Source organism: Flavobacterium branchiarum, from assembly GCF_030409845.1.
Taxonomy (GTDB): Bacteria; Bacteroidota; Bacteroidia; order Flavobacteriales; family Flavobacteriaceae; genus Flavobacterium; species Flavobacterium branchiarum.
The window spans coordinates 1,384,114-1,441,784 of sequence record NZ_JAUFQQ010000005.1 but is presented as its reverse complement, the minus strand read 5'-3'; the positions used below and the strand labels follow the sequence as shown (position 1 = coordinate 1,441,784).

43 protein-coding genes, 4 tRNA genes and 3 rRNA genes (2 of these 50 only partly in view) are annotated in these 57,671 nt (G+C 34.1%); 40 read left to right on the top strand and 10 right to left on the bottom strand.

The genetic code is table 11. The features are described from left to right. From QWY99_RS18165 to QWY99_RS18070, 20 genes are all read left to right on the top strand, one after another. On the top strand, window positions 1-587 hold the 3' portion of the coding sequence (locus QWY99_RS18165; protein ID WP_290267129.1) for a ribonucleotide-diphosphate reductase subunit beta. 403 nt of this gene lie to the left of the window's left edge; only the last 587 of its 990 coding nucleotides appear in the window; its start codon lies off the left edge, out of view; it ends in the stop codon at window positions 585-587. Between the two features lie 275 nt (window positions 588-862). After that, complete coding sequence (locus QWY99_RS18160) at window positions 863-3,289, top strand: ribonucleoside-diphosphate reductase subunit alpha (RefSeq protein WP_290267128.1); 2,427 nt, start codon at window positions 863-865, stop codon at window positions 3,287-3,289. Between the two features lie 220 nt (window positions 3,290-3,509). Next, the gene (locus QWY99_RS18155; protein WP_290267127.1) at window positions 3,510-3,755 is read left to right on the top strand and encodes a KilA-N domain-containing protein; all 246 of its coding nucleotides are present in this window, start codon (window positions 3,510-3,512) and stop codon (window positions 3,753-3,755) included. 32 nt (window positions 3,756-3,787) lie between these two features. Then, window positions 3,788-4,480, top strand: coding sequence for a KilA-N domain-containing protein (locus QWY99_RS18150; RefSeq protein ID WP_290267126.1), 693 nt, complete (start codon window positions 3,788-3,790; stop codon window positions 4,478-4,480). Window positions 4,481-4,628: 148 nt separating this feature from the next. Next, window positions 4,629-5,075 carry a Panacea domain-containing protein gene (locus QWY99_RS18145; RefSeq protein ID WP_290267125.1) on the top strand — a complete coding sequence of 149 codons (447 nt, stop codon included), beginning with the start codon at window positions 4,629-4,631 and terminating at the stop codon, window positions 5,073-5,075. Next, on the top strand, window positions 5,076-5,474 hold the full coding sequence (locus QWY99_RS18140; RefSeq protein WP_290267124.1) for a hypothetical protein: 399 nt from the start codon (window positions 5,076-5,078) through the stop codon (window positions 5,472-5,474). Window positions 5,475-5,790: 316 nt separating this feature from the next. Further along, window positions 5,791-6,618 (top strand): prephenate dehydratase, encoded by an 828-nt coding sequence (locus QWY99_RS18135; protein WP_290267123.1) that lies wholly within the window; start codon window positions 5,791-5,793, stop codon window positions 6,616-6,618. Window positions 6,619-6,693: 75 nt separating this feature from the next. Then, the gene (locus tag QWY99_RS18130; RefSeq protein WP_290267122.1) at window positions 6,694-7,839 is read left to right on the top strand and encodes a pyridoxal phosphate-dependent aminotransferase; all 1,146 of its coding nucleotides are present in this window, start codon (window positions 6,694-6,696) and stop codon (window positions 7,837-7,839) included. Window positions 7,840-7,967: 128 nt separating this feature from the next. Further along, window positions 7,968-8,825 (top strand): prephenate dehydrogenase, encoded by an 858-nt coding sequence (locus QWY99_RS18125; RefSeq protein WP_290267121.1) that lies wholly within the window; start codon window positions 7,968-7,970, stop codon window positions 8,823-8,825. Window positions 8,826-8,837: 12 nt separating this feature from the next. Continuing rightward, complete coding sequence (locus QWY99_RS18120; RefSeq protein ID WP_290267120.1) at window positions 8,838-9,920, top strand: bifunctional 3-deoxy-7-phosphoheptulonate synthase/chorismate mutase type II; 1,083 nt, start codon at window positions 8,838-8,840, stop codon at window positions 9,918-9,920. A gap of 208 nt (window positions 9,921-10,128) precedes the next feature. After that, window positions 10,129-11,106: a ribosome small subunit-dependent GTPase A gene (gene rsgA, locus QWY99_RS18115; protein WP_290267119.1), complete on the top strand. Its 978-nt coding sequence runs from the start codon at window positions 10,129-10,131 to the stop codon at window positions 11,104-11,106. Between the two features lie 108 nt (window positions 11,107-11,214). Then, window positions 11,215-11,667 carry a D-aminoacyl-tRNA deacylase gene (gene dtd, locus QWY99_RS18110; RefSeq protein ID WP_290267118.1) on the top strand — a complete coding sequence of 151 codons (453 nt, stop codon included), beginning with the start codon at window positions 11,215-11,217 and terminating at the stop codon, window positions 11,665-11,667. 63 nt (window positions 11,668-11,730) lie between these two features. Then, window positions 11,731-13,638, top strand: coding sequence for a DUF3858 domain-containing protein (locus QWY99_RS18105; protein WP_290267117.1), 1,908 nt, complete (start codon window positions 11,731-11,733; stop codon window positions 13,636-13,638). Window positions 13,639-13,640: 2 nt separating this feature from the next. Then, a complete protein-coding gene (locus QWY99_RS18100; protein ID WP_290267116.1) occupies window positions 13,641-15,668 on the top strand; it encodes a DUF3858 domain-containing protein in 2,028 nt (675 codons plus the stop codon). Window position 15,669: 1 nt separating this feature from the next. After that, window positions 15,670-17,697: a DUF3858 domain-containing protein gene (locus tag QWY99_RS18095; RefSeq protein WP_290267115.1), complete on the top strand. Its 2,028-nt coding sequence runs from the start codon at window positions 15,670-15,672 to the stop codon at window positions 17,695-17,697. A gap of 1 nt (window position 17,698) precedes the next feature. Next, window positions 17,699-18,025 (top strand): nucleotide pyrophosphohydrolase, encoded by a 327-nt coding sequence (locus tag QWY99_RS18090; protein WP_041518431.1) that lies wholly within the window; start codon window positions 17,699-17,701, stop codon window positions 18,023-18,025. Between the two features lie 82 nt (window positions 18,026-18,107). Further along, the gene (gene aroA / locus QWY99_RS18085) at window positions 18,108-19,337 is read left to right on the top strand and encodes a 3-phosphoshikimate 1-carboxyvinyltransferase (RefSeq protein ID WP_290267114.1); all 1,230 of its coding nucleotides are present in this window, start codon (window positions 18,108-18,110) and stop codon (window positions 19,335-19,337) included. A gap of 129 nt (window positions 19,338-19,466) precedes the next feature. Continuing rightward, window positions 19,467-20,516, top strand: a complete 1,050-nt coding sequence (queA, locus tag QWY99_RS18080) for a tRNA preQ1(34) S-adenosylmethionine ribosyltransferase-isomerase QueA (protein ID WP_290267113.1) — start codon at window positions 19,467-19,469, stop codon at window positions 20,514-20,516. A gap of 139 nt (window positions 20,517-20,655) precedes the next feature. Next, window positions 20,656-21,930 (top strand): kynureninase, encoded by a 1,275-nt coding sequence (gene kynU / locus QWY99_RS18075; RefSeq protein WP_290267112.1) that lies wholly within the window; start codon window positions 20,656-20,658, stop codon window positions 21,928-21,930. A gap of 161 nt (window positions 21,931-22,091) precedes the next feature. Then, window positions 22,092-22,526 (top strand): glycine zipper family protein, encoded by a 435-nt coding sequence (locus QWY99_RS18070; protein WP_290267111.1) that lies wholly within the window; start codon window positions 22,092-22,094, stop codon window positions 22,524-22,526. Window positions 22,527-22,618: 92 nt separating this feature from the next. Here QWY99_RS18070 and QWY99_RS18065 read toward each other — a convergent pair whose 3' ends face one another. Beyond that, window positions 22,619-24,418: a hypothetical protein gene (locus tag QWY99_RS18065; protein ID WP_290267110.1), complete on the bottom strand. Its 1,800-nt coding sequence runs from the start codon at window positions 24,416-24,418 to the stop codon at window positions 22,619-22,621. Between the two features lie 107 nt (window positions 24,419-24,525). Beyond that, complete coding sequence (locus QWY99_RS18060) at window positions 24,526-26,088, bottom strand: AsmA family protein (RefSeq protein ID WP_290267109.1); 1,563 nt, start codon at window positions 26,086-26,088, stop codon at window positions 24,526-24,528. Between the two features lie 122 nt (window positions 26,089-26,210). On the opposite strand from QWY99_RS18060, the gene QWY99_RS18055 reads away from it, so the two are divergent. Beyond that, window positions 26,211-28,598, top strand: a complete 2,388-nt coding sequence (locus tag QWY99_RS18055) for a penicillin acylase family protein (protein WP_290267108.1) — start codon at window positions 26,211-26,213, stop codon at window positions 28,596-28,598. 218 nt (window positions 28,599-28,816) lie between these two features. Beyond that, entirely contained in the window at window positions 28,817-30,157 is a 1,341-nt protein-coding gene (locus QWY99_RS18050; protein ID WP_290267107.1) for an FAD-dependent oxidoreductase, read from the top strand. 222 nt (window positions 30,158-30,379) lie between these two features. Here the strand turns inward: QWY99_RS18050 and QWY99_RS18045 are convergent, their stop codons facing one another. Further along, a complete protein-coding gene (locus QWY99_RS18045; protein ID WP_290267106.1) occupies window positions 30,380-31,894 on the bottom strand; it encodes a helicase HerA-like domain-containing protein in 1,515 nt (504 codons plus the stop codon). Between the two features lie 376 nt (window positions 31,895-32,270). Here QWY99_RS18045 and QWY99_RS18040 point away from each other — a divergent pair, with 376 nt between their 5' ends. The 8 genes from QWY99_RS18040 (at window position 32,271) to QWY99_RS18005 (ending at window position 38,731) form a co-directional block, all read left to right on the top strand. Next, complete coding sequence (locus QWY99_RS18040) at window positions 32,271-33,092, top strand: MotA/TolQ/ExbB proton channel family protein (protein WP_290267105.1); 822 nt, start codon at window positions 32,271-32,273, stop codon at window positions 33,090-33,092. Window positions 33,093-33,137: 45 nt separating this feature from the next. Then, a complete protein-coding gene (locus QWY99_RS18035; RefSeq protein WP_290267104.1) occupies window positions 33,138-33,749 on the top strand; it encodes an ExbD/TolR family protein in 612 nt (203 codons plus the stop codon). Between the two features lie 19 nt (window positions 33,750-33,768). Continuing rightward, the gene (locus tag QWY99_RS18030) at window positions 33,769-34,326 is read left to right on the top strand and encodes an ExbD/TolR family protein (RefSeq protein WP_290267103.1); all 558 of its coding nucleotides are present in this window, start codon (window positions 33,769-33,771) and stop codon (window positions 34,324-34,326) included. A 39-nt stretch (window positions 34,327-34,365) separates the two neighbouring features. After that, window positions 34,366-35,160 carry an energy transducer TonB gene (locus QWY99_RS18025; protein WP_290267102.1) on the top strand — a complete coding sequence of 265 codons (795 nt, stop codon included), beginning with the start codon at window positions 34,366-34,368 and terminating at the stop codon, window positions 35,158-35,160. Continuing rightward, window positions 35,160-35,390, top strand: a complete 231-nt coding sequence (locus QWY99_RS18020) for a hypothetical protein (RefSeq protein ID WP_129540726.1) — start codon at window positions 35,160-35,162, stop codon at window positions 35,388-35,390. Before QWY99_RS18025 ends, QWY99_RS18020 begins: the two co-directional genes overlap by 1 nt. 2 nt (window positions 35,391-35,392) lie before the next feature. Next, a complete protein-coding gene (locus QWY99_RS18015) occupies window positions 35,393-36,313 on the top strand; it encodes a PstS family phosphate ABC transporter substrate-binding protein (protein ID WP_290267101.1) in 921 nt (306 codons plus the stop codon). 16 nt (window positions 36,314-36,329) lie between these two features. Then, window positions 36,330-37,997 (top strand): tetratricopeptide repeat protein, encoded by a 1,668-nt coding sequence (locus QWY99_RS18010; protein WP_290267100.1) that lies wholly within the window; start codon window positions 36,330-36,332, stop codon window positions 37,995-37,997. 101 nt (window positions 37,998-38,098) lie between these two features. Then, window positions 38,099-38,731 (top strand): 7-carboxy-7-deazaguanine synthase QueE, encoded by a 633-nt coding sequence (locus QWY99_RS18005; protein WP_290267099.1) that lies wholly within the window; start codon window positions 38,099-38,101, stop codon window positions 38,729-38,731. Between the two features lie 151 nt (window positions 38,732-38,882). On the opposite strand, the gene QWY99_RS18000 is transcribed toward QWY99_RS18005, so the two are convergent. Both QWY99_RS18000 and QWY99_RS17995 read right to left on the bottom strand, forming a co-directional pair. Further along, entirely contained in the window at window positions 38,883-39,425 is a 543-nt protein-coding gene (locus tag QWY99_RS18000; protein ID WP_290267098.1) for a YfiT family bacillithiol transferase, read from the bottom strand. 16 nt (window positions 39,426-39,441) lie between these two features. Then, complete coding sequence (locus QWY99_RS17995) at window positions 39,442-40,149, bottom strand: class I SAM-dependent methyltransferase (protein WP_290267097.1); 708 nt, start codon at window positions 40,147-40,149, stop codon at window positions 39,442-39,444. Window positions 40,150-40,223: 74 nt separating this feature from the next. Between QWY99_RS17995 and QWY99_RS17990 the strand changes: the two genes are divergently transcribed. The 9 genes from QWY99_RS17990 to QWY99_RS17950 all read left to right on the top strand — a co-directional run bounded on the left by QWY99_RS17990 (window position 40,224) and on the right by QWY99_RS17950 (window position 48,264). Next, the gene (locus QWY99_RS17990; RefSeq protein WP_129540731.1) at window positions 40,224-40,718 is read left to right on the top strand and encodes a YkgJ family cysteine cluster protein; all 495 of its coding nucleotides are present in this window, start codon (window positions 40,224-40,226) and stop codon (window positions 40,716-40,718) included. A gap of 101 nt (window positions 40,719-40,819) precedes the next feature. After that, entirely contained in the window at window positions 40,820-42,055 is a 1,236-nt protein-coding gene (locus QWY99_RS17985) for an ABC transporter permease (protein WP_290267096.1), read from the top strand. 768 nt (window positions 42,056-42,823) lie between these two features. Next, a 16S ribosomal RNA gene (locus QWY99_RS17980) occupies window positions 42,824-44,337 on the top strand. 120 nt (window positions 44,338-44,457) lie between these two features. Next, window positions 44,458-44,531 (top strand) — tRNA-Ile (locus tag QWY99_RS17975). 88 nt (window positions 44,532-44,619) lie between these two features. After that, a tRNA-Ala gene (locus tag QWY99_RS17970) sits at window positions 44,620-44,693 on the top strand. Window positions 44,694-44,893: 200 nt separating this feature from the next. Beyond that, window positions 44,894-47,778, top strand: a 23S ribosomal RNA gene (locus QWY99_RS17965). A gap of 154 nt (window positions 47,779-47,932) precedes the next feature. Then, window positions 47,933-48,042: ribosomal RNA gene (gene rrf / locus QWY99_RS17960) — 5S ribosomal RNA — on the top strand. Together the 16S, 23S and 5S rRNA genes with 4 tRNA genes alongside form the textbook arrangement of a ribosomal RNA operon. Before the next feature lie 57 nt (window positions 48,043-48,099). Next, a tRNA-Phe gene (locus QWY99_RS17955) sits at window positions 48,100-48,172 on the top strand. A 6-nt stretch (window positions 48,173-48,178) separates the two neighbouring features. After that, a tRNA-Leu gene (locus QWY99_RS17950) sits at window positions 48,179-48,264 on the top strand. A gap of 255 nt (window positions 48,265-48,519) precedes the next feature. Here QWY99_RS17950 and QWY99_RS17945 read toward each other — a convergent pair. From QWY99_RS17945 to QWY99_RS17935, 3 genes are all read right to left on the bottom strand, one after another. Next, entirely contained in the window at window positions 48,520-49,134 is a 615-nt protein-coding gene (locus QWY99_RS17945) for an ISAon1 family transposase (RefSeq protein WP_290267095.1), read from the bottom strand. A 194-nt stretch (window positions 49,135-49,328) separates the two neighbouring features. Further along, window positions 49,329-52,103 carry an AsmA-like C-terminal region-containing protein gene (locus QWY99_RS17940; RefSeq protein ID WP_290267094.1) on the bottom strand — a complete coding sequence of 925 codons (2,775 nt, stop codon included), beginning with the start codon at window positions 52,101-52,103 and terminating at the stop codon, window positions 49,329-49,331. Between the two features lie 25 nt (window positions 52,104-52,128). Continuing rightward, on the bottom strand, window positions 52,129-52,710 hold the full coding sequence (locus QWY99_RS17935; RefSeq protein WP_229989805.1) for a MiaE family protein: 582 nt from the start codon (window positions 52,708-52,710) through the stop codon (window positions 52,129-52,131). Window positions 52,711-52,819: 109 nt separating this feature from the next. On the opposite strand from QWY99_RS17935, the gene QWY99_RS17930 reads away from it, so the two are divergent. Continuing rightward, window positions 52,820-54,064, top strand: a complete 1,245-nt coding sequence (locus QWY99_RS17930; RefSeq protein WP_290267093.1) for a glycosyltransferase — start codon at window positions 52,820-52,822, stop codon at window positions 54,062-54,064. 196 nt (window positions 54,065-54,260) lie between these two features. On the opposite strand, the gene QWY99_RS17925 is transcribed toward QWY99_RS17930, so the two are convergent. Both QWY99_RS17925 and QWY99_RS17920 read right to left on the bottom strand, forming a co-directional pair. After that, window positions 54,261-56,111 carry a hydrolase/aminopeptidase gene (locus QWY99_RS17925; RefSeq protein ID WP_290267092.1) on the bottom strand — a complete coding sequence of 617 codons (1,851 nt, stop codon included), beginning with the start codon at window positions 56,109-56,111 and terminating at the stop codon, window positions 54,261-54,263. A 111-nt stretch (window positions 56,112-56,222) separates the two neighbouring features. Beyond that, a protein-coding gene (locus tag QWY99_RS17920; protein WP_290267091.1) for a dihydrolipoamide acetyltransferase family protein crosses the window boundary here: on the bottom strand, window positions 56,223-57,671 show its 3' portion. Its footprint extends 192 nt past the window's final position; only the last 1,449 of its 1,641 coding nucleotides appear in the window; its start codon lies beyond the right edge, outside the window; its stop codon occupies window positions 56,223-56,225.

Genomic DNA, 57,671 nt, shown 5'->3' with positions numbered 1-57,671 from the left:
TTTTTCCTGCAATTGCAAAGAAAGCAAATTGGGCTCTAAAATGGATCGAGTCTGACTCGTTTGCAGAGCGTTTGATTGCTTTTGCTGCCGTAGAAGGAATATTTTTCTCAGGTGCTTTCTGTTCTATTTTTTGGTTGAAAAAACGTGGTTTAATGCCAGGTTTGACATTCTCAAACGAATTAATTTCTCGTGACGAGGGAGTTCATTGTGATTTTGCAGTGCATTTACACAATCACCATTTAATAAACAAAGTACCAAAAGATAGAATTAAAGAAATTATCGTTGATGCTTTAGATATCGAAAGAGAATTTGTAACAGAATCTCTTCCTGTTAGTTTAATTGGTATGAATGCTGTTTTAATGACGCAATATTTAGAATTTGTTGCCGATAGATTACTTGTTGAGTTAGGTTGTGACCGAGTTTATAACTCATCAAATCCTTTTGATTTCATGGATATGATTTCGCTTCAAGGAAAAACTAATTTCTTTGAAAAAAGAGTTTCAGAATATCAAAAAGCTGGTGTTATGAACAGTAGTTCAGCTGGAGATAGCGATTCGCAAAAAATAAGCTTCGATGCAGATTTTTAGACGACTGTAAATTTTAGTAATACCACGTACTAAAATAAAAAATTAAGAAGCGAAAGTTTCTATAACTAAAGAATTTAAAGGTTGAATCTCTTTTCCCAAATCGAAGATTCAATGGTATTATTGACTAATTTTTGATCTATATTAGATTAAGAACAGGCAAACTATTGGGATGCTACTAACTCCTAAATTATTTAATAAAACACACAATGTTTAAGCGCTAGAATTCGTTATTCTGGTGTCTTTCATTTTTTCAATAACAATAAAAAAGTAGGCTTATGTATGTAATAAAGAGAGATGGTCGTAAGGAGCCAGTAATGTTTGATAAGATTACGGATAGAATCAAAAAATTGTGTTACGGGTTAAATGAACTTGTAGATCCTGTTAAGGTAGCCATGCGTGTTATCGAGGGATTGTATGATGGAGTTTCGACTTCAGAACTAGATAACCTAGCTGCCGAAACTGCAGCATCTATGACAATAGCACATCCTGATTACGCACAACTTGCGGCTCGTATTGCTGTTTCTAATTTACATTCTAATACAACAAAGTCTTTCTCTGAGACGATGACAGATATGTATAATTATGTCAATCCAAGAACAGGAAAAGAAGCACCTTTGTTAGCTGATGATGTTTATGAGGTAATTAAGAAAAACTCACAGGTTTTAGATTCAACAATTATTTATAACCGTGATTTTAATTACGATTATTTTGGATTTAAAACTTTGGAACGTTCTTATTTACTAAAGATAAATGGTAAAATTGTAGAGAGACCACAACATATGTTGATGCGTGTTTCTATAGGAATCCATAAAGATGATATTGAGTCTGCGATTGAAACGTATGAATTAATGTCTAAAAAGTTCTTTACTCACGCTACCCCAACATTGTTTAATTCAGGAACACCAAAACCACAAATGTCATCTTGTTTCTTGTTAACAATGAAAGATGATAGTATTGATGGAATCTACGATACATTAAAACAAACAGCTAAGATTTCGCAATCTGCTGGAGGTATTGGTTTAGCAATACATAATGTTAGAGCAACTGGATCTTATATCAGTGGAACTAATGGAACTTCTAACGGAATTGTTCCAATGTTACGTGTGTATGATATGACAGCTCGTTATGTAGATCAAGGTGGTGGAAAACGTAAAGGAAGTTTTGCTATGTACATTGAGCCTTGGCATGCTGATATTTTTGATTTCCTAGATTTGAGAAAAAACCACGGTAAGGAAGAAATGAGAACACGTGATTTATTTCTTGGAATGTGGATTCCAGATTTATTCATGAAGAGAGTTCAAGAAGATACAACATGGACTTTAATGTGTCCTAATGAATGCCCAGGATTATCAGATGTACACAGCGAAGAATTCGACGCTTTGTATTTAGGATATGAAGCAGCTGGAAAAGGAAGAAAAACAATCAAAGCAAGAGAAATTTGGGAAAAAATCCTTGAATCTCAAGTAGAAACTGGACTTCCGTATATGTTGTATAAAGATGCAGCAAACCGTAAATCAAACCAAAAGAACTTAGGAACAATCCGTTCATCAAACTTATGTACTGAAATTATTGAGTACACATCTCCAGATGAAGTTGCAGTTTGTAACCTAGCTTCGATTTCATTACCAATGTTTGTTGAGAATGGAAAATTTGATCACCAAAAATTATATGATGTTACTAAACGTGTAACATTCAATTTAAATAAGGTAATTGACAGAAACTATTACCCAGTAAAAGAAGCAGAAAATTCAAACGTTCGCCATAGACCAATTGGCTTAGGAGTTCAAGGACTTGCTGATGCTTTTATTATGTTAAGAATGCCGTTTACAAGCGATGATGCAAAACAATTGAATCAAGAAATTTTTGAAACATTGTATTTCGCTGCAGTAACTGCATCTATGGAGTTAGCAAAAGTTGAAGGTCCATATTCTACATTTGAAGGGTCTCCGATGTCAAAAGGAGAATTCCAATACAATATGTGGGGAATGAAAGATGAAGAATTATCAGGACGTTGGGACTGGGCTTCATTGCGTAAAGAAGTTGTTGCAAACGGAGTTCGTAACTCATTATTAGTTGCGCCAATGCCAACAGCATCTACTTCTCAGATTTTAGGAAACAACGAAGCTTTCGAGCCATATACATCAAATATCTATACAAGAAGAACTCTTTCTGGAGAATTCATCGTAGTAAACAAACATTTACTTCATGATTTAGTAGAAAGAGGATTGTGGAACGAAACGTTGAAGCAAGAAATTATGCGTCATAACGGATCAGTTCAAAACATTGATGGAATTCCAGCAGATCTAAAAGAATTGTATAAAACAGTTTGGGAAATGTCTATGAAAGACATTTTAGATATGTCTCGTCAAAGAGGTTATTTTATTGACCAGTCGCAATCGTTAAACTTGTTTATGCAAGATGCAAACTATTCTAAGCTTACATCAATGCACTTCTATGCATGGCAATCAGGTTTAAAAACAGGAATGTATTACTTGAGAACTAAATCGGCTGTAGATGCAATTAAATTTACATTAAACAACGATAAAAAAGAAGAAACTGTACCAGTAGCAGTAGCACCAGTAGTTGTTGCGGCAGCAGTCATAGCTCCAGAAGTAGAGCCAATCAATGTAGAGGATTATAAAGCAATGCTATTAAAAGCACAAGCTGCAGGTCCAGATGATTGCGAAATGTGTGGGTCTTAAATAAGAATAAAGAAAATAGAATAAAGAAGATAGAATAAAGAAGATAGAATAAAGAAGATAGAATAAAGAATAAAGAATATAGAGTAAGAGATTATTCTTAATGTTATAGAAAGCAGTTATCGTAAGGTGGCTGTTTTTTTTTAGCACAAAAAAAGATTTTGATGTATTTTTGGAATGAAAAATACTATAAATAAGATTAGAAATGAATAAAGTACAAAAAATGATTGTTGATAGCGTACCGGTTTCTGTATATACAAAGGATAGTGAAGATTACATATGTCTTACAGATATGGTAAGTGCGAAAGAAGGTGATGCAAGAGCAGCAGATGTAATAAAAAATTGGCTTAGAAGTATTTCTACTATAGAATATATGGGCACTTGGGAAACGCTTTATAATCCTAATTTTAAAGTGGTCGAATATGACCACTTTAGAAGAAGCGCAGGAGTTCCTTCTTTTACTTTATAAACGGTTGGGTAGGAAGTACTAATGCGATAGGTGTGTTTTCAAAAGCAGGTAAAAACGGAGGGACATATGCTCATAGAGATATTGCTATGGAGTTTGGTTCGGCAATAAGTCCAGTTTTTAAAATTTATCTTTATAAAGAATATCAAAGACTAAAAGAAGTTGAAAGTAATCAATATAATTTGGAATGGGATGTTAGGCGTCTTATGACAAAAGTGAATTACGCCCTTCATACTGATGCAGTTCAGAAACACATCATTCCAAATAGTATTTTGCCACAAGAAAAGCAAGGCGTAGAATATGCTAATGAAGCCGACGTGTTAAATTTAGCTTTATATGGTTATACAGCAAAACAATGGAAAGAAGCTAATCCAGTACACGCAAATGATGGGAAAAACATGAGAGACTTTTCAAGTATTAATGATTTGCTTGTTATGTCTAATTTAGAATCTCTTAGTTCTCAGTTGATAAAAATGGGGACTCCCAAAAAAGAAAGATTTGAATTTTTACGGAAGATGGCTCTAGATCAGAAGGAGCAGTTTTCGAAAGTGGATATGGTGAAGTCTATAAAAAAATCTAATCCAATGACTTATCTTAACGTAGAAAATTTTACTCCAGATGAGATTGAATTAGAATCTAAAAAAGATATTTTAGAAGCTAGTAAAAAAAATCTTTTGGAGTTCAATAAAAGAAAAAAATTTGGAAATAAAGGAGAAGGGAATAAATGAGAACAGTTTATCCGAAGTAGGAGGTAATTTAAAAGTTGAATAAGAATTAGGCTTTCTTTGAGGGAAGTTGTTTTATAAAGAGGATTTATGAAGTAATAATACTCCATGGATAGTTGAAAAGAATTGTTTAAATTTATAAAAAAAAGTGATGAGTTATCCAGTTTTAGCAATTGCACATAAAATTATTGCACATACAGACGCTAGTCAAGGAGAGATTATTTCCAATTTAAAACTCCAGAAAATACTTTATTATATGCAAGGCTTTTTTATTGCTGTATATGATAAGAAGTTATTCGAAGAAGAATTTGAAGCTTGGCAGTATGGACCTGTTGTAAGAGATATGTTTGACCATTTTAAAGATTTTGGATCAGGTGCCATTACGCTAAAAGAAGATGTACAAATTATTGAATTGACTGAGGAAGAAAATGATTTGTTTAAGGAAGTAATGACCGAATTTGGACAATTTTCTGCTATAAAGTTGATGGAAATGACACATGCAGAGTTACCATGGAAGAAAATTTTTCATGAAAATCCTCAAGGTGAAATCTCTTATGACTTGCTGAGAGAGTATTTTAAAACTCAAATCAACGAGTAGATGGGAAAAATTAAAAAAAGAGATATTAAGGAAAGTATAATAACAGTTCCTACTCAAAATAATACAGAATTGAACTATCCAATCTTTTGCTTCAAGTATTTGCAGACCGAGCCAAATAAAGATTTTAAGTTTTATGCTGATTTTATTGAGAGATTAAAAAAGCTGTCTAATCTAACTTGGAATCAGATAAATGTGGCTCAAAAACATGGCTTTGGAACCGAAAAAATACCTGTTAGACAAATAAAGCCTGATTTGCCTAAATTTATTTCACCAGATGTAACAGATTTAACGGTTTTTAGAGCAAATGGAGATAATAGACCTTTTTTAGGTTTAAGAAATCAGAATGTTTTTCACATAATATTCTTAGAAGAGAAGTTTGGAGACATCTATAATCACTAATTAGCAATTAGTTAAATCGCATTTTAAGGCCGATTTATTTAATTATCTTACAAAATCGAGCTTATTTGTTAAGAAATCCTTTTTTGTTTCATAAAAAGCATTATTTTTTTTGGTGCAGTAAAAATAATGTATACATTCGCAAAGAATTTATTGAAAAACACAAACAGAAATGTCACATAACCGTTTTTATTTTAGCAACACTTATTATTTCTTCTTTAGTAGAAGTAAGGATTGTGCTATGGTTATTTGAGAAAATTTAAAGACAAATAAAACTAATATACAATCCTGATATCTATCAGGATTTTTTTTTGAGTATATGACAACAAAAATTGCAATACAAGGTATTAAAGGCTCATTTCATCATCAGGTAGTGAATGAGTATTTCTCTGGAAACGTGGATATTGACGAGTGTTTATCGTTTGAGGAATTAATTGACAGCGTGCTTTCTGGGAAATCAGATCAGGCAGTAATGGCAATCGAGAATTCAATCGCAGGGCCAATTATTCCGAATTATGCCTTGATAGACAAGAATAATTTGCACATAATTGGAGAGCATTATTTAAGCATTCACCAAAATTTAATGGCTCTAAAAGGTCAGAAAATAGAGGATATTACAGAGGTTCATTCACATCCAATGGCATTATTACAATGTATGGATTTCTTGAAAAAATATCCAAATGTAAAATTGGTAGAGGATAAAGATACTGCCGAAACTGCAAGAAGAATTCAGGAAAAACAATTAACTGGAATTGCAGCAATTGGAAGTAAAACGGCTTCGGTTATGTATGATTTAGAAATTCTGGCGCCAGAAATTCAGACGATCAAAAACAATATGACCCGCTTTGTAATAATTAAGAAAGAGAATTCTTTTTTGCCTACAAAGGAGATTAACAGAGCATCGATAAAATTCGAATTAAATCATAAACGTGGCAGTTTAGCGGCGGTTTTAAATGTAATGAGCGATTGCAAACTGAATTTAACAAAAATTCAATCGTTGCCAAAAATAGAGACACCTTGGAAATATTCCTTTTTCGTAGATGTAACTTTTGAAGATTACGAAGATTATGCAAAGGCAAAATCACTAATAGAAATTATGGCGGAATATTTTAAAGTTTTAGGAGAGTATAAAAACACGAAACCTTAATTTGAGTCAGAAGTTAATAAGAAGAGCATAAAGTTTACAGCCTAAAGGCTAAAGCAAACAAATATATAAACCACCATGATTACAACAGCAAAAAGATTAGATGTCGTAGAGGAATACTACTTTTCTTCAAAACTTAGAGAAGTAAGACAACTACAATCAGAAGGCAAGCCAATTATCAATATGGGAATTGGAAGTCCTGATTTAAAACCTTCTAAAGCAGTTATCGAAGCAGTAGTTTCGGCAATGCAAGATGAAAATGCGCATCAGTATCAAAGTTATCAAGGATTGCCAGAGTTGAGAAAAGGAATGGCCGATTTTTACCAGAATAATTATGGTGTAACTCTAAATCCTACTAATGAAATTTTGCCATTGATGGGGTCAAAAGAGGGAATTATGCATATTTCATTGGCATTTTTGAATGAAGGTGATCATGTTTTAATTCCGAATCCAGGATATCCAACATATACTTCGGTAACCAATTTGGTTGGAGCAGTTCCGGTTTATTATGATTTGAAAGAGAATACGAATTGGGAGCCCGATTTTGAAGCTCTAGAGAAATTAGATCTTTCTAAAGTAAAAATTATGTGGTTGGGTTATCCTCACATGCCTACGGGAGCAAGAGGAAGCTTGGAGTTATTTGAAAAATTGATTGCTTTTGCTAAAAAACATACTATTTTATTGATTAATGATAATCCGTATAGTTTTGTTTTGAATGATAAACCAATGAGTTTGTTACAAATTGAAGGAGCAAAGGATGTAGCATTAGAGCTTAATTCATTGAGTAAGACCTTTAATATGGCTGGATGGAGAGTTGGAATGGTTTTAGGTAATCCTGTAACGATTGATGCTATTTTGAAAGTGAAAAGTAATATGGACAGCGGTATGTTCTACGGAATCCAGAAAGGAGCCATTGCTGCATTAAATTGCGAGAAATCATGGTTTGAAGAGCAGAATGTAATTTACAAACGCCGAAGAGAATTAACCGAAAAGCTTGCGGAAAAACTAGGATGCAAAGTATATAAAGAAGGAGTTGGGCTTTTTGTTTGGGCAAAGCTTCCGGAAGGAATAGAATCGGCAGAAAAGTTCATTGACGAAATTTTAATTGAGAAACATATTTTCATCACGCCGGGAACAATCTTCGGAAGTAACGGAGAAGGTTATATTAGGTTTTCGTTGTGTGTGAAAGAGGATAAAGTACAGGAAGCAATAGATCGATTTTAAATCTAAAGGTTGTTGAGAAACGAAATGATGGGAGCGACATTCTTTTTCTAGTTTCTTTAGCTAGAAAAAGATAAAGTCGGACAGCACGTCCCGATAATTATCGGGAAGCTTTAAAATAAAAATAAAAAATGAATATACACGTAATAGGAATAGGGTTAATAGGCGGTTCGATGGTTTTAGATATCAAAGAATTATATCCTGAAGCTACTATTTACGGAATTGATAATAACCAAACGCATTTAGAGGAAGCAATTGAGTTGGGGGTTATTGATAAGGCATCTACTTTTGATGATTTGGGAACTGCCGATTTTGTAATTGTTTCGGTTCCAGTAGATGTTGCATTAAGTGTTTTGCCTAAAGTTTTGGATGTAATTGGTGATAAAACAATCGTTTTTGAAGTGGGATCAACTAAAAAACCAATTTGTGAAGCAGTAGCGAATCATCCGAAAAGAAGAAATTTTATTGCGACACATCCAATAGCAGGAACAGAATTCTCTGGACCTTCGGCAGCGATAAAAGGACTCTTTAAAGGGAAAACAAATATTATTTGCGAGGTCGAAAAAACCACTTTTAAATTGCAAGAAAAGGCTCTGAAGCTTTTTGCAGCAATAGGGATGCGCATACGATATATGGATCCAAAATCGCATGATAAACATATTGCTTACGTGTCGCATCTGTCACATATAAGTTCGTTTATGCTTGGGAAAACGGTTATAAATAAGGAGAAAGACGAACAGGATATTTTTGATATGGCGGGAAGTGGATTTGAAAGTACCGTTCGTTTGGCGAAAAGTTCACCAGCAATGTGGACACCAATTTTTAAACAAAATAAAAAACAGGTAATTGAAACCTTAGAAGAATACATATCAAATCTAACTCAGTTTAAAGACTTGCTGGTTGCAGATGATTATAATGCCATTTATGAGGAAATGGAAAGTGTGAATAAAATAAAAGAAATATTAAACGGAATTACTACTAAAAAATAAACTAAAGAAAAGATGGAAAATAAGAAAGAAATGAGAAGTTGGTTAGAAGCATTCAAATTAGAACATCCGCTTGTAATAGCTGGACCTTGTAGTGCTGAAACTGAAGACCAAGTATTGAAAATTGCACATGAATTAAAAGATTCAGACGTAAGTATATTCAGAGCTGGAATTTGGAAACCAAGAACGCGTCCGGGAGGATTTGAAGGTGTAGGAGAAATTGGTTTGAAATGGTTGCAAAAAGCAAAAGCTGAAACTGGCTTATTAATGGGGACTGAAGTTGCAACTGCAGCACATTGTAAACTTGCTTTAGAGCATGATATCGATGTTTTATGGGTTGGTGCTCGTACTACAGCAAATCCGTTTGCTGTTCAAGAAATTGCAGATACTCTTAAAGGAACTGATAAAATAGTTTTGATTAAAAACCCTGTTAACCCAGATTTATCTTTGTGGTTAGGTGGTGTTGAACGTTTACATATGGCGGGAATCGAAAAACTAGGTGTAATACACAGAGGATTTTCGACTTACGAAAAAACGAAATACAGAAACATTCCAGAATGGCAGATTGCTATCGAATTGCAAAATAAATTCCCTGACTTACCTTTAATCATTGATCCATCTCATATTACTGGAGATCGTAAAATGATTCTTGAAGTAACTCAAGAGGCGTTAGATTTAAATTACGATGGTATGATTATCGAAACTCATATTGATCCAGATAACGCTTGGAGTGATGCTGCACAACAAGTAACTCCAGATGCTTTGAAACAAATTTTCAAAGATTTAAGAGTTAGAAAAACGGACGACAAAACGGATGAATATAGCCAAAAAATGTCAAAATTAAGAGCTAATATTGATGTTCTAGATGCTAATTTATTAGACTTGTTAGGAAAACGTATGAAAGTTGCTGACGAAATTGGTCAGGTGAAAAAAGACTCAAACGTTGCTATTCTTCAAAACAGCCGTTGGAATGAAATTCTTGGAAAAATGATTCTTGAAGGAGAGAAAAAAGGATTGTCTGAAGAGTTTGTACTTAAAATGTTTAAAGCAATTCACCAAGAAAGTATCAGTCACCAAGAGAGAATCCTTAACGCATAACTTATATAAACTTATAAGTAAGGCAAGGTTATAATAGAAAAATATGTGATTTTTTTCATGTTCTTGCATTGCTTTTATAGTTAATAATTCTCAATAATTGAATCCCCATAGCTTTTAATGGCTCATGGGGATTTTTTAATGTGGAGAAAGTCTAAAAAACTTTGAACTTTTAAACTTTAAAGCTGAAACAAAATTTTATCTTTGCACTATGACAGGAACCGTATACAAATCTACAGGAAGTTGGTACACCGTAAAAACCGAAACAGGTGATTTTATAGAGTGTAGAATGAAAGGAAAGTTTAGGATAAAAGGTATTAAGAGTACCAATCCTATAGCTGTAGGGGATGTTGTGGATTATGAACTTGAAGAAAGTTCGGATACTGTAACAGGAACAATCCATAATATTCATGAAAGAAAGAACTACATTGTTCGTAAATCAGTGAATTTATCTCATCAGATGCATATTATTGCGTCTAATATTGATTGCGTGTTTTTATTAGTAACAATCAATAATCCACCAACTACATTTAATTTTATCGACCGTTTTTTGGTTACTGCCGAAGCATATGGTATTGAAACAATATTGGTTTTTAATAAAATTGATACTTTTGATGAAGACACACTTGATGAACAATTGTATATGCAACACGTATACCAAGAGATTGGTTATAAATGTTTGCGTATATCATCAACAGAAGGAAAAGGTGTTGAGGAGTTAAAAGGATTGATGATTAATAAGGTAACGATGTTCTCAGGGCATTCTGGAGTTGGAAAGTCGACTCTTGTAAATGCAATGGAGCCCAGCTTACATCTTAAAACCAAAACCATTTCGACAGCAAGTAAGCAAGGACAACATACAACTACATTTGCAGAAATGTATGACTTATCTTTTGGTGCACGTATTATTGATACGCCAGGTATTAAAGGATTTGGTATTGTTGATATGGAAAAAGAAGAAGTTAGTGGTTACTTTCCAGAATTTTTTAAACTAAAAGATCAGTGTAAATTCAATAACTGTTTGCATAAAGATGAACCGCATTGTGCTATAAAAGCAGCTCTTGAAAGAGATGAAATTGCATGGTCACGTTATAATAGCTATCTTAAAATCTTAGAAGGTGAAGACGAGCATTATCGTACAGATATTCACAATGAAGATCGTGCTGCTAGCGATGAAACTAGGAAATAAGCATTAATTAGGACTGAAATTCAATAAAAACTAAGTCATTTTACTTCTTTAGTACTTGCTACTAAATAAAATGTGTTCATAATTTATAATCTTTAATTCGCAATTGTTTTGAGAGTTGTTCTTCAAAGAGTTTCTTCTGCTTCGGTAGTAGTTGATGATAATAAAGTAGCCGATATCAAAAAAGGATTGCTTGTTTTTGTTGGGATTGAAGATGCCGACAATCAAGAGGATATCGATTGGCTAGTTGGAAAAATAATTAAAATTAGAATTTTTAACGACGAAAATGATGTCATGAACTGTTCTGTTCAGGATATTAATGGCGAAATTATAGTCGTTAGCCAGTTTACACTTCATGCTGGTACAAAAAAAGGGAATCGTCCTTCGTATATAAAAGCATCAAAACCTGATGTAGCAATTCCCTTATATGAAAACTTTGTCGCTACTTTAGAGAAGGAATTCGGAAACAAAATCCAAACAGGAATTTTTGGGGCAGATATGAAAATCAGTCTGTTAAATGATGGTCCAGTAACAATAATTATGGATAGCAAAAATAGGGAGTAAAAAGAGTAAGTATTTGTTAAATGTTTCAGAAAATGATATATATTTGGCGAAATTACTTATTAAATGAAATCGATTCTCCGTTTTTTATTTCTTGTTTTATTTTCATTTTCTTCTGTTGCCCAAAAAGGGGAGTATAACACTGTTGGCATTTCTGATAGTCTTAAAGAAAATGCAAATGCTGTTATTCGTTTAAATCAAATAGACATCGTAATTGCTTCTCAAAGAAGTATGAAAACGATACAAAAAAGAGTTATAACAGTTTTTAACGCAAAAGGATTAAATGCTATTGATGCCATCGAGTATTATGGTAAATCTACAACCGTTAAAAATATTGAAGCTACTGTATACGATGCACAAGGCAAAGAACTAAAAAAGATAAAACGTAAGGATTTCAGAGATGAAAGCGTGATTAGTGGAGGAACAATTTTTTCTGATAGTCGTTATATTTATTTAGATTATACACCCATTCAATATCCTTTTACTTTAGTATACGAAAGTGAAGTCGAAACTTCGGCAACTGCTTTTCTCCCTAAATGGTATCCTATAGATAATTATAATGCAAGTGTAGAAAAAAGCATCTTGAATGTGACTTACCCGAATAATTTAGGATTCAAAAAGAAAGAATTTCAACTGTCAGGATTTGATATAAAAAAAACTACAGATACAAATACTCAGTTGTCTTATGTAGCTACTAATATACTAGCTCAAAAAAATGAGGATTATAGCCCCTCGTTTTATGAAATTTATCCTTATGTCATGATGGGGCTTGAAAGTTTTCATCTCGAAGGAGTAGATGGAAATGCAAGCACATGGCAAGCCTTTGGGAAGTGGTATGCGGATAAAATTTTATTAGGTACAACAATTTTGCTTGATGCAACCAAAACTAAAATAAAGGAATTGGTAGGTGATGAAAAAGATCCTGTAAAAAAAGCAAAAATCGTATATGACTATGTGCAAAAAAAATCAAGATATGTAAATATAGCTATTGGTATTGGTGGATGGAAACCAATGTTAGCTAATGATGTGGATCGTTTAGGTTATGGAGATTGCAAGGCATTAACAAACTATACAAAGGCACTTTTAGAGGTGGTTGATGTTCCTTCTTACAATACAATTTTATATGGAGATAGTTCTAAAACTAGTATAGATTCAGATTTTGTTTCTATGCAGGGAAACCATATGATCTTATCAATTCCTAATGGAGACAAGTATATTTGGCTTGAATGCACAAGTCAAGTTGATCCTTTTGGGTATCAAGGTACTTTTACAGATGATAGGAATGTTTTAATAATTAAGCCAGAAGGAGGAGAAATAGTTAGGACTACGATTTATGAAGATAAAGGTAATACTCAAATAGCTAAAGGAGCTTATACTATTGATGAGAAAGGGGATTTTTTAGGAGCTATATCTATTGCTTCAGAAGGGGCTAAATATAGTTCTAAAGCTAGAATTGAGTCTTTGCTACCCAATGAAAAAGAGGCGTATTATAAAGAATATTGGGGCAATATTGATAATCTAAAATTAGCAAAGATAAATTTAAGTAATGATAAAGAAAAGATTTGTTTTACTGAAGGTATTCAGGTGAGCGCAATAAACTATGGAAAGATTACTAGTGATAAAATGATATTTCCGATAAATGCTTTTAATCAATATAGAGGCAGTGTTAATCGTATCAGAAATAGGAAAACTCCATTTCAGTTAAAACGTGGTTATTCTTATACTGATGAAATTGAGGTTAATCTTCCTGCTGGTTTTGCTATTGATTTTTTGCCTTCAACTTTTGAATTAAAGGCGAAGTTCGGAGAATATAAATCAGAAATCATTAAAACGGACAATAATAAACTAATATACAAAAGGAAGTTGCTTCTTAATAACGGGAAATATTCTAATAAAGAATACGATGAATATCGCCTTTTTATAGAGCAGATTAACAAAAATGATAATGCCAAAATTATACTAACCAAGAAGTAATTATGAAAATTAACCAATTAACCATCGTCTTTTTCGTTGTATTTTCTTTATCGAAAATCACAGCACAAGAATTTAAATTAGGAAAAGTATCCGTCGCAGAATTAGAAGAAAAAACACATCCGAAAGACACTTCGGCTACTGCTGCAATCTTATATAGAAAAGGAGTTTCTCGTGTTGAATATATCACGAATGAGGGGTTTGTGATGATGACTAACGTTGAATGTCGTATTAAAATTTATAAAAAAGAAGGGTACAATTGGGCAAATCAAAATGTATCCTATTATGTAGGAGATAAAATCTCGAGAGAAAACGTTGCTTTTTCGGATGCCGTAACTTATAATTTGGTTGCGGGTAAAATTGAAAAAGTCAAATTAAAAAGTGACGGTGTATTTGATGAGAATGTGAATAAATATTATAATCAGAAAAAAATAACAATGCCTAATGTAAAGGAAGGATCTGTTATTGAATATAAATATACTATAAAATCTCCAAGTATAGGATCAATGAGAGATTGGTATTTTCAATCCTCTATACCTGTGAATTATTCAGAATTCACAACACGCATACCAGAATATTATGTTTTTAATGCAAAGCAAAAAGGGTATATTTTTCCAGTAGTTACAGTTGATAAAGAGATGGCCTCTATTGTGTTTGTAAATAAAGAAAGATCTGAGCCTGGAGGATTTGGATATGCAATGAAAACAACTTTTTCTAATGAAAAAGTAGATTATATGGAAACTAAAACTACTTATGTAGCCAAGAATTTGCCAGCGATGAAAGAAGAAGGTTATGTTAATAATATATATAACTATACTTCGGCTATAGAGCATGAATTGTCTGTAAAAAAATTCCCGAATGCACCTATCGAATTATTTTCGGCAGATTGGAATTCAGTTGTTAAAACAATATATAATTATGATAGTTTTGGACCGGAATTAAATAAAACAGGGTATTTTGAAGATGATTTAAAAGTGTTACTGACAGATGTAAATACGCAAGATGAAAAAATTAAGGCGATACTTAACTTTGTGAAATCGAGAGTTAACTGGAATGGATACTCTGATTACGGATGTGATAATGGGGTTAAAAAAGCATATAAGGAGAAAACAGGTAACATAGCAGATATAAATCTTATGTTAACTGCGATGTTGCGTTTTTCAGGATTAAAAGCAAATCCAGTTTTAGTGAGTACACGCTCTAACGGAATTGCAATATTCCCTAATCGAACGGCTTTTAATTATGTAATTGCAGCGGTAGAAACGGATAAAGGAGTAATTTTATTAGATGCATCTAGTAAATTTGCTACTCCTGGTATTTTGCCATTTAGAGCTTTAAATTGGCTGGGAAGGTTAATACGTAAAGACGGAACCTCGGAGGAAGTTGATTTAATGCCAAATAAACAATCATCTGATAATATCGCGATTACTTATAGTATCACTCCAGAAGGAGGTGTTGTAGGTAAGGCAAGAAGACAATACACGGATTATAATGCCATGATATTTAGAAATAATGTTGATAATGTTAAAGAGGATTCTTATTTAGAAAAGTTGGAAAATGAGAATGACAAAATTGAAATAAGTGAATATAAAAGATTAAATGAAAATGAACTTGAGTTGCCTACTGTTGAAACATTTTCATTTACAGGTTCTAATTTATGTGAAGTTATAGGAGGGAAAATTTATATAAGCCCAATGTTATTTTATACGCAAAAGGAAAACCCATTTAAGCAAGAACAGAGAGAATATCCTGTAGATTATGGATTCCCTTCCTCTGATAAATATAATATAACAATTCAAATTCCGGATGGTTACATGGTGGAGTCACTTCCAGAACCAATTGCAATGGCTATGGAGGACAACCTAGGGGCATTTAAATTTATGGCAGCTATCAGTCAAAATACTTTACAATTGGTTGTTACGCATCAGATAAATGTTGCGATTATACCAGCAGATTATTATTCGATGTTGCAAGGATATTACAAAGGAATGGTTGATAAAGTAAACGAAAAAATAGTTTTAAAAAGAATATAATATGAGGTTTTGGAGTTTAGTAATAGTTGTTTTTTTATTTCTTAAAATTTCAAAAATCAATGCGCAAAGTTATGATTTAGGAAAAGTATCTATTGCAGAATTGCAAGAAAAAGTGCATTCGAAAGACACTTCAGCTGTTGCAGCAGTCTTATATGAGAAAGGAGTTTCTCGTCTTGAATATGATATGAATGATGGATTTATAATGATGACTGATGTAGAATCTCGAATTAAAATTTATAAAAAAGAAGGGTACAATTGGGCAAATCTAAATGTAACGTATTATGTAGGAGATAGAGGTTCGAGAGAAAATGTTACTTTTTCGGATGCCGTAACTTATAATTTAGTTGCAGGTAAAATTGAGAAAGTAAAGCTTAAAAGTGATGGTATATTTGATGAAAATGTAAATAAATATCGTAATCAGAAAAAAATAACAATGCCTAATGTAAAGGAAGGATCTGTTATTGAATATAAATATACCATAAAATCTCCAAATATTGGATCAATGAGAGATTGGTATTTTCAGACCTCAATACCTGTAAACTATTCAGAATTTACGACTCGTATTCCAGAATATTATGTTTTTAATGTAAAGCAAAAAGGATATATTTTTCCAGTAGTTACAGTCGATAAAGAAACGGCATCTATTATTTTTATTAATAAAGAAAGGGTTGAACCAGGAGGATTTGGATATGCAATGAATACTATTTTTTCAAATAAAAGAGTAGATTATTTAGAAACAAAAACGACTTATATTATTAAGGATTTACCAGCGATGAAGGAAGAAGGTTATGTTAATAATGTGGATAACTATACTTCAGCTATAGAGCATGAATTGTCTGTGAGAAAATTTCCAAATAAACCGACTGAATTATTTTCGGCAGATTGGAATTCAGTAGTGAAAACAATATATAATTATGATAGTTTTGGACCGGAATTAAATAAAACCGGGTATTTTGAAGATGATTTAAAAGTATTGCTAACAGATGTAAATACGCAAGATGAAAAAATTAAGGCAATACTTAATTTTGTAAAATCGAGAGTCAGCTGGAATGGATACTCTGATTACGGATGCGATAATGGAGTTAAAAAAGCATATAAAGAGAAAACAGGTAACATAGCAGATATAAATCTTATGTTAACTGCGATGTTGCGTTTTTCAGGATTAAAAGCAAACCCTGTTTTAGTGAGTACACGCTCTAACGGAATTGCAATGTTCCCTAATCGAACTGCTTTTAATTATGTAATTGCAGCGGTAGAAACGGATAAAGGAGTAATTTTGTTAGATGGATCTAGTAAATTTGCTACTCCTGGAATTTTACCCTTTCGAGCTTTAAATTGGCTGGGAAGGTTAATACGTAAAGACGGAACTTCGGAGGAAGTTGATTTAATGCCTAATAAACAGTCATTTGGTAATATTGTAGTTAATTATAGTGTGACTCCAGAAGGAGGTGTTGTAGGTAAGACAAGGAGACAATACACGGATTATAATGCCATGATATTTAGAAATAATGTTGATAATGTTAAAGAGGATTCTTACTTAGAAAAGTTAGAAAATGAGAATGGCAAAATTGAAATAAGTGAATATAATAGATTAAACGAAAAAGAATTGGAGTTACCTACTGTTGAAACTTTTTCATTTACAGGTTCTAATTTATGTGAAGTTATAGGTGGGAAAATTTATATAAGTCCAATGTTGTTTTATACACAAAAGGAAAACCCATTTAAGCAAGAAAAGAGAGAATATCCTGTAGATTATGGTTTTCCCTTTTCTGATAAATATAATATAACAATTCAAATTCCTGATGGTTACATGGTGGAGTCGCTTCCTGAGCCAATTGCAATTGCAATGGAAGATAACCTAGGGGTATTTAAATTTATGGCAGCTGTCAGTCAAAATACTTTACAATTGGTTGTTACGCATCAGATAAATGCTGCGATTATACCAACAGATTATTATTCGATGTTGCAAGGATATTACAAAGGAATGGTTGATAAAGTAAACGAAAAAATAGTTTTAAAAAGAATATAAAATGGATTTAAAAAATGCTCAATTAGATGTTGATACTTGGATAAAAGAACATGGAGTCCGATATTTTAATGAATTAACCAACATGGCGCAACTTACAGAAGAAGTAGGTGAAGTAGCTAGGATTATTGCGCGTCGATATGGTGAGCAATCAGAAAAAGAAAGCGATAAGAACAAAGATCTTGGAGAAGAATTAGCCGATGTGGTTTTTGTAGTTTTATGTTTAGCAAATCAAACAGGAATTGATTTACAGGCTGCTTTTGATAAAAAAATGGATTTGAAGTCTATTCGAGATAAAGACCGTCATAAAAACAACGATAAATTAAAATAATGTGATAAGTTAGGGTAAAGCTTTGGAGTATCCTTTTTTTGAAATAAATTTGCCCAAACGCATAAAAAACAATTACCCTACAATGAATTTACTATTAAAAACATCTCAAGCTAATTTACAAGGACAAATTGCAGTAACTGGCTCAAAAAGCGAAACGAATCGATTGTTGTTGTTACAAGCTTTGTTTCCAAATATTAGTTTAGCCAATACATCAAATTCTGATGATAGCGAAGTAATGCAAAAAGCATTAGTAGGTAATGAGGAAATAGTAGATATTCATCACGCAGGAACAGCAATGCGTTTTTTAACAGCTTATTTTGCGGTTAACGAGGGTAGAGAAGTTGTAATGACGGGTTCAAGCAGAATGCAGGAACGTCCGATTAAAATTCTTGTTGAAGCTTTAGCTCAGTTAGGCGTAGAGATATCATATTTAAAAGATGAAGGATATCCTCCAATTCGCATTAAAGGAAAGAAAATAACAGCCTCAAAAGTTACACTAGCAGCCAATGTGAGTAGCCAGTATATATCGGCATTATTACTTGTAGCGCCTAAATTAGAAAATGGTTTAGAACTAACATTAGAAGGGGAAATTACTTCTATGCCTTACATCAAAATGACGTTGGCTTTGCTTAATGATTTAGAAATTCAGACTAGTTTTGAAGGGAACGTAATTAAAGTATATCCAAAATCAGAGGTGACTGCAAAAGAAATGGTTGTTGAGTCAGATTGGAGTTCGGCATCCTATTTTTTTAGTTTGGTAGCTCTTGCTGATACAGCATCGATTACACTAAGTAGTTACAAAGAAAATAGCTTGCAAGGAGATGCAGCATTGACATCGATTTACGAGAAAATGGGAGTTCAAACTACATTTCATGATAATAAAATGACTTTGGTAAAACAGGCAGATTTTAAATTTGAAACTGTAAATTTTGAACTAAACAATACCCCAGATATTGCACAAACAATTGTGGTTACCTGTTTAGGTTTAGGAATAGGCTGTCATTTAACGGGGCTACATACTTTAAAAATTAAAGAAACAGATAGACTTGAAGCGTTAAGAATAGAACTAACTAAATTGGGGGCTAATATTTCAGTTACCAATGATAGTTTAACACTTATTGCCACAAATGAGATTAATCCGAATATAAAAATTGCTACTTATAATGACCACCGTATGGCAATGGCATTTGCTCCATTGGCGTTAAAAGTGCCAATAATTATCGAAGAAGCAGGAGTTGTTTCTAAATCTTACCCGGATTTTTGGAAAGATTTGATAAATTTAGGTTTTGAGACAACAGAAATAGTTGCGTAATAATCAATGTTTACGGCTAAAAACAGGAATAAATTTTGAAGTTTGCAATTTTTAAACTAAATAAAAGCCAAAAGACTTGACAACGCCTATCTCACAATCGTATATTTGCACTCTAAATAAATAGACTACATGAAATTATCTCATTTTCAATTTAATTTACCAAAAGAACTTTTAGCTGAATTTCCAGCTGAAAACAGAGATGAGTCTCGTTTAATGGTAATTGATCGTAAAAAACAAACTATAGAGCACAAAATGTTCAAAGATGTAATCAATTACTTTGATGATGGTGATGTTCTTATTTTAAATAATACGAAAGTTTTCCCTGCTCGTTTGTACGGAAACAAAGAAAAAACTGGAGCAAGAATTGAAGTTTTCTTATTAAGAGAACTAAATTCAGAGCAACGCCTTTGGGATGTTTTGGTAGATCCAGCCCGTAAAATCCGTATTGGAAATAAATTATATTTTGGTGATGACGATTCGTTAGTTGCTGAGGTAATTGATAATACTACATCTCGTGGTAGAACATTACGTTTCCTTTATGATGGATCTTACGAAGAATTTAGAAATAAATTAACAGAACTTGGAGAAACTCCAATTCCTAAATATATCAGTAGAGATGTAACTCCAGAAGATGCTGAAAGATATCAAACGATATATGCTAAAGAAGAAGGGGCTGTTGCAGCACCAACTGCTGGACTGCATTTCTCAAAGCACCTTTTGAAAAAACTAGAAATTAAAGGAATAAAATTTGCAGAAGTAACACTTCACGTAGGTTTAGGAACTTTTAATCCAGTTGAGGTTGAAGATTTATCGAAACACAAAATGGATTCTGAAGAGTTAATTATTACTCCAGAAGCTTGTGAAATCGTTAATAATGCAAAAGCAAAGAAGAAACGTATTTGTGCAGTAGGAACAACTTCAATGCGTGCTATTGAAAGTTCTGTTTCATCTCAAAATACATTAAATCCTTTTGAAGGTTGGACAAATAAATTTATTTTCCCTCCTCATGATTTTAGTATTGCAAACTGTATGATTACAAATTTCCATACACCAAAATCAACATTATTAATGATGATTTCTGCTTTTTGTGGACATGATTTAATGAAAAGAGCATATGAAGAAGCTATAAAAGAAGGATACAAATTCTACTCTTATGGTGATGCAATGCTTATTATCTAAAGATATACAATAAGGTTAATTCAAAAATCTCGCTAGTAATAGCGAGATTTTTTTTTGAGCAATCTTTAACACAGGCTTTTGGTTTTCTTCTTTTGTGTTAGGTCTTTTTTCTCTACATTTACAAAACAAAATTCAAACAATGACTTTCGAAAACACCCGAGAATTTGCTCAAAATCTTGATTCACAAGATGTATTAAATAAATATCAGGATGAATTTATTTTTCCTGAAGTGAATAATAAAAAGGTTATTTATTTTACTGGAAATTCTTTAGGACTACAGCCTAAAAGAACAAAAGCTTACGTTGATGAAGTAATGACAGATTGGGCAAATCTAGCCGTTGAAGGTCATTTTTATGCCGAAAAACCATGGTGGGATTATCAAGAACGTTTCGCTAAACCGCTTAGTAAGATTGTGGGTGCTTTGTCAAGTGAAGTTACCGTGATGAATACATTAACAGTAAACCTTCATTTACTGATGGTTTCTTTCTATAGACCAACGGCAACCAGATATAAAATTATTTGTGAAGAGAAAGCATTCCCTTCAGATCAATACATGTTTCAGAGTCAAGTACATTTTCATGGTTATAAAACAGAAGATGCAATTGTCGAGATTAAGCGCCGTGAAGGAGAACATAATATTCGTTTAGAAGATGTTCTTGCAAAGATTGAAGAAGTTGGAGACGAGCTGGCTTTAGTGTTAATAGGCGGAGTAAATTATTATACAGGACAAGTCTTTGATATGAAAACCATTACTGCAGCAGGACATAAAGCAGGAGCCAAAGTAGGTTGGGATTTAGCTCATGCAGCAGGAAATATAAAATTAGAATTACACGATTGGAATGTTGATTTCGCAGCTTGGTGTAGTTATAAATACATGAACTCAGGGCCAGGAAATGCATCTGGTTGCTTTGTGCATGAAAAACATCATAATAATCCAGATTTGCCACGTTTTGCAGGTTGGTGGGGACACAATAAAGAACGTCGTTTTAAAATGGAACCTAATTTTGATCCAGCTCATGGAGCAGATGGTTGGCAGATAAGTAATTTACCAGTACTATCTTTAGCGCCTTATCTTGCATCAGTAGAAATGTTTGATGAAGTAGGAATGGATACCTTAATTGCAAAAAGAGATACCATAACAGCTTATTTAGAGTTTATTCTACATGAAATAGACAAAGAAGTAAAAGGAAATTTTGAAGTTATTACTCCAGCAGATCCTAAAGAAAGAGCTTCGCAATTATCTGTATTTTTACATGGAGAAGGACGTAGCTTATTTGACTATTTAATGAAAAATGGAGTTATCACCGATTGGCGAGAACCAAACGTTATTCGTTTAGCACCAGTTCCTTTGTATTGTTCTTTTGAAGACATGTATGATTTTGGGCAAATTCTGAAAAAAGGAATATTAGAGTAATCTAGATGTAAAATAGTTTAAAGTCGGCTAATTCAGATTGTTATGAATTAGCCGACTTTTTAGTATAGTTTAATTCTGTAACGATTTTTTAAAATTATGTAAGCAACAAGTAAGGGCTTAGGTTTTACTTTGTAATGTTATAAAAACTAAAATTTACGATCATGAAAACATTATATTTAATAGTATTCTCTTTTGCGATTTTTTCTTGTCAAAATCAAGGGAAAATGGATATTCAAAAAGCAAAGCAAGCAAGCATTGATTCAATGAAAGTTGAAATAGAAAAGCAAAAAGTAATTGATTCGATGAAAACTGAAATGGCAAAAATTCAGGAAGAAAAAGAAAAGATTCAAGCAGAAGCAGTGCCTCAAAAAGTAGTTGTTGTAAATCAGCAAGCACCAGCAGCACCAGCACCAAAGAAAAAAGGATGGAGCTCAACTGCAAAAGGAGCTGTAATTGGCGCTGGAGTAGGTGCAGTTACAGGAGCGGTTATTAGTAAGAAAAAAGGAGAAGGTGCAATAATAGGTGGATTGGCAGGTGCTGGTCTAGGCGCTGGAACTGGAGCAATAATAGACGGAAAGAAAAAGAAGAAAGAATAGAAAAAACTTTTTATTAAGTGGTTAGTTAGTTTAAAAAAGAAAACACCTCAAATTAATTTTTGAGGTGTTTTTGTATGTAATACTTTCATTTCTTATACAGGAATAGCAATAGCAATTAGCTTGGTTCTGTAGTCATTAAATTGATCTTGAATTTTTGCCTTCTCATTTTTGAAATAAGAAGAAGAGGAAAGTAGATCTTCATAATACGAAATACCGCTTAAGAGATTATCTTTAAAGGCTTGCAGTTTTTTAGTTTGTGCCGTAGTTATTTCAGTCGAAATATTTTCGATTTCTTTTTTGAAATAATCGAGATACATTTTTAATTCCTTTACAAATAGATTTGGACGATTATCGACGCGTATAACCGATTTGTTTCCATAAATATGCTGTACCATATCAGTTAAAGAGACTTCTTGGTCAAAATAGGCCATATTTGGACCAGGACAGATAACAACACCTTGAGCTTGCCCTTTGATCTTAATATCATTCTCTAAATAAGAGGCATTTGCTAAACCTACACATAAACATGATTTTTCGGTAATAGCAGTTTTATTCTTTTCAAAAGCTTCTGGCGAAAAAGAATCTTTTTTACTTTCTAATTCAGCTAGTTTTAAATCTTGGTATTTTTTTGATGCAGAACAAGTACCTTGAGGATCGTATTCTTTACTTAAAGCTAAGAATTTTTTAGGACAAGAACTCCCCGCTTTATTTTCATCAATGCGCTTTTGTTTAAGGATTTCGTTAGTAGTTCCTTTTAAAGTGTTAAATGGTACTCCTAAAGGCGAAATATGACTTAAATATAAATCTTCCTCTTGGGCTTTCATCAATAAATTTCGTGTAATTTGATCAACTGAAGTAGCTTCAGGAACTAATAAAAAAGGAGTTCCCCAACCAACAGAATCTACACTGTAATTGTCTAATAAAAATTCATGTTCTTCGGCAGTTCCTACCCCTCCTTGTACAGTGATTTTTAGAGGTAAAGGTTTTTCAGGAACTAGAAATTGTTTTTGTTGTAAAGCCTTCACCATTAAATCATGAGCAGATTGAATCAACTGATTTTTTTTAGTTTTAAACTCTTCCAATATAGGGCCCAGTAATAATCCTTCGGTAGCAAAAGCATGTCCACCACAATTTAACCCAGATTCAATGCGATATTCAGAAACCCATAGTCCTTTTTTTGCCAAAAAATTACCTTGAATCATTGCAGATCTAAAGTCGCTTACTTTCAATATTATTTTCTTTTTAAGCTCATTATTGCTATTTGGGAAAAAGTCAGGAAAGTTTTCGAAGTAGCTATATAATCTAGGATTCATACCCGCAGAAAGAACTAAAGAAGATTCTAGATTACTGTTGGCAAAACCACGAAGCGCCGCATGAGCATCATTAAACTCAATAGGCAATTGTTCGTCTTTGATAAAATTATCTTTATCTAGCTTTGTCATTATATTTACGTCGATAGCACCAGCAGAAAGGTGTGACTCAATATAATTTTGGATGTTCTCTTTAAATGAAATTCCATCTTCCATTAAGTTCAAAATCCCTTTTTTAATTTCAGAGCTATTAGGAAGCATTGCGATGTAGTTTTCTAATGCTAATTTGCTTTCAGACAATTCAGTTTTAAAATTTTCGAATTTTTCTTTTACAATTTTATCTACTAAATTTAAGTAGGTTGTAATGCGTTTGGCTCTATAATCATGAATTTTTTGGCTTATTTCCTGATAAGAAGAATTGAATTTTTCAGAATAAAAAGCAGTCATCTTCTCAATTAATTCATCATCAGCTATCGAAATCACAGAAGAGATACCATATTTGGCTACTCGAATCGGGCTGTCAATAGTATAAGCAAGACCCATTACAGGAATATGAAAAGAGTGTATAGGATTTTTAGTCATTTGCTATTATTATAAAATTTAATAAATGGCAAATTTTGTAAAATCATTTTATATAAAAACTGATATATATCATGTTTATAGATGATTAAGTTTGTTTTGTGTAGCAATTAAATTAAGATTTCCTTAAAAGATTCGGCTATACTTCTCCATAAAAAATTGTAAAAAGACTTTTCGGGAATTCGTTCCAATTCTATTTTTACTTTTTTGGCCTCATTATCAGAGTCTTTTTTCAGAATTAAATTGGCAACAGCGCTTTTTAGTTTTGCCTCTTTTTCAGGATGTTTCTTTTTGTATAACGTAACTTTTAAGTCTTTATATTTTAAACTGGCATTTCCTGAAGCCTTTTTATCATTTCCAGTAATGTCAAAATGATAATCATCAAAAGTACCTTTAAATGAAGTATTGGTGTAAGGTTTTGTAAAAGCATACATTGCCTGAAGATCAAATTTAGCGATACTTCCTTTTATACGGAAACCATCATTTTTGTCTAATACATTCAATGTCCAATGTACTTTTAATGGAGAGTTTTTCATAAAAAGACAGTTGACTTTGATGTCTAAATCAGGAGCTTTTTTTAAACCATAACCACTTTGAATGTTTGTTGCATTTAGATTAAATCTACTAAAAGTTAGTATTGCGGGGCCTTTTTGAAAATTGATCTCCTCTTCATAAACTAGTTTCGAGTTTCTAATGGATAACGTATCAATTTTTAAAGGGAATGGAATTTTCCGTAGCAAAGTATTATAGAGTACTTTTTTGCTTAAATCATCTGCTGGGATTTTGTTTCGATAGATATTTGCATCTAAATCATCAAGAATAATGGAGTTGGCATTAAAGAAAAACACATCGTTCTTAAATCCCCAATCCATAGAATTAATGCTCGTATCAGTTGCTTTTATAGTAAAAATGTCTTTTTCTTTGGTCATTTTTTGTACAAATTGCGGGCGAGTGTATAAAGGAATATAACTAAAGTTTTTTATTTTTAAAGAATGATTATTAGTCGCTATTTTCGAAGCATTGATTGCGTAAAAAGAATTGGGTTTGTAATAGGTACTGTCACAATTCACAGCGTATTTTTGATAAGAGAAAGGAATTTTTTGTTTAAGAGTTGTTTCGTCAATAACAATTCCTTCTAATATAAGCGCAATATTACGAGAGTATAAAATAGGCTTGTTCGTTCGGGTAGACATGATGTCTAGGCTTGCTTTATTGAGATAAATATTAGAAACAACAATAATTTTTTGAAATGGCTCAATAACCTGTGTACGAATGCTGTTACTGTCATCAATTGCTTTTTCATCCTTTTTATATAAAATTACACGGGCTTGGTCAATTGTAATAGTTTTGGCATGTAGGACATCGTTAAAAATTAGTTTCCAAATACTAAAGTCATTTATAGCAACAGTTCCGATTTTAGAATAAATTCCAATTTTGGTTGCACTATCTTTAGGAGCATTTTTTGGGTTGATAACAATATTAGAAGCGTAGATAGCTGCCGACCAAAGATCAATTTTAATATCCTCGTATGTAATTTGGTAAGGAGTTGTATTGTTGTCTTGAATAATCTTAGGAAGTTGTTTTTTTACCCAAAAATTTAATCCCGAGTTTATTAAAAACAAGAGGAGTAGAAAAGAAAGAATTCCTATGATTATTTTTTTATTTAAAGACATTTAGTGTGTATTTTATTTTAAATATATAAATTTATTGACTTAAAAGGAATAACTTTTAGATACAATTGTGATTTTGATAATAAAGAATTTCGTTAAAATAGTTACTTAATCAATTTATAAACATGAAAAAAATTAAAAAAATACTGCTTGTTTTGTTCCTACTAATTATTGTTTTAGGAATTGGTTTGTGCACTTATATCTTTCATTTAAAGCCTCAATATGAGGGAGAGGTAAAGCTGAAAAATATCCAAAAAGAAACAACGGTATATTTTGATGATTTTGGAGTACCACATATTTATGCCGATTCACAAAAAGAAGCCATGACTGTTTTAGGTTATGTGCATGCTCAAGATCGTTTGTGGCAAATGGAGCTAATGCGACGAATAGCATCTGGACGACTGTCAGAAATTTTCGGTTCTGTAATGCTGAAAAACGACAAGTTCTTTTCTGGTTTAGGAATTGAAGAAGCCTCGGAAAAGGCAATAGCTCAGTTGGATAAAAACAGTCAGAGTTATCAATTAGCAATGGCTTATTTAGATGGGATTAACCAATACATGGATGAAGGCGTAACGCCAATAGAATTTCAATTGGTTAAAGTGAAAAAAGAAAAATTCACGATAAAAGATGTCTATAATATTTTCGGATATATGTCATTTAGTTTTGCGATGGCTCAAAAGACAGATCCTTTATTGACTGATATTCGTAATAAATACGGAGATGAATATTTAAAAGATTTTGGATTAAATGGTGAATTGAATACAACTCAAATAAAAAGTGCAAAAGAGAAGCCAGAAGAATATGCAGCAATTTCAAAATCGATTGCTTCACTTCTTGACAAATCTCCAATTCCGCCTTTTATAGGAAGTAATAGTTGGGTAATTTCTTCTAAGAAGACAAAGAATGGTAAAGTTATTTTTGCCAATGATCCGCATATTGGGTTTTCACAGCCAGGAACTTGGTATGAAGCTCATATCGTAACTCCAGATTTTGAATTGTATGGTTGTTATTTGGCAGGAACTCCATATCCTTTGTTAGGACATAATAGAGAATACGCTTACGGATTGACCATGTTTGAAAATGATGATATCGATTTTTACCAAGAAGAAGACAAACAAGGAGATTCAAACGAATACAAGACACCAAATGGTTATGAAAAATATGAAACCAGAAAGAAAACTATAAAAGTAAAAGATTCATCGGATGTTGTGGTAAATGTAAAAATAAGTCGTCATGGGCCTGTTATGAATGGTTTGATAGAAGATTTAAAGAATAGTACAAAGCCTATTGCAATGTCTTGGGTTTATACACAACAACCTATAAAAATTCTAGATGCCGTTTATGGTATTTCGCACGCTAAAAACAAAAACGATTTCAAAAAAGCAGTTAGTCTTATTGCAGCACCTGGATTAAATGTAATGTATGGTGATGCAAAAGGTAATGTTGGTTGGTGGGCAACAGGAACCTTGTATAGACACAATAAAGGAGTAAATCCTAACTTTATTCTTGATGGTGCAAGTGGTAAAGATGATATTGCAGAATATTTAGATTTCTCCAAAAATCCTTCGGCTGTGAATCCAGAATGGGGTTATGTATATTCAGCAAATAATCAGCCAGAAGCTATCGATGGATTTTTATATCCAGGGTATTATTTACCTGAAGACCGTGCCAAAAGAATTACGCAATTGCTAGATGCAAAATCTGATTGGGATAAAGAAGCAGTTAGTAAAATGATTTTTGACAATACAACAATAGTTGCTCCAACGGTAGTTGCCAATTTAATATCGGACATACAAAAGGAATCGCTTACAGCAAATGAAAAACAAGCATTGGCTGTTCTTAAAGATTGGAAAGGAACAAATAATTTACAAGATGTTGCGCCTACAATTTACAATAAATGGGTGTATTCGTATTTAAAAAACACTTTTGAAGATGAATTAGGGAAGGATGGCTTTAAGGACTTTTTAGGAACTCATCTTGTAAAGCAAGTTATTGCAAAACTATTACAGAATGAAAATTCTGTTTGGTGGGATAATATATTGACTAAGGATGTAAAAGAAACTAAAAGTATGATTTTGATAAAATCATTCCATGAAGCGGTAACTGCATTAGAAAAACAATTGGGAGCTAATGTTCAAGATTGGAAATGGGAAAAAGTACACACGGTAGAATATCATCATCCACTTGGTCAGGTAGCTGCTTTACGCGGAATATTTAACGCTGGGCCTTTTGCAACTTCTGGCTCTTCGGAAGTGATTAATAATCAGTTTTTTGATTTTACAGATAAAGGCGTTTATGATGTAAAGGGTGGTCCGTCGACAAGAAGAGTTGTTGATTTTTCGGATGTAGAAAATAGTTGGAGTATTTTGCCTACTGGACAATCTGGAAATCCTTTCAGTAAACATTATACAGATCAAGCGGCGTTATACAATGCAGGAAAGTTCCGCAAAATGAAATTAAATAAAGAGGAAATTATAAAAACGTCTACTAAGCTACTCTTTAAGCCGGAATAGAAAAAGATAGGTTCTATATGTTGGTTTATTCTATTATGCAATTGATTGCGTGAAGGATTGAAGTGGAAATCCTTTTTTGAAGAACGAAAAAAAGATTGGAATGAAAAGCCTGACCTGAGCTTTTGGGAAGGGCACGCCCAAACATTTCTTTGATTTATAGCCTATTCTATAGATTATATACTTATTTTTACGATTCGTATAATTACATTTTTTTTTTAATGCAAACTCCACTTAAAATTGCTGTTGTAGGTTCTGGATTAGTTGGCTCATTGTTGGCGATCTACCTTAAAAAGGAAGGGCATGAAGTTCATGTCTATGATCGTAGTCCAGATATTCGTAAAATTAATTTTTCGGGACGATCGATAAATTTAGCTATGTCTAATCGAGGATGGAAAGCACTAGATGGTGTTGGTGTAGGAGATGCTGTTCGTGAAATTGCTATCCCGATGGATAAAAGAGCCATACATTTAGTGGATAAGCTTAATTTTCAGAATTACGGGCAAGAAGGCGAAAGTATTTATTCGATTTCTAGAGGAACGCTGAATAGGAAAATGATTGATTTGGCCGAGAATGCTGGAGCCGAGTTTTTCTTTGACCAAAAAATATGGGATGTTACATTAAGTGATGCGACATTACATATTGGTGAAACAGAAAGAGGAGAGTGGGAAGAAAAAAAATACGATATGGTTTTTGGGGCAGATGGTGCATTCTCAAGAATTCGTCATCGTATGCAACGCCAAAGCATGTTTAATTATTCACAAGAATTTTTGAACATGGGATATAAGGAATTGCATATTCCTGCAAATCCAGATGCAACACATAAATTAGATAAAAACTCTTTTCATATTTGGCCACGAGGTGAATATATGCTTATTGCATTGCCTAATTTAGATGGAAGTTTTACATGTACTTTATTTATGCCTTTTGAAGGAGCAAACTCTTTTGCTTCGTTAACAGATAGAAAACAGGTTGAAGACTTTTTTGAGAAGAACTTCCCAGATTCTATTGAGGTTATACCAAAATTAGCCGAAGATTTCTTTAATAATCCAACAAGTACATTGGTAACGATGAAATGCTTTCCTTGGACGCATAATGATAAAATTGCTTTGATTGGAGATGCTTGTCATGCTATTGTACCGTTTTATGGGCAAGGAATGAATGCAGGTTTTGAAGATATAACAGTTTTATATGAAATGATGCTTAAATACGGAGACGATTGGAAGACCATTTTCTCTGAGTATGAAATTTCACGTAAGCCAAATGCAGATGCTATCGCAGAACTTTCGTATCGAAATTTTATGGAAATGAGCACCAAAACTGCCGATGAAAAATTCCTATTGCAAAAGAAGATAGAAAAAGGTTTTTCAGATAAACATCCTGATAAGTGGATTCCGCTTTACAGTCGCGTTACTTTTAGTGAACGTCCTTATGCGGAAGCATTAGCAATTGGAGATTTTCAGAATACAATAATGGAAGAAGTTTTGAGAATGGATAATATAGAAGAAATTTGGGATAGTCTTACTGTCGAAAATAAAATCCTTGATTTGCTGGGGAAATAGTTTTCAGTTTTCAGTCGCGGTTTTCAGTCTCAGTCTTAACTTGGTAAATAGTCGCGGTCTTCAGTCTCAGTTTACAGACTAAGTCTTAACTTGAAACCTGAAACCTGAAACAAAATATAGTCTCAGTTTTCAGTCACGGTCTTAACCTGAAACCTGAAACAAAAAAATAAACTTTTAAAAAAATATCCCCTTTTGATACTATATCAAAAGGGGATATTTTTTTTACTTTTTGAACATTTTTGATAAAACGCCAAATACGCCTCTTATAAAGGTAGCACTTGTAACTACTTTTAGAACCGATTTACCAACAACACTTGCAGTGCTTGGCTCATTGCTTGCTTTCTTAGAAGGTTTTTCTTCTTCTTGTTGTGAAGCAGCTTCTTCAGCATCGCTGATTTTTTTTGTAAGCATTTCGTAAGCGCTTTCACGGTCGATTACTTCGCTATACTTTTTCACTAATTTAGACTTCTGATTGATTTCCTGAATTTCACTTTCTGTCAGTACGTCCATTCTGCTCATAGGAGCGCGCATCATAGTCGCTACTAAAGGTGTAGGAATCCCTTTTTCGTTTAATGCTGTTACCAATGCTTCTCCGATACCTAAACTAGTAAGGAGTTCATCTGTTTTGTAATATTTAGAAGTAGGGTAGTTATCGGCTGTCTTTTTGATAGCTTGTCTGTCGTTTGCAGTAAATGCTCTCAAAGCATGCTGGATCTTTAATCCTAATTGTGCCAAAACACCACTAGGAACATCCATTGGGTTTTGAGTTACAAAATAAACCCCAACTCCTTTTGAACGAATAAGCTTTACGATAGTCTCAATTTGTTCTAGTAATACTTTGCTAGCTTCATTGAAGATTAAATGAGCTTCATCTATAAAAATGACCAACTCAGGCTGATCAACATCTCCCTTTTCAGGCATTTGTTGGTATATCTCAGCAAGAAGGCTTAGCATAAAAGTCGAAAATAATTTAGGTTTATCCTGAATATCCGTTAAACGAATAATATTTACGTATCCTTTACCATTTTCGTCAATTCGCATAAGATCGTCAATCTCGAATGATAATTCGCCAAAGAAGATATTCGCTCCTTGTTGTTCAAGTTCGATTATTTTTCTCAGAATTGTACCAGTGGTAGCAGTAGATATTTTACCATAGCTGGCAGCAATTTCATCTTTTCCTTCCTCAGTAATATAATTAATGACCTTTTTAATGTCTTTCAAATCGAGTAAAGGCATTTTGTTGTCGTCGCAGTATTTGAAAATAACCGAAATAACACCAGATTGAGTGTCGTTTAGTCCTAGTATTCTAGAAAATAAAACAGGACCAAATTCAGAAACAGTAGCGCGTAATCTCACGCCACTTTGGTCCGAAAGAGTCATTAATTCTACAGGAAATTGAGACGTTTTATATGGGATATCAATTTTAGCATGACGCTCAGTAATAAAGGGCTTTTCTTCGCCTTCTTTCGCAATACCACTAAAATCCCCCTTAATATCCATCATTAAAACGGGGATTCCGGCAAGAGAAAGTTGCTCGGATAGTACCTGAATCGTCTTTGTTTTACCAGTTCCTGTCGCTCCAGCGATTAAACCGTGTCGATTTAATGTTTTTAAAGGTATTTTTACGTGTGCATTTAGAGGCTCTCCATTATAGATAGCTCCGCCAAGGATGATATTTTCGCCCTTGGTTTGATATCCTTCGTTTATACTTTGAATAAATTCGTCTTTTTGGCTCATATAAGTAACATTAATTCAGTTGCAAGATATTGTTTTTTTCTTAAATCGTTTAATTTAGAGATGTTAGCGTAAAAAAATTCTGTTTTTGTTAAAAATAAAAGTAAAAATTATTTTCTTAACATAGTATCAAGATTTTGGCAGATTGTGTTTCTTTTTACTAAAACGTTGTAAATTTTATCATAAATAATTATTTTTTAACTTCGATTTTATCTAAAATACAATTAAGGGGGTTAGATATTTTTTATGTTTAGGTTAAAATAATTGGAATAAAACTGAAAAAAGTTTTTTTATTTAAACTAAAAATATAAATTTGCTCCACTACAAGTTTATTATAACTAAAAAATAAAATTATTTAAAACTATTAAAATTAAAAAAAATGGCAAACGTTAAAGTTAAAAAAGAAAGTACTTCAAATGGCGGAGGAATGGTGTCAGGATTGATTATTGCAGCATGTATTTTTGTGGGTTGGTGTATTTGGAATTTCTTAATGGGATCTCCTTCGAATTTTGAAGGTGGTACTGTTGAAGGGCATCCATTAAATATATTAGGTATGGTTTACCATGGTGGTCTTATCGTACCAATTTTGTTAGGTATGTTATTAATGGTTCTTGTTTTCTCTATCGAAAGATATACAGTTATATCTAAAGCAGCTGGAAAAGTAAACTTGGATAAATTCATGAAAAACGTACAAGGAAGTATTAAAGAAGGAAACATTGATGCTGCTATCGCTGCATGTGACAAACAAGAAGGTTCAGTTGCAAATGCAATTAAATCAGCTTTAATTAAATACCAAGAAGTTAAAAAAGAAGGATTTAATAGTGAAGAAGCTTCTGAAACTATCCATAAAGAAATCGAAGAGGTAACTTCATTAGAAATGCCAATGTTAGAGAAAAACATGACAATTATCTCAGCTTTAGTATCTTTAGGTACATTAGGAGGATTGTTAGGAACAGTATCTGGTATGATTAAAGCATTTAGCGCGTTAGCTGCTACAGGTACTCCTGATCAAGCTGCACTTGCAAATGGTATTTCTGAGGCACTTGTAAATACTGCAACTGGTATTAGTACTTCTATCTTTGCTATTATTGCTTACAACTTCTTTACATCTAAAATTGACGACTTAACTTACTCTATTGATGAGGCTGGTACTACTATCGTTAATACTTACAGACATTTCAGAGGAAGTTTAAGACAATAATTAATTCTTTAGCATGATTATTGCTAAATTTAAAAATAAAAGATAATGGCAAAAATAAAAATGAAAAAAAAGTCAATGTCTACGGACATGACTGCAATGTGTGATGTTGCGTTTCTTTTGTTGACATTCTTTATCTTGACTGCTACTGCAAAAGTGCCTGAGGCACTTCCTGTAGACACACCTTCATCTACTGTACAAACTAAATTACCTGAAACGGATTTAGCTACTATTACAATAGGAAAAGGAAAAGTATTTTTTGATTTAAAAGGAAGAGAAGTTCGTAAAAGAACTTTGGAGCTTATGTCAGAGAAATATGGTGTTGCTTTTACTGATGATGATAAAGCTGAATTCTCTTTAATGGAAGGATTTGGAGTTCCGATTTCAAATCTGAAAGAAATCATTGAAATGAAAGCGGCTGATAGAAGTAAAGCTGGTCAACCTGGTATTCCTAAAGACTCTTTAGATAATCAGTTAAAAGAATGGATTTACAATGCGCGTATTGCAAACATTGAAGTTGCTGATAAAGAATTACAATTCGCTATAAAAGGTGATGCAAAGGAAGAATATCCTGCAATTCGTAAAGTAATGGACATTTTGCAAGAGCAAAAGATCAATACCTTTAACTTGGTTACTGGTTTGAGAGGAAAAGACTTTTAATTAAAAAACATACACTAAAATGGCTGAATTAAATACCGGCGACGGTGGAGGCGGAAAAGGTGGTAAAGTAAGAAGTAAAAAGCAAAACGCAAAAGTAGATTTAACTGCGATGGTGGATTTAGCTTTCTTATTAATCACATTCTTTATGCTTACCACTACGTTGTCAAAGCCTCAATCGATGAGCTTGGGGTTGCCAGATAAAGAGAAAGATCCTAATGAAAAGAATGATATAAAAGTTGATGAAAATCGTACTATGACATTAATGTTAGGTGCTGATAATAAGTTAACTTATTATATGGGATTGCTAGAAACTCCTATCGCTGGACCTAAAGAAATTGCTTACGGTAAAGATGGGATTCGTAAAGAATTGTTAAGCAGAAAAAAATCTGTTTTAGAATATTCTGCTGGAATTGGGAAACCAAAAAACGGTATTATTGTGATCATTAAACCGACAAAAAAATCTACCTATAAAAATTTGGTTGATATCTTGGATGAAATGGCTATTACTGGTGTAGAAACCTATGCAATTGTTAATGAGTTTTCACCAGAGGAAGCAAAATTGGTAGATAAAAAATAAGAGCAATCTTATCTTTTAACACCCTAATAATCAATAAAAATGAAATTAGATATTATAAAAAACCAGTGGCTTGATATCGTATTCGAAGGGCGTAACAAGATATATGGTGCATATGAGCTAAGAAAATCTAATCAGAAGACTACGGTAAGAGCACTTATCATAGGATCTATTATTTTTTCACTTCTTATTGCTGCTCCAGTTATCGCGAACCTTTTACCTGATTCTAAAACAGAAGAAGAAACTAAGGATATTAAGATTACCACTGTAAAATTACCTCCTAAGAAAGAGGAAATTAAGCCTAATCTTCCACCTCCACCACCGCCACCTCCAAAAGTGGATCAAGTGAAGTTTGTGAAGCCGGTTGTAGCAAAAGCTAATGAAGTAACTGAAGAGCCACCAAAATTAGTGGAGCTTAAAGAGAAAAAAATTGGTGCTGAAACTATTAAAGGTGATCCAGATGCAGTATTATCTGTTGAACCAGTAGGTACAGGAACAGCTGCAGTAGTTGAAGAAGATAACCAAGTGTATAGCACTGCTGGTATCGAAGTTAAACCAGAATTCCCTGGAGGAATCGAAAAATTCTACAAATTTGTAGCTAATAATTACAGATCTCCAGAAGAAGAAGGTTTAAAAGGTAAAGTTTTTGTAACTTTCGTAGTTGAAAAAGACGGTTCATTAACAGACATTAAAGTTTTAAGAGACATCGGTTACGGAACAGGAGCCGAAGCTATTAGAGTTTTAAAGAAGTGTCCAAAATGGAACCCTGGAGAACAAAATGGTAAAAAAGTTAGAGTACTATACTCTCTTCCTATTACTATTCAAACTGCAGAGTAATGTTGAAACAACTGCTTGATAATATTAAGAAGAAATCGCTAAAAGAGCGATTTCTTCTTGTTTTAGGAATGTTCTTCTTCCTAATGTATTTCGTAATAGGTTTAGCCATTATTTTTTGGAAAACTTTACCAATTGCAATGGAATATAAATACAGAGTTGCTTTTGGTGTATTATTAATTGTATATTCGTTTATTAGATTTGTTAGATTTTTTAATTCAAATACAGACTAGACATGCTTAAGAATAGTAAAATTTTGTTATTAGTAATGTTTGGTTTCTTATTCGTTACTTGTAATCAAAAAGAAAAAGGTAAAGATGAAAAAGAAACGATACTTAAAGGCAGTATGGATATTGCTGTAGATGAAACATTGGTTCCTATTGTTGAAGATCAGGTAGCTGTTTTTGAGGGAACTTATGATGCAAAAATTACTATCAAACCTAAATCTGAAGCTGAAGTTATTAATGATTTATTGAATCAAAAAGCTAGTGTTGCTTTTACAGCACGTGATTTAACCAAAGAAGAGAGAGACGTTTTTAATAAAAAGAAAATAGTACCCAAAGTGTCACCAGTTGCTATAGATGCAATTGCATTTATTTCTAACAAAGGCAATAATGATACTTTAATTGCGTTGAAAACTGTAATTAATTTTATGCAAGGTAAACCCGAATCTAATATTAAAGGCTTAGTCTTTGATAATCCAAACTCGAGTACGTTACGTTATTTAAAATCTTTAGCGGAAATTAAAGATATTCCTAAAGAAGGTGTTTTTTCATTTAAAACAAATGAAGAAGTAATTAAATTCGTTTCCGAAAATAATGGAATGATTGGGGTTGTAGGTGTAAATTGGTTATCACAACCATCTCCAGAATTAAATAAATATGTGGCTAAAGTAAATGTGTTGAGTGTAAAAGGTCTTAATAGTGATAAGTATATTGCTCCAACTCAAAACAACATAGCAGAAGAGACTTATCCTTTGGCACGTGATTTGTATATTATAAATTGTCAAGGTTACTCTGGTTTAGGTATAGGGTTTGCTTCTTTTGTAGGAGGGGATATTGGACAAAGAATAGTCTTAAAATCTGGATTATTGCCAATACGAGTTCCTGGAAGAAAGCTCATTATTAGAAATGAAATTATTAAAGAAAAAGAATAAATTAATTATAATAGAGATGAATAAATTTAAAATTTTTAGTGTTGCATTAATGGCGACAGCTGCTGGTGCCTATGCACAAGATATAAGCCAAGCGAAAAAAGCTATCGATGCAGAGCAATTTGAAAAAGCAAAAACAGTTCTACAATCAATTATTAAAGCAAAACCAACAGATGGTGAGGCTCCGTTTATATTGGGTAATGTTTACTTAAGTCAACAAGTTGCTGACTCAGCTAAGATATATTATCTTAATAGTGTGGCTGCTTCAAGTCGTGCTAATCTTGGTTATATTGGTTTAGGTCAATTAGATTTAGACAATAAAAACATAGCGGGTGCTCAAGCTAATTTTGCTTCTGCAACTAAGCCAATGAAAAGAAAAGATGTAGAAGAGTTTATCTACATTGGTAAAGCATATATAAATTCTGTTAATCCAGATTACAAAGCGGCTATTGCTACTTTAAACCGTGCATTAACTATAGATCCGCAAAATGCACAAGTACTTTTAGCACTTGGTGATGCATATTATGGAGATAATAATCAAAATGAAGCTTATAAAGCATACCGTAATGCATTTCAAGCAGATCCAACTTTGTTGAGAGCAAAAATGCAACTTGGAGTATTGTTAAAAGGGGCAAAATCTTATGATGAAGCTATTAAAGCATTCAACGAAGTTATCGCTTTAGATGCTAATTATGGTCCTGTTTACAGAGAGTTAGCTGAAACATATTACAAATGGGCAAGAAACAAGCCTTCTACAAGAGAAGCTAATTATAAAAAAGCAATTACTAACTACGAGAAATATTTAACGCTTACTGATTATTCTATTCATTCTAGAATGCGTCATGCAGATTTCTTAATTTTAGTTGAAGACTACAAAGCTTTAGAGAAAGAGGCTAATGAAATGATTAAGTTAGATAAAGTAAATCCTAGAATTTTTAGATATTTAGGATATGCTGCTTACGAAAATGGTAATGTTGATGTAGCTATTAAGTCGTTAGAAGATTATGTAAAGAATCCTTCAAACAAAATTATTGCTAAAGATTATTTGTATTTAGGTTTTGCGAAAATTAAAAAAGGAACAAGTGCTGATGGTGCTTCAATCGATCCAGCAGCATTCGAAGCAGGGTTAGTTGAAATTAGAAAAGCTGTAGCAATGGAGCCTTTAGCAGTTCAAGATTTAGGTGATCTTGGAAAAGCATTGTTTGGAAAAAAACTATACAAAGAAGCTGCTGCTCTTTTTGAATTTGGTACTAAAGTTCCAGAATCTTCAACTTACTTAGATGATAATGTTTATTATGGATTATCTATATTCTATGATAATAATAAAGCTAATGTTAAGCCAGATCCTATTGCTTTACAAAAAGCAGATGCTGCATTTGTAAACGTACTTACGGCTTCACCAACATATCAAGAAGCTTACTTATACAGAGCAAGAACAAATAGATTACTTGAGAATGATGAAGTAATGACTAAGAACTATGAAGAGTATGTTGCAAAAACTACTGAAAAGGGAGCTGAAGAGCTTGCGAAACCAGCAGTTAAAACTAAATTCATAGAAGCTTACAATAATATTGCTGCTAGTTATGCTAATACAGATAAAGCTAAAGCAATTGAATATTTTAATAAAACGTTAGCATTAGATCCTACTAACGCATACGCAACACAGTCTTTGAATACTTTGAAATAATTTAAAGTTTACAGATATTTTTAAACCGATAACTCTTTGAGTTATCGGTTTTTTTATTGTTCCATTTTTTATTGACTATCTTTGCACTTTAAATTTTAGTAATGTTATCAAAAGAAATGCAATTAGAAGTAAATAAAGGTGCGATGTTGCCCTTGATGGAAGAGTTTTACACGATTCAAGGTGAAGGATTTCATACAGGAACAGCAGCTTATTTTATCCGTATTGGTGGGTGTGATGTAGGTTGCCATTGGTGTGATGTTAAAGAAAGCTGGAATGCAGAATTGCATCCGCCAACAAGTGTTGACTTAATTGTGAGTAATGCTAGTAAATATGCTGATACAGTTGTTATTACTGGTGGTGAGCCATTAACATGGGACATGACTGTACTGACGAAGGAATTGAAAAATAAAAATTTGAAAGTCCACATCGAAACCTCAGGAGCTTATCCGTTAACAGGAACGTGGGATTGGATCTGTCTTTCGCCAAAAAAGAATAAATTGCCTACACAAACAGTTTATGATAATGCTCATGAGTTAAAGGTTATCATTTATAATAAGCATGATTTTATCTTTGCAGAAGAACAGGCTGAATTGGTAAATGGAAACGCAATATTATTTCTTCAGCCAGAATGGAGTAAGAAAGAAGAAATGACGCCACTTATTGTTGAGTATGTGATGAACAATCCAAAATGGAGAGTATCACTTCAAACGCATAAATATTTAAATATTCCTTAAAGGGTGTTTATATAATAAAGAAAGCCTTTTCATATGAAAAGGCTTTCTTTGTTTTTATTGCGAAAGATGTAAAAGAGGTATTGGCTAAATAGTATATGTTATGTGTAAAGAAGGTTCAATTTATATTTACTTAATGATCCTTTTTTAACCGTTACCATTCTTTGTGTTTTTTTAATGTTGTAATATGTGTCAGGTGATGATTTCCATGCCAAGCGTAGGTTCCTATTATTTGTTTAAGAGACACAATCGAATTGTTTTCAGGATGAATAAAGGTTTTTTCAAGGTCAGCTTTGGATATGTTTTTCATAATATAGGCTAAACGAAAGTGCAATCCCTCTAGTAATGACAAAGTAGGTTGAATTGGCATTGTTAAATCGTCAGGTAATTCAGCCCATAAATCTTCATGATACCCTTTTATTATCGGATTGTCTTCTGTTAAAGTCCATTTTATTCTAATAAAACAATTCATGTGACTTTCGGCACAATGATGAATGAGTTGTCTTACCGACCAGCCATCTGGGCGATATGGAGTATTAAGTTGTTCGTCGGATAAATTAATAACCTCTTTTTTTAATCTTTCAGGAAAAGATGAAATCTCTTCGATTTTGTTTGAAATATATACAGTTGAATAAACATCAGGTGCTATGAATTTTCCGATAGGATATTTTAATTTCTCTAAATCTAAATTTTCCATTTTGTTATGTTTTATTTTAAACAGTAAGTCTGGCTAAATAATCATAATGTTCTCCTTCTAAAACAAGTTCACATTTAAAACCGTTTGCCATGGCGGCATTTTGTAGTGTGTTGTAATCTAGATATAACCATTCAAAAGCATTTTCTTTTTCTCCTTTATAAGAGATGTTGAAAGTAACTTCTCCATAATACTCATTATCCGATGGAATCCATTTCCCGCCGTCCTCGTCTTCGTCAAACATATATATAATGTCAGAGCTGTCTAGTAAGATTTGTCCTCCTGGATTTAAGAGAGATTTAAGCTTGGTTAAAAATTTATTGCAATTTTCTAGTTTTCCAAAAATCCCCACACCATTCATTAATAATATAATTGTATCGTATTTTTCTCCTTCAAGAGTTAGTATATCTTGTACATTCGCATTTATTACCCCACGAAGTTTACAAGTTTCAATTGCCTTTTCAGAAATATCTATCGAGGTTACGTCAAGTTTCTTTTCATTCTGCAGATACAAACTGTGACTTCCTGCGCCGCAACCCACATCAAGTACTTTTCCTTTAGCAAGTTCCAATGCTTTTTGTTCTAGTTTAGGCATTTCTTTAAAAGAGCGAAATAAATAAGCAACGCTCATTTCGTCAGCCTCAGAAATTGTAGTTTCGGTAATTAAATCCTCAGGTGAATTATTGGTCTGGAAATCCAGCATTGCTTTCCCAAAAAGGTCTTTCATCGTATTTTAGTTCAAAGTTTAAGGTTTCGAGTTTAAAGTTGTTTAATTTTGCAGTTCAACTTTAAATCTTAAACTTGAAAGAAATTTTAAACAACTTAAATAAGTTGGCCAAAGATAAGCATATCGAAAACAAAAAGTATTTCGATAAGCTTAAAAAGAAACAACCTAAAAATTTAGATTACGTAATGCAGGAATTACATGATGCTGAATTTAGGAAAACAGATTGTTTAAAATGTGCTAATTGTTGCAAAACAACAGGGCCATTATTTACAGATGCTGATATCGAGCGTATCTCAAAACATTTACGACAAAAGCCGCAACAGTTTATTGAGCAATACCTTCGTATAGATGAGGATAAGGATTATGTTTTGCAAAGTGTTCCATGTACTTTTCTAGATAATGAAAACTATTGTATGATTTATGATGTGCGACCTAAAGCATGTCGTGAATTCCCGCATACAGATCGCAAAAAGTTTCAGCAAATTTCAGACTTAACACTTAAAAACGTTGCAATGTGCCCAGCAGCATTTAATATTGTAGAAGCAATGAAAAAACGCTTGCCTTTATAAGGAAGACTTTTGCCTTAAATATTTCGTAATTGTTTTTGCGAGTAATTTAAGTTTACTTATTAAACCGTATTTTTGAACTTATAAAAAGACACCCAATTAATTTGAATCTAGAATATTTTATAGCCAAAAGACTTATTACTGCCAAGGATCATAAAAGCAGTATCTCTGCGCCAATTATAAAAATTGCAATCTCGGCTATTGCAATCGGAATAATAATGATGTTGGTTTCGGTAGCAACTGGAATTGGATTGCAGAAAAAAATACGTGAAAAAGTATCGGCTTTCAATGGACAGGTAATAATCTCTAATTACGATAACAACCAGTCGGAAGTAACAATCAGTCCAATATCCATAAAACAAGATTTTTATCCTAAGTTTACTTCAGTGCCAGAAGTAAACCATATTCAGGCAATAGCAAGTAAAGCTGGAATAATAAGAACCGAAGCAGCTTTTGAGGGAATTATATTCAAAGGAGTTGGTGCCGATTATGATTGGAATAATATAAAGGAGTATTTAGTTGATGGTAAACTTCCAGATTTCACTAAAACCATTAATGAAGAAGTTTTGCTATCTCGGTTCCTTGCTGATAGGTTAAACCTGAAAGTAGGGGATGCGTTCAATACGTTCTTTATAAAAGAAGATCAAAACAAATTACCAAATGTTCGTAGATTCAAAATTGCAGGAATCTTCAATTCAGGATTTCAGGATTTCGATGCTACCTATATAATAGGGGATATTCGCCATATACAGCGTATTAATAAATGGGCTCCAGATCAAGTTGGAGCATTTGAGGTTTTCTTAAAAGACTTTGGAAGTATAAAAACTACGGGAGACAAAATATATCAGCAAACATCATCAACACTCGACACAAAAACCATTATCGAGAAATACAGCTACATTTTTGATTGGTTAGAGCTTTTCGATTTTAATATAATAGTTATTCTAGGTATTATGATTATAGTAGCAACTATAAATATGGTAGTTGCATTGTTAGTTTTAATATTAGAACGTACACAAATGATAGGTATCTTAAAAGCATTAGGTGCTAACAATTGGGTTATTCGGAAAATATTCCTTTATAATGCGCTTTACCTAATAGTAAGAGGATTGTTCTGGGGTAACCTTATTGGGATTTCACTTTTGTTAATCCAGCAGCAGTTTGGGATTATTCAACTTAATCCTGAAAACTATTATGTCAATCAAGCGCCAGTTTATCTCAATTGGGGATATGTGTTATTGCTGAATCTGCTTACCATAACAGTTTGTTTCTTGGTACTATTGATTCCTTCCTATATAATAACGAAGATTTCTCCAGTCAAAGCAATACGATTTGATTAATTTCTAGGAGCTTTTACCTGCTATGCGCTTCAATCTTGTCCTTTTTAAAGAAAAAAGGGCAAGGATTTCCGCTTCTATCAGGGCTAGGAGGGGTAAAATAGAGGATAAACGACATATTTAACGACAATATAATAAGCTTGTGTCTTTGCGTCTTCGCGAGAACCCCAGTAAAAGCGAGTGAAAACAAGGAAAGAGAATGCTACCCCACAGAAAAACCTCATAAAACGCAAAAACACCCAAATGTTAAAATTAACGTTATCAATACATTAAGAAATAATCAAAAAATAATCAAAAAATAAACGCAAAAACACAAGCGGAAAGTATTGTTTATCTATAAAAAGGTGGTAGTTTTGCACCCGCAACAAATAAGACGTTCACTGAAATACTGACAAGCAAATAATCAAAATTAGAAACGAAAGTTTTAAAAATAAAGATTAAAAAAAGCTTGTGAGTTTGGAAAACGAAAGTTACATTTGCACCCCGCAAAAGAAGCGAAGTTCCTTGAAATACTGCTAAGATAAGAAGTGAAATTAGAAATAAAAATTTCTAAAAAAAACTTCAAAAATATCTTGCCAGTTAAAAAGGAGTTCATTACTTTTGCATCCGCTTTGAGAAACAAGCGATACAAAAATAAAGAGAAAGTTCTTAGACATATTGAATTGACAGCCGTTTCGAAAGAGATTTCGAAACAAATAATAAAGAGTAATAGAATCGCAAGATTTGAATATAACCGATAGAATCTGAGTCGCAATATAATATAAAAAATATACGATGAAGAGTTTGATCCTGGCTCAGGATGAACGCTAGCGGCAGGCTTAACACATGCAAGTCGAGGGGTATGCTTCTTCGGGAGCAGAGACCGGCGCACGGGTGCGTAACGCGTATGCAATCTACCTTTTACAGAGGGATAGCCCAGAGAAATTTGGATTAATACCTCATAGCATTGCAGAATGGCATCATTCAGCAATTAAAGTCACAACGGTAAAAGATGAGCATGCGTCCCATTAGCTAGTTGGTAAGGTAACGGCTTACCAAGGCTACGATGGGTAGGGGTCCTGAGAGGGAGATCCCCCACACTGGTACTGAGACACGGACCAGACTCCTACGGGAGGCAGCAGTGAGGAATATTGGACAATGGGCGCAAGCCTGATCCAGCCATGCCGCGTGCAGGATGACGGTCCTATGGATTGTAAACTGCTTTTATACAGGAAGAAACCCTGGTTCGTGAACCAGCTTGACGGTACTGTAAGAATAAGGATCGGCTAACTCCGTGCCAGCAGCCGCGGTAATACGGAGGATCCAAGCGTTATCCGGAATCATTGGGTTTAAAGGGTCCGTAGGCGGTTTAGTAAGTCAGTGGTGAAAGCCCATCGCTCAACGGTGGAACGGCCATTGATACTGCTAAACTTGAATTATTAGGAAGTAACTAGAATATGTAGTGTAGCGGTGAAATGCTTAGAGATTACATGGAATACCAATTGCGAAGGCAGGTTACTACTAATTGATTGACGCTGATGGACGAAAGCGTGGGTAGCGAACAGGATTAGATACCCTGGTAGTCCACGCCGTAAACGATGGATACTAGCTGTTGGGAGCAATCTCAGTGGCTAAGCGAAAGTGATAAGTATCCCACCTGGGGAGTACGTTCGCAAGAATGAAACTCAAAGGAATTGACGGGGGCCCGCACAAGCGGTGGAGCATGTGGTTTAATTCGATGATACGCGAGGAACCTTACCAAGGCTTAAATGTAGTTTGACCGATTTGGAAACAGATTTTTCGCAAGACAAATTACAAGGTGCTGCATGGTTGTCGTCAGCTCGTGCCGTGAGGTGTCAGGTTAAGTCCTATAACGAGCGCAACCCCTGTTGTTAGTTGCCAGCGAGTCATGTCGGGAACTCTAACAAGACTGCCAGTGCAAACTGTGAGGAAGGTGGGGATGACGTCAAATCATCACGGCCCTTACGCCTTGGGCTACACACGTGCTACAATGGCCGGTACAGAGAGCAGCCACTGGGCGACCAGGAGCGAATCTATAAAACCGGTCACAGTTCGGATCGGAGTCTGCAACTCGACTCCGTGAAGCTGGAATCGCTAGTAATCGGATATCAGCCATGATCCGGTGAATACGTTCCCGGGCCTTGTACACACCGCCCGTCAAGCCATGGAAGCTGGGGGTGCCTGAAGTCGGTGACCGCAAGGAGCTGCCTAGGGTAAAACTGGTAACTAGGGCTAAGTCGTAACAAGGTAGCCGTACCGGAAGGTGCGGCTGGAACACCTCCTTTCTAGAGCCTTAGTGTTAGCTATATGCACGCTAGGGAAAGAAGACGAAAGATACTAAAGGTTCATCTCTAAAGATTATATTACTCTGCTGTTAGTTCAAATAATAAATTTAAGTAAAACAGAGTCTCGTAGCTCAGCTGGTTAGAGTACTACACTGATAATGTAGGGGTCGGCAGTTCGAGTCTGCCCGGGACTACTATTTAAAACTTAAATAAAAGGAAATTTTAGAAGTTGAGCATTTATGAGTGAATTCATAACTCATAATTCATCATCATTTTAAAAATGGGGGATTAGCTCAGCTGGCTAGAGCGCCTGCCTTGCACGCAGGAGGTCAACGGTTCGACTCCGTTATTCTCCACTATCTTTAAGAAGATAGAATATAGAAAAAAAGAATATAGATTAAGTCTATACTCTAATCTCTATTTTCTTAATCTAAAAAGAAAAAGTTCATTGACATATTGAGATAAGAAAATAATAAAAAGTAGAAAGCGTTTTTATTGAGTAGCAATACAAAATATAAAAACAAAAAAAAACGGTCATATTAAATTATGATTGGTACAATAAGCAAAATAAGGGCGTATGGGGGATGCCTTGGCTCTCAGAGGCGATGAAAGGCGTGATAAGCTGCGAAAAGCTACGGGGATCGGCACACACGAATTGATCCGTAGATACCTGAATGGGGCAACCCACTATGTTGAAGACATAGTACACCGATAGGTGGGCAAACCCGCTGAACTGAAACATCTAAGTAGGCGGAGGAGAAGAAAACAAAAGTGATTCCGTAAGTAGTGGCGAGCGAACGCGGATTAGCCCAAACCAACCATGTTACGGCATGATTGGGGTTGTAGGACCACGAGATTTCTTGCACAAAGAATTAGAATCTACTGGAAAGTAGAACCATAGAGGGTGATAGTCCCGTATAGGTAATGAGTGTAAAGGATAGTGGTATCCTGAGTAGGGCGGGGCACGTGAAACCCTGTCTGAATTTGGCGGGACCATCCGCTAAGGCTAAATACTCCTGAGAGACCGATAGTGAACCAGTACCGTGAGGGAAAGGTGAAAAGAACCGTGAATAACGGAGTGAAATAGATCCTGAAACCATACGCTTACAAGCGGTCGGAGCCCTTTCGTGGGGTGACGGCGTGCCTTTTGCATAATGAGCCTACGAGTTAACGTTGCTGGCAAGGATAAGTGGTTAAGCCACGGATCCGTAGCGAAAGCGAGTCTGAATAGGGCGCTTTAGTCAGTAGTGTTAGACGCGAAACCGTGTGATCTACCCATGGGCAGGTTGAAGCTGTGGTAACACACAGTGGAGGACCGAACCGGTTGACGTTGAAAAGTCTTCGGATGACCTGTGGGTAGGGGTGAAAGGCCAATCAAACTCGGAAATAGCTCGTACTCCCCGAAATGCATTTAGGTGCAGCGTTGTGCATAAAGTTATATAGAGGTAGAGCTACTGATTGGATGCGGGGGCTTCACCGCCTACCAATTCCTGACAAACTCCGAATGCTATATAATGTTTCACAACAGTGAGGGCTTGGGTGCTAAGGTCCAAGTCCGAGAGGGAAAGAACCCAGACCATCAGCTAAGGTCCCCAAATATATGTTAAGTTGAAAGAACGAGGTTTGTCTGCCCAGACAGCTAGGATGTTGGCTTGGAAGCAGCCATTCATTTAAAGAGTGCGTAACAGCTCACTAGTCGAGCGGACGAGCATGGATAATAATCGGGCATAAACATATTACCGAAGCTATGGATTTACAGTTTACTGTAAGTGGTAGGGGAGCATTCTAACAGGGTTGAAGGTGTATCGTAAGGTATGCTGGACTGGTTAGAAAAGAAAATGTAGGCATAAGTAACGATAATGCGGGCGAGAAACCCGCACACCGAAAAACTAAGGTTTCCACAGCTATGCTAATCAGCTGTGGGTTAGTCTGGTCCTAAGGCGAACCCGAAAGGGACAGTCGATGGCTAACGGGTTAATATTCCCGTACTACTAATTACTGTGATGGGGTGACGGAGTGATGAAAGCGCCGCGAACTGACGGAATAGTTCGTTGAAGTACCTACCTATAAGCTGTGCAGGCAAATCCACACGGCTTGGGGAAATACGATAGTACTCGGAGACTTCGGTTGAAGAGATAGTGCGCCTAAGGGCTTCCAAGAAAAACCTCTAAACTTCAGGTAATTAGTACCAGTACCGTAAACCGACACAGGTAGTTGAGGAGAGAATCCTAAGGTGCTCGAGAGATTCATGGCTAAGGAATTAGGCAAAATAGACCTGTAACTTCGGGAGAAAGGTCGCCAGCAGCAATGCTGGCCGCAGTGAAGAGGTCCAGGCGACTGTTTATCAAAAACACAGGGCTCTGCAAAATCGTAAGATGAAGTATAGGGCCTGACACCTGCCCGGTGCTGGAAGGTTAAGAGGAGATGTTATCTTCGGAGAAGCATTGAATTGAAGCCCCAGTAAACGGCGGCCGTAACTATAACGGTCCTAAGGTAGCGAAATTCCTTGTCGGGTAAGTTCCGACCTGCACGAATGGTGTAACGATCTGGACACTGTCTCAGCCATGAGCTCGGTGAAATTGTAGTAGCGGTGAAGATGCCGCTTACCCGCAGTGGGACGAAAAGACCCTGTGCACCTTTACTATAGCTTAGTATTGACCTTGGATAAATGATGTGTAGGATAGGTTGGAGACTGTGAAGTGGCGTCGCTAGGCGTTGTGGAGTCATTGTTGAAATACAACCCTTTGTTTATCTGAGGCCTAACCCCGTGATTGCGGGGGACATTGCTTGGTGGGTAGTTTGACTGGGGTGGTCGCCTCCAAAAGAGTAACGGAGGCTTCTAAAGGTTCCCTCAGTACGCTTGGTAACCGTGCGTAGAGTGCAATGGCATAAGGGAGCTTGACTGAGAGACATACAGGTCGATCAGGTACGAAAGTAGAGCATAGTGATCCGGTGGTTCCGCATGGAAGGGCCATCGCTCAAAGGATAAAAGGTACGCCGGGGATAACAGGCTGATCTCCCCCAAGAGCTCATATCGACGGGGGGGTTTGGCACCTCGATGTCGGCTCGTCACATCCTGGGGCTGGAGAAGGTCCCAAGGGTTGGGCTGTTCGCCCATTAAAGTGGCACGCGAGCTGGGTTCAGAACGTCGTGAGACAGTTCGGTCTCTATCTACTGTGGGCGCAAGAAATTTGAGTGGATCTGATTCTAGTACGAGAGGACCGAATTGGACAAACCTCTAGTGTATCTGTTGTTCCGCCAGGAGCACCGCAGAGTAGCTACGTTTGGAAGGGATAAGCGCTGAAAGCATATAAGCGCGAAACCCACCACAAGATGAGATTTCTTTTAAGGATCGTGGGAGATGACCACGTTGATAGGCTATAGATGTAAAGGCAGTAATGTCATAGTCGAGTAGTACTAATAATCCGTAAGCTTATGTACACCTTTTCCCCACACTACGGTGTGGGGGAGAAACTTTCTAAATAAATTATATTTTTTCTTTATCTCAGTGTGTTAAGATATTGTTCACTTGATAATTACTAAACAAGAATTAGTAATTAACACTTGAAAAGTTGTCCAAAGCAACTAACGACCTTAAGGTGGTTATTGCGGCGGGGCTCACCTCTTCCCATCCCGAACAGAGTAGTTAAGCCCGCCTGCGCAGATGGTACTGCAGTTATGTGGGAGAGTATGTCGTCGCCTTTCTTTAAAACCCTGTTTTAACCAACAGGGTTTTTATTCTTATCTATGAATAATAGATTAGGTACCTTAGCTCAGATGGTAGAGCAATGGACTGAAAATCCATGTGTCCCTGGTTCGATCCCTGGAGGTACCACATAATGCTCGGATGGTGAAATTGGTAGACACGCTGGACTTAAAATCCAGTGAACAGCAATGTTCGTGCGGGTTCAAGTCCCGCTCTGAGTACTAAAAACTCCAATTGGCTTTTGCTGATTGGAGTTTTTTTATTTTCTCTAATTACTAGGAATAATAGAGTATCATGGGGGATCAGGTTCAAAAGTTGTGTTTATGCAAAAATGTTGGGTCAAAACGAATACGGATCAATACATAAACCTGCGATGTAGCAAGAATTTTTTTTGTCGAAATTTTTTTAACCACAATCTTGTCTTTCTGAGGTACGAAGAATCTCGGATTAAGCGTTATTTTTGGGGACTAGTATAATTATGCATATAATTTAGTTAATCTATAGAGAAAGAATTCAATATCTCTTACACCTCTGAACTGAGCTCTAAATTCCTTTATTTTGGCATTAAAAGATTCTGCCGAAGCATTTGTACTTCTATTATTAAAATAGTTCAGAATCGATTCGTAATGTATTTGTATTGATTTTGCGATGGTATTGAAAGACCTAAATCCAGAATCTTCTACTGTATTATACCATTGGGCTAATTTTAATCTTGCTGTATTTTTATTGGTATTGTTCTCGTAGATATAACATAGACCTTGCGCTAGTTTGTAAGCTTTTTTAATTGATGGATATAATTCAAATAATAGCTGTGCTCTAAGGGCTTGTGAAGTCGTCCATTTGTTTGGAGTTTTAAACAATACATATCTAGAGCGTGCTAAAAGCTGTTTTTTAGTATCTCCGTTTGAGAGTAGTTCTGGACTGTATGGTTTTCCTGTATTTTTACTTCTTTCGTATTGAATATTCTCTTGTTCTATAATCTCCCATCTTAATTTTATTCGCTCCTCTTGAACAGCTTGAGTAGCTAGTTTTTGTACATGAAACCTATCAGTGACAATTCGAGATTTAGGGAAACATTTTTGTCTTCCCACTGGTTTTCATATTGATCCCTTTGAACACAAAAAAAAGCAGCGCTTTTTTCGTGTTTTAGAACGCTTTAATTGCTTTCATAATTAATTAGTGTATCTAGAGGAAAATGCTTTAAAATTAAGCTAAACGAGTATTGGCTCTTATGTATGCATAAAAAAAGCCCGCTCAAGAGCAGGCTTACTATTTATTTGAAATTCTATTTATCTTCAGTGTCTTGAGTTTCTTCTAGATCTTCTGATTTTCTACCTATTTTTATTTTAGGATTATCTTTGGTTCCTTTGATTATCATTGGAATTCCTATGATTCCTAAAGGGGGTAAGCCTAATCTCATTTTAATATTTAATTTACCATCTAAACTAGTCGTTCCTTCTATTCTTGGTCTGAAACCTGCAAATTTGAATTTGAATCGTTCTAAGGTAATTATATTGTTTTTTATGCTACTCTTAATGTCAACTTTAGTGATTTGTGGATTTTTAATCGCTTCATGATTCGTTGTCTTGCTAACTGCATTGAACATTTTCATGCCATAAAGTTTAATGTCTTTTACAGAAATTACACCTTCACCAACTATCGACGGATAAACAGGTTCCATATTGGCATTAAGACGTCCTTTTAATTTGTAATCTAAAGAAACAGTACCTTGTGCTTTCTCTGCTGCACTTGCCATTTTTCTAAACATTTCAATCTCATTATAAGCTTTTTTAACGTCAAAATCAGTTGCTTTGATGCTGTAGTCAAATAAAGCTTTTTTCATCGTTAAAGATTGATAAGTGGCGTCCATGGTTACGTCACAACCTATTAAATTAAAACCAGTATTTTGCATGGTTAAAATTCCTTTATTCATCTTAAGATTTCCTTTTGCATTATTTAAAGCAAGTTTGTCAAAGTTAACTTTTTGCGCGTTTGCTTGAAATTGTAAATTAAAATTCTTCGGAATTATGATAACTCCCGTTTGTGTAACCTCTACTTTAGGAGTTTCGATAGTTTTTGTACTAATACTTTCTGTCGTATTACTTGTTTCAATTGTTGTACTCGACATAAATTCATCGACATTGATATACTTTGAATTTATAGTAAATGATCCTTTTAAAACACCATTTTTGGTTGTCATAAAATTAAAGACATTTTGTAAATATCCATTCATTTTAAAATCTGACTGACCATAGGTTGACATAAAGTTTTTGAAAAACATTTTGTCTTGGTTTATTTTAAAAATCCCTTCTTTGATAATGAATTTCTTAGGTAGGTATTCAGATACAATACCAATATTTTTTATTGCTAGAGTTCCTTTGTTATTGAGTTTGCTATAGTTTCCTTTTTCTGCATCACTTTGTTTTCCTTTTAAAACTAAGTCAGCTTTAATCGAGCCATCTAAATCTAGTCCTTTTTGTGAAAAAACTCTATATATTTTGCTTATATCTAATTCTCCTTTTGCTTTAATATCATAAGCAAGATCATTAAAGTTACTTAAGTCTGCAGTAATAAAAAAGGGTTTTCCTTCGAAGGTTATTTGCGCAGGAGCTAATTTGACTTTCAAATCATCAAAAGTTCCTTTTTTATTATCAATTTTTGATACAATATTTATGTCAGTAATTGGATTTGGATAATACTTAGTCTTTATATACCCGTTTTTTAGGTCTATACTCCCTGAAGTTACAGGGAAAAGTTTCTTTTTTAAATCAAATATTCCTTTTGCTTTAACATGTCCAGTAAGATTCCCTTTTAATTCAATGTCTGGAATTCCTAATGCTTGAGTTAGTTTTTCTAGATCTATCTGGCTGTTTAAATCTACGTCTACTTCAGGAGTATTTACTCCTTTTACATAAAATTTAGATTTTAAATGATCTTTATTGATATTTAAAGCTAAGTTTTTTGCATCAACAATTAAAAGATCAGGATTTAATGAAGGTAATTTTGTGTTTACATCTAGATTTAAATTTGAAACAGGAAAGGAGCTTTTATTATAGTTCACAAACCCATCGTTTATTTTTAAATCGACATTTAAATCAGGAGCAATGTTTTGTGAGGCAATATATTTACCTTTTAAAGTAAGTAATAGATTTGTATTTCCTTTTAAATCTGTTTTTGATAGCCAGGTAATGAATTTAGGAGGGAATGCTGTGAAAACATCGTGTAACTGACTATTGTCGGATTTCACGATGAAATCAATATTATACCCATCTTTTAAGAAATCAAATTTTCCTTTAAAATCGACTATAAGCTGATTTATTTTTAAATTGTTTTGTTCAAAAAGAAAAGATAATGAGTTTATATTTACTTTGGTGATCAAGTCAGCATCTACCTTTTTATTCATTAAATAAGGTTCGTTCTCATATAAGATATTAAGTTTTTCAATTTTTGCTTTAGAATATAAATCGAAAATATCTTTACTTAAATCTCCTTTTCCAGTGTAATTAAATCCAAAAATATCAAAATGTAGCTTTGTTGATAAATCATCGTAGACTATTTTACTATTAATGATTACAATTTTCTCTAATTTTAAAGAGGAGTCTTCGTTACCACTCTCAGCTGTTTTTTCTGCTTCAGACGATTTATAAACGTTATAATTTGCTTCTCCATTTTTATTAACTTTTACATTGATAAAAGAATTAGACAAATATATTTGGTCGATACTGACAGTTTCTCCAAAAATCAAACTACTTATATTGATACCAAAAGAAACTTCTTTTGCAGTAACAAAGTTTTCTTTTTGAAATGGAGCCGATCCATTTAATTTTAAATCATTTAAAGTTAATGTCAGTGATGGGAAATGATGGAAGAACGAAATAGTAGCATCTGAGTAGTTCAACTCAGCATTAAGTTTTTTATTTGCTGTTTTTTTTATCTCTTCTTTTATCTTGTCCGAAAATACATAAGGAGTTATAAAAAGCAATGCTAAAATAACAACAAGCCCTATTCCAATGTATTTTACTATTCTGTATAAAATGGGTTTCAAATTACTATTTGCCATAATATGGGGGGAAATAAATTAGTTTTTATCCGTGAATAGTTTCTTGTTTGCCATAATTGGTAATAATTGAAGTTTCAAATTCAATCCATTCAGCCCAACGTTTATCAACATCTATGTTGTCTGTGTACTTTCTTGCAAAACCAAGGAAAGTAGTGTAATGTCCAGCTTCTGAGATCATTAAATCACGATAGAATTTTGCTAATTCTTGATCTTGGATATTTTCTGAAAGAACTTTAAAACGCTCACAACTTCTTGCTTCTATCATAGCAGAAAACAACAAACGGTCAACCAATGCATCTTTTCGACTACCATCTTTTTTCATGAATTTAAATAACTCATTTACATAATGATCCTTACGCTCACGGCCAAGAGTCAATCCTTTTCTTTTAATTAAATCATGCACCATTTGTAAATGTTCTAATTCTTCTCTTGCAATTACTAGTAGTTCTGTTACTAATTCTTCTAATTCTGAGTTGTAAGTTATCAGACTTATAGCATTTGAAGCAGCCTTTTGCTCACACCACGCATGGTCGGTTAGAATCTCTTCGATGTTCGATTCGACAATGTTTACCCAACGAGGGTCTGTAGCTAATTTTAATCCTAACATGATATCTAATTTATAACCTACAAAATTAGTGTTTTATTCCTGATTTTTGGATTATATGATGAATTTGCCACTTAAATAGTATTATTTTGTAGCTGAAATAAAATAGAATATGAGTGAGCTTAAAAGGCTGTTAATAATCGGTTTTGTGTGGCCTGAGCCTAATTCATCGGCGGCGGGTGGAAGAATGATGCAATTAATTTCAATTTTTAGAGAGCAAGGGTTTGATATTACATTTGCTAGTCCAGCTTTGGATAGTGATTTTATGATTGATTTACCTGCATATGGAATTGAAAAAAAAACGATTGCTTTAAATTGTTCTAGTTTTGACGAGTATGTAAAAGAACTAAATCCATCGATTGTTTTGTTTGATCGGTTTATGATAGAAGAACAATTTGGATGGCGTGTGTCTGAAAATTGCCCAGACGCCTTACGTATTTTGGATACAGAAGATTTACATTGTTTACGTCAAGCGCGTCAAAAAGCATTTAAGGAGAATAGAAGTTTTGTAATTACTGATTTATTGACTGAGGAAGTTGCTAAACGTGAAATCGCTAGTATTTTGCGTTGTGATTTGTCATTGATGATTTCTGAATTTGAAATGGAGTTGTTGCAAACAGTATTTAAAATTGATGCTTCATTATTATATTACTTACCTTTTTTATTAGAACCAATTTCAGAAGAAATACTAAATGAATTACCTTCTTTCGAAGAAAGAGATAATTTTATTTTTATTGGTAATTTTTTACATGAACCCAATTGGAATACAGTTCAATATTTAAAAGAATCAATTTGGCCTTTGATAAAAAAGCAATTACCCGATGCTGTATTAAATATATACGGAGCTTATCCGTCGCAAAAAGTACTACAATTGCACCAGCTTAAATCTGGATTTTGTATTATGGGGCGTGCAGATGATGCTCAAGCGGTAGTAAAACAATCCCGAATAGTTTTGGCTCCAATACGATTTGGTGCTGGTCTAAAAGGGAAATTAGTCGAAGCTATGCAAGTTGGAACACCGAGCGTTACTTCAACCATAGGTGCAGAAGCGATGTGTGGAGATTTGCCTTGGAATGGTTTTATCGTTGATGATCCTTCTGATTTTGCAAATGTGGCTGTGACTTTGTACCAAAATAAAGAAATTTGGAAGGAAGCGCAAGTAAGGGGGATTGAAATTGTTAATTCTCGTTATTTAAAGGATGATTTTGCTTTAGATTTCATCAATAAAATAGAGTATTTACAATCTAATTTAATCTCACATCGTATTAATAATTTTATGGGAAGCATATTACAGCATCATACCTTAAGAAGTACAAAGTATATGTCTAAATGGATTGAGGCTAAGAATAAAATTTAAATCATAGTTTTATTAAACCCTACTGTTTCCTGATGCAATTATGGTGTTACAGTAATTTTTGTTGAATTGCATCTTGTGATATTGCAAAATTTGATGATGCTTCATCTTAGTGCATTGAGAATTTACGTTATGAAATGGCTAATTTTTCTGAGTATAAAAAATCCCGATTACTATGAGCAATCGGGATTGTATAAGACTATTTGTTTAGTAGGTTTTCTACACTCTGAATTGTTGTAGCATGATAACCAGATTTTGCTTTATCAAAAATTTGCTTTGCCCAAACTTTGCCTTCAGGAGTTTTTACCATCTCTTTATAAAGTGTCATTAAAGATCCTGTTCTACTAGTGGCAATCATAAATTGTTCTATCGCTGGATAAGCTACGGTGTATTTATGACGAATTGCAGGAACAAACCATTGGCGCTTAATTACAAAGTTACCGCCTTTAGTAAAATTGAATTCAGCATCGATTTCGGCCATTTCTTTAGGAGTAATGTCCTCTGGGAGGTAATCTATGAAATGTTGTTTTTCTGTAGTTGATTTTATTTTTTGGCTAAGTCCTTTAATACCTGTTTTTCTCCAAGTTTTTTGAATTTTGTCTATAGCATTAAAATCTTCAGAATTTACAGGAGTTATATTTGATGGTACTCCAGGTTTGTAAATCCAATCTTCAGCTTTTATTTTATCAGCTAAAGCTTTATCATTTTTTATAAGATTTTCGTTTAGGTAGTTCACGAAATCTTCTGTTGTTATTGATTTAAACGCATGTGCATCAAAATAATTTTTAATAAAAGCATCAAATTTTTCACGACCAACGGCATGTTCGATAACTTTTAAAAATTCATATCCTTTTGCATACGGAATTTGATTTATTCCATCATCAGGATTTTTTCCGGTAAGTGATACTTTTAAACGGCTATCTGGATTAGTTTTTCCAAATTCTGCGATATTATCATCTAATTCTTTACGGCCTATAACATCTTGCATTTCGGCTTCTTTCTTTCCGAAAATTTCTTCACCAATTCTATGTTCTACATAGGTAGTGAATCCTTCGTTAAGCCAAATATCATCCCAAGTAGCATTGGTAACTAAGTTCCCGCTCCAGCTATGTCCTAGTTCGTGTGCTAATAAACTCGTAAGTGAGCGATCTCCTGCTAAAACTCCAGGAGTTAGGAATGTTAAGTTTGGATTTTCCATTCCGCCATAAGGAAAACTTGGAGGTAAAACTAATACATCATATCGTCCCCAACGGTAGGGTCCGTATAATTTTTCGGCAGCAACTACCATTTTCCCTAGTTCGGCAAACTCCCAAGCTGCTTTTTTAAGTACAGATGGTTCTGCGTAAACACCTGTTCTGTCATCTATAGATTGAAATTGAATGTCTCCAACTGCAATTGCCATTAAATAAGATGGTATTTCTTTGTCTTGTTTAAAAGTGTAAACTCCTGTGTCGTTTTTCTGTTGTGGATTTACAGCACTCATCACAGCCATTAAATCTTTAGGAACAGTAACTTTTGCAGAATAGGTAAAACGAACACTAGGGGAGTCTTGACATGGAATCCAAGTACGTGACCAAATGCTTTCGCCTTGCGAGAAAAGAAACGGATGTTTTTTATCTGCTGTTTGTTGTGGCGTTAACCATTGTAAAGCAATAGCATCTTTGGTTGTGTTGTAATAGATGTTTACTTTAGTAGTATTTGGTTCTATTGTTATATGTAGTGGTTTACCGTGTAATTCAACTGCTGTACCAAGCTCAAATTTGGTTTCTTTTTCATCATCACCTAATGTAACTTTGGTAATGTTAAGTGTATTTTCGTCAAAAATAATTTCGTTGCCTTTGCTAACATTGTCGATTAACCAAGAAGCTTTTCCTGAAATTGATTGTGTTTCAAAATCAACTTTAATATCAAGATCTAAGTGTTTTACTACGGCTAAATCAGGTTTTGAGAAAGAGTGTTCGTCTTTAACAATTGTTGGTTGTTTTGCTTCTTCTTTTTTCTGACAAGCCAGAGCTACCAAAAAGAGGGTTAGTAGAAATATTTTTTTCATTTTTATAAAAAATTGGTTTAAAATGTAAATTAAATAAAAAAATCCCATTTTGAAAGTTCAAAATGGGATTTTTAATAAATATAACCTTCGATTTCGCTCAGGTTGGCAAAATTATGCCAACATTGTAACTGGGCTTTCGATGTATTGTTTCAATGTCTGTAAGAATTGAGCACCTGTTGCACCATCAATTGTTCTGTGGTCACAAGCTAATGATAACATCATTGTGTTTCCTACTACAATTTGACCATTTTTAACTACTGGTTTCTCTACAATTGCACCTACTGATAAAATTGCTGAGTTTGGTTGGTTTATAATAGAATTGAATTCTGTAATACCAAACATTCCAAGGTTAGAAACTGTAAAAGTACTTCCTTCCATTTCTTGTGGTCCAAGTTTTTTGTTCTTAGCTCTTCCAGCAAGATCTCTAACGCTAGCACCAATTTGAGATAAGCTCATAGCATCTGTGAATTTCAATACAGGTACTACTAATCCGTCTTCAACAGCTACTGCAACACCAATATTTACATGGTGGTTGATGATGATAGCATCCTCTTTCCACTGTGAGTTAATTTTCGGGTGTTTTTTCAATGCTAAAGCACAAGCTTTAATTACCATATCGTTAAATGATACTTTAGTATCTGGAACGCTATTTATTGTAGCTCTTGATTGCATTGCTTCATCCATGCTTACTTCGATCACTAAGTTATAGTGTGGAGCTGTAAACAATGATTCTGCTAAACGTTTTGCAATAATTTTTCGCATTTGCGAATTTTTGATCTCTTCGGTGAAAACTTCACCAGCAGGAACAAAAACTTTTGGAGTAGCTACAGTAGCTTCTGGAGCTTTAGCAGTAGTTGCGGCTGGTTGTGCAGGAGCAGTAGTAGCGGCAGTTGCAGGTGTGAAGTTTTCGATATCGCTTTTTACGATACGTCCGTTTTCACCAGTTCCTTTTACTTGTGATAGTTGTATTCCTTTATCCGAAGCAATTTTCTTAGCTAATGGAGAAGCTAAAATTCTTTTTCCATCGCTAACTACTTCAACTGTTTCTGCTGTTTCTTGAGCAGGGACAGTTTTAGTTTCTTCTGTTGCTTTTGCAGGAGCAGTTCCTCCAGCAGTATAGTTTTCGGCAATACCAGAAATGTCAGTTCCAGCAGGTCCAATGATAGCTAATAAACTATCAACAGGAGCTGTGTTTCCTTCTTGTATTCCAATGTATAATAATGTTCCTTCGTTAAAAGACTCAAATTCCATTGTTGCTTTATCTGTTTCGATTTCAGCAAGAATATCGCCTTCAGCAACAGCATCTCCAACTTTTTTCAACCAAGTCGCAACTGTACCTTCGGTCATAGTGTCACTTAAACGAGGCATAGTAACTACAACAACACCTTTTGGTAATTCAGTTGCAGTTTTTGCAGGAGCAACAGCTTCTGTAGTTGCAGCTGGTGCAGCTTCAGCTTTTGGAGCTTCAGTAGCAGGAGCATCTCCTCCAGCGATTAATGCCGTAACATCTTCGCCTTCTTCTCCTATGATAGCTAATAAACTATCAACAGGAGCAGTTTC

Excerpts from the sequence above, each read along its gene's own strand:
- QWY99_RS18160 (WP_290267128.1), top strand. The coding sequence starts at position 863 with ATGTATGTAATAAAGAGAGATGGTCGTAAGGAGCCAGTAATGTTTGAT.
- QWY99_RS18155 (WP_290267127.1), top strand. The coding sequence starts at position 3,510 with ATGATTGTTGATAGCGTACCGGTTTCTGTATATACAAAGGATAGTGAA.
- QWY99_RS18145 (WP_290267125.1), top strand. The coding sequence starts at position 4,629 with ATGAGTTATCCAGTTTTAGCAATTGCACATAAAATTATTGCACATACA.
- QWY99_RS18140 (WP_290267124.1), top strand. The coding sequence starts at position 5,076 with ATGGGAAAAATTAAAAAAAGAGATATTAAGGAAAGTATAATAACAGTT.
- QWY99_RS18135 (WP_290267123.1), top strand. The coding sequence starts at position 5,791 with ATGACAACAAAAATTGCAATACAAGGTATTAAAGGCTCATTTCATCAT.
- QWY99_RS18130 (WP_290267122.1), top strand. The coding sequence starts at position 6,694 with ATGATTACAACAGCAAAAAGATTAGATGTCGTAGAGGAATACTACTTT.
- QWY99_RS18125 (WP_290267121.1), top strand. The coding sequence starts at position 7,968 with ATGAATATACACGTAATAGGAATAGGGTTAATAGGCGGTTCGATGGTT.
- QWY99_RS18120 (WP_290267120.1), top strand. The coding sequence starts at position 8,838 with ATGGAAAATAAGAAAGAAATGAGAAGTTGGTTAGAAGCATTCAAATTA.
- rsgA (WP_290267119.1), top strand. The coding sequence starts at position 10,129 with ATGACAGGAACCGTATACAAATCTACAGGAAGTTGGTACACCGTAAAA.
- QWY99_RS18105 (WP_290267117.1), top strand. The coding sequence starts at position 11,731 with ATGAAATCGATTCTCCGTTTTTTATTTCTTGTTTTATTTTCATTTTCT.
- QWY99_RS18100 (WP_290267116.1), top strand. The coding sequence starts at position 13,641 with ATGAAAATTAACCAATTAACCATCGTCTTTTTCGTTGTATTTTCTTTA.
- QWY99_RS18095 (WP_290267115.1), top strand. The coding sequence starts at position 15,670 with ATGAGGTTTTGGAGTTTAGTAATAGTTGTTTTTTTATTTCTTAAAATT.
- QWY99_RS18090 (WP_041518431.1), top strand. The coding sequence starts at position 17,699 with ATGGATTTAAAAAATGCTCAATTAGATGTTGATACTTGGATAAAAGAA.
- aroA (WP_290267114.1), top strand. The coding sequence starts at position 18,108 with ATGAATTTACTATTAAAAACATCTCAAGCTAATTTACAAGGACAAATT.
- queA (WP_290267113.1), top strand. The coding sequence starts at position 19,467 with ATGAAATTATCTCATTTTCAATTTAATTTACCAAAAGAACTTTTAGCT.
- kynU (WP_290267112.1), top strand. The coding sequence starts at position 20,656 with ATGACTTTCGAAAACACCCGAGAATTTGCTCAAAATCTTGATTCACAA.
- QWY99_RS18070 (WP_290267111.1), top strand. The coding sequence starts at position 22,092 with ATGAAAACATTATATTTAATAGTATTCTCTTTTGCGATTTTTTCTTGT.
- QWY99_RS18065 (WP_290267110.1), bottom strand. The coding sequence starts at position 24,418 with ATGACTAAAAATCCTATACACTCTTTTCATATTCCTGTAATGGGTCTT.
- QWY99_RS18060 (WP_290267109.1), bottom strand. The coding sequence starts at position 26,088 with ATGTCTTTAAATAAAAAAATAATCATAGGAATTCTTTCTTTTCTACTC.
- QWY99_RS18055 (WP_290267108.1), top strand. The coding sequence starts at position 26,211 with ATGAAAAAAATTAAAAAAATACTGCTTGTTTTGTTCCTACTAATTATT.
- QWY99_RS18050 (WP_290267107.1), top strand. The coding sequence starts at position 28,817 with ATGCAAACTCCACTTAAAATTGCTGTTGTAGGTTCTGGATTAGTTGGC.
- QWY99_RS18045 (WP_290267106.1), bottom strand. The coding sequence starts at position 31,894 with ATGAGCCAAAAAGACGAATTTATTCAAAGTATAAACGAAGGATATCAA.
- QWY99_RS18040 (WP_290267105.1), top strand. The coding sequence starts at position 32,271 with ATGGCAAACGTTAAAGTTAAAAAAGAAAGTACTTCAAATGGCGGAGGA.
- QWY99_RS18035 (WP_290267104.1), top strand. The coding sequence starts at position 33,138 with ATGGCAAAAATAAAAATGAAAAAAAAGTCAATGTCTACGGACATGACT.
- QWY99_RS18030 (WP_290267103.1), top strand. The coding sequence starts at position 33,769 with ATGGCTGAATTAAATACCGGCGACGGTGGAGGCGGAAAAGGTGGTAAA.
- QWY99_RS18025 (WP_290267102.1), top strand. The coding sequence starts at position 34,366 with ATGAAATTAGATATTATAAAAAACCAGTGGCTTGATATCGTATTCGAA.
- QWY99_RS18020 (WP_129540726.1), top strand. The coding sequence starts at position 35,160 with ATGTTGAAACAACTGCTTGATAATATTAAGAAGAAATCGCTAAAAGAG.
- QWY99_RS18015 (WP_290267101.1), top strand. The coding sequence starts at position 35,393 with ATGCTTAAGAATAGTAAAATTTTGTTATTAGTAATGTTTGGTTTCTTA.
- QWY99_RS18010 (WP_290267100.1), top strand. The coding sequence starts at position 36,330 with ATGAATAAATTTAAAATTTTTAGTGTTGCATTAATGGCGACAGCTGCT.
- QWY99_RS18005 (WP_290267099.1), top strand. The coding sequence starts at position 38,099 with ATGTTATCAAAAGAAATGCAATTAGAAGTAAATAAAGGTGCGATGTTG.
- QWY99_RS18000 (WP_290267098.1), bottom strand. The coding sequence starts at position 39,425 with ATGGAAAATTTAGATTTAGAGAAATTAAAATATCCTATCGGAAAATTC.
- QWY99_RS17995 (WP_290267097.1), bottom strand. The coding sequence starts at position 40,149 with ATGAAAGACCTTTTTGGGAAAGCAATGCTGGATTTCCAGACCAATAAT.
- QWY99_RS17940 (WP_290267094.1), bottom strand. The coding sequence starts at position 52,103 with ATGGCAAATAGTAATTTGAAACCCATTTTATACAGAATAGTAAAATAC.
- QWY99_RS17935 (WP_229989805.1), bottom strand. The coding sequence starts at position 52,710 with ATGTTAGGATTAAAATTAGCTACAGACCCTCGTTGGGTAAACATTGTC.
- QWY99_RS17930 (WP_290267093.1), top strand. The coding sequence starts at position 52,820 with ATGAGTGAGCTTAAAAGGCTGTTAATAATCGGTTTTGTGTGGCCTGAG.
- QWY99_RS17925 (WP_290267092.1), bottom strand. The coding sequence starts at position 56,111 with ATGAAAAAAATATTTCTACTAACCCTCTTTTTGGTAGCTCTGGCTTGT.